This window comes from Vibrio sp. T11.5 (assembly GCF_027587155.1).
GTDB classification, from domain to species: Bacteria; Pseudomonadota; Gammaproteobacteria; order Enterobacterales; family Vibrionaceae; genus Vibrio; species Vibrio neptunius.
Map to the genome: position 1 here is coordinate 57,672 of NZ_JAPPTP010000011.1, position 57,671 is coordinate 115,342.

Genomic DNA, 57,671 nt, shown 5'->3' on the forward strand with positions numbered 1-57,671 from the left:
AGTACACAGTTAGATCGTGTAGTTAAAGAAGTCGATTCACAACAAAATCGTTTACAAGAAAGATCTGTACAACTTGATGTTGTATTTAACCAGAACATTCTTCAATATAAATCGTTATCTCAATCAATAGTATATGGTGAAGCTAGAGGATTATTGGTTAAAGATAAAATTGATGAACTGTCAGCTGATCCTGAAATGCACAGCTCTCCTCTTAAAGCTCAGATGGTGAGCGATTTAAAATCCAATTATGATCGTATTCAAAAGCGTACACATGATTTAAAGAGTTTGCAGCTATTAGCGTTGCAGACAGCGCCTATGATTCGAATGGTTCAAACTAATAATATTACTTTAATTGAAAAATTTAATAATATAAAAACACTAACCATTCCATCATGGAAAAAGCAATTTACGTTGGCTATTTCCATGCTCGAACAGAAAAAGTCACTGGAGCTTGCTTCAAAAATTGATGATGCCACCAATGACTTAATTCGCAAAAATGCAGATCTATTAAGACAAAATACTTTGCAAACAGCCCAAGCAAATCAGCGTTCAGCAATAGATATTGAAACGCTTGAGCATGTTCAACAAACACTTATCTCTACACTTGAAGATGTTGTCGCTATCGAACAAGAAGGTGCGCGTAACCGCAAGGTAGCTGATGAGAAAATGGTTAGCATGAGACAAGAGCTTTCAAACTTGATGACAAATAAAAAAGGAAATGAATAATGGCTATTAATTTGGAAAAAGGCAGCTCAATTAACCTTAATAAAGTGGAACCGGCACTAACTAAATTGAAGTTGGGGCTAGGTTGGGATCTATTGGCAAACGAGCCGCCACTGGATCTCGATTGCAGTATATTTATTTGCAGCAATGATGCCCAACAACAACCTAAGCTCATTTCCGACAGTCACTTTGTTTTCTATAACAACCTTAAGTGCCCTCAAAATGCGGTAGTTCATGAGGGTGACAATCGAACTGGTGAGGGTGATGGCGATGACGAAGTCATCCATATCGATCTTCCGAATGTTGATCCAAAAGCGACTGAGTTATCGATATTTGTGACTATTCATAATGACCAAGGCAGTTTTTCAAAGGTAAATACGAGTTACATTCGTCTCTACAACGAACTCAGCGGCAATTTAATCGCTGAATACCGCTTGGGCCAAGAGTTTGCCAATGAGTCTGCGGTTCAATTCGGTTCTTTGGTTAGAAACGGTAGTGAATGGTCGTTCCATGCTGTTGGAGCTGGCTATCAATTGGGGCTAGGTGACATTGTTGCTGGCTATCAATAAGGACGACCATAATGGCGATTAATTTATCAAAAAATTCTTCTATCTCTTTGACAAAAGAGGTTGAAAAACTCTCCAAAGTCACGGTTGGACTTGGATGGGATGTGGCAAAATCCAAAGGTTTCTTTTCGTCTCTGTTTACTCCTGCTTCGATTGACCTTGATGCGTCGTGTATTTTGTTTGACGAAGACCTAAAAGAAGTGGATACCGTTTGGTTTGGGCAACTTAAGTCAAATTGCGGTGCAATCAAGCATAAAGGCGATAATCGTACCGGTGATGGTGATGGCGACGACGAACAGATTAGTATTACGTTGCCGAAACTTCCAAAGTCGGTGAAGCACCTTGCAATTACAGTCAACAGCTTTACTGGTCAGTCTTTCCAGAAAGTAGATAATGCATTTTGTCGTGTAATGGATCGCTCTGCCAAGGAAATATGCCGTTTTACTCTGTCAGAACAAGGCCCGCATACAGGTGTGTTTATTGGTTTGCTTAGCCTTAAGCAGGGAGAATGGACATTCAGCTCTAAGGGTATCCCAATGTCTGGTCGAACAGTAGACGATGTGAAAACACAGGTTGCGGCCCACATCTAACTCAGACTGAACGATAAACCAGCGTTTCTTTCTCCAGAACGCTGGTTATCCTCCGCACACAACTTATTAGAACTCTAGTTCTTGCGGTTCATTCTCTATCTGCAGTTCAAGCAGATTGATAGCGATCGCGACAAAGTCACTGTCGGTGATAATTCCAACTAACTGGCCTTTTTCGACGACAGGTAGACAGCCTACTTTGTGTTTCTGCATATAGATGGCGCTTTCTTTTAATCCAGCCTGAGGAGAAACTGTCATGACACCTGTCTTCATGACTTCATATAATGGAGTATTCAAGGTGTAGGACTGATTTTCTGGAATTTGCTGTAAGCTTGATTCTTGTGCGGCCAGCACGTCACGTTGGGAAACCACGCCGAGTAGCTGCTTATTTGCATCAACGATTGGAACGTGGCGAATATCCAGTGCTTCCATGGTATGTTTTGCATCTGCAAGCAGGTGCGAACGCAGCAAGGTATGGGGGGTGCGCGTCATCATATCTTCGACTTTTATCATGGCTGCCTCCTGAGTGATAGAGTTATTGTTGTGGTCTCTTTTAATATAGTAATTTTTAACTCGCGAGTATGAGAGCTGGGTGGGTTTTCACCCCTATAGCCTTGGAAAAGGTGTGGCGAATTATGTACAAAGTATCCATTCAACTTTACAGCCTTCCTCATTGCCTTCCTCAATACCCTTGTTAATTCCACATTGATTACAATATTTCACACCTCAATCCTTGCTATTGCGTTTGTGCGGCATATACTAGTCGGCTGCGAAAAACTCGTCGTCTGTTTGTGACAGAATCAGTTCGACTTCCATCACGACGTAAGAATCCACGGCAAAAGATTAGTAACATGCAAGTATCAGATTTCCATTTTGATTTACCCGATGAGCTCATCGCTCGTTATCCTCAGCCAGAGCGTACCGCTAGCCGTTTACTTCAACTTGATGGTAACAGTGGTGAACTAAGCGATGGCACGTTCATTGATGTACTTGAGCAAGTGCAGCCGGGCGATCTCGTGGTTTTCAATAATACTCGTGTGATTCCTGCGCGTATGTTTGGCCGTAAAGAGTCAGGCGGTAAGTTGGAAGTGTTGGTTGAACGTGTGTTGGATGAAAAAAGCATTCTGGCTCATGTACGCTGCTCTAAATCGCCTAAACCAGGTTCAACTATCTTCATTGGTGAAAAGGACGAGTATTCTGCACAAATGGTTGCCCGCCATGACGCCTTGTTTGAATTGAAATTCAATGCTGAGAAGAACGTGTTGGCGGTTTTGGAAGAGATCGGCCACATGCCACTTCCACCTTATATTGATCGCCCAGATGAAGATTCAGACAAAGAGCGCTACCAAACGGTTTATAACGAAAAACCTGGCGCAGTAGCGGCGCCAACCGCTGGTCTGCATTTTGATGAAGCGCTGCTTGAGAAGATCAAAGCGAAAGGTGCTGAGTTCGCTTATGTGACGCTTCACGTAGGCGCTGGTACATTCCAACCAGTTAAGGTCGAGAATATCAACGACCATCACATGCACGCAGAGTATGTGGAAGTACCGCAAGACGTGGTGGCTGCGATTAACGCTGCCAAAGCGCGTCATGGTCGAATCATCGCAGTGGGTACAACTTCGGTACGCTCACTAGAAAGTGCAGCGCAGGATGCATTGAAGAAAGGCACAGCGCTTGCGCCATTCTTTGGTGATACTGAAATCTTTATCTATCCGGGTTACGAATATCAGTTAGTGGATTGTTTAATCACTAATTTCCACCTGCCAGAATCGACACTGATCATGTTGGTCAGTGCATTTGCAGGTTATGAAAATACGATGAACGCCTATAAACATGCTGTAGAGAATAACTACCGTTTCTTCTCGTATGGCGATTCAATGTTCATAAAAAAGAAAACGGTATAGATTACTTTGAGAGATTCCTGATATCTCGTGCCTCGATTCAGGAATGACGGTTTTGTCATTCCATAGAGTGAGGAACGAGCGAGTAGGGAATCTCTTATGTTCAGCATTGAACTGAACGCAAACAATTTACGAGTGCTAGCAGTAGGCTAGGAAGTAGAGTAATCGGATACTCTGCATCTCGCATGGAAGGCGACCGCTCCCTAATGGGGATAACCCCGAAAATATCGTCAGACTGTTTCTCTGACAATTGGAGGCTTCGTGAAGTTAAAATTTGATCTTAAGAAGAAAGATGGTGTTGCACGCCGTGGTCAACTGACCTTTGAGCGTGGTACGGTTCAGACACCTGCCTTTATGCCTGTTGGTACTTACGGTACTGTTAAAGGTATGACGCCTGAAGAAGTAAAAGGCACAGGCGCAGAGATTCTTCTTGGCAACACTTTCCACCTTTGGTTACGTCCAGGTCAGGAAATTATGAAAATGCATGGCGACTTGCACGATTTCATGAACTGGCACGGTCCTATCCTGACAGACTCAGGTGGTTTTCAGGTATTTAGTCTAGGTGACATCCGCAAAATCACTGAAGAGGGCGTACACTTCCGTAACCCTGTAAACGGTGACAAGATTTTCATGGATGCAGAGAAGTCGATGGAAATCCAAAAAGACCTTGGGTCTGACATTGTGATGATCTTTGACGAATGTACGCCATACCCAGCGACACACGCAGAAGCGAAAAAGTCGATGGAAATGTCGCTGCGTTGGGCACAGCGCTCACGTGATCATTTCGACAAGCTTGAAAACGAGAACAACCTATTTGGTATTGTTCAGGGTGGCGTTTACGAAGACCTACGTGATGTATCGGTTAAAGGCCTTACAGAAATTGGCTTCGATGGCTACGCAGTCGGTGGTTTGGCCGTTGGTGAACCAAAAGAAGACATGCACCGTATTCTTGAGCATACCTGCCCACAGCTTCCGGAAGACAAACCTCGTTACTTAATGGGTGTTGGCAAACCAGAAGATTTAGTAGAAGGTGTACGCCGCGGTATTGATATGTTTGACTGTGTAATGCCAACACGTAATGCTCGTAATGGTCACCTATTTGTGACTGGTGGTGTGATCAAGATCCGTAATGCGAAACATAAAACGGATACAACACCATTAGATCCTGAATGTGACTGTTACACTTGTCAAAATTACTCTAAGTCATACCTCCATCACTTAGATCGCTGTAATGAAATTTTAGGTGCTCGCCTGAATACCATTCACAACTTGCGCTACTACCAACGTGTGATGGAAAGTATCCGTAAGGCGATTGATGAAGATCGTTTTGATGAGTTCGTCAAAGAGTTCTATGAGCGTCGTGGCCGTGAAGTGCCGCCACTGGCGAAGGAACAGTAATTGACCAGATAAGAGAATTAAAGCCTTTGGCATTTTGCCAAAGGCTTTTGCTAATAAAGTAGGCAGACGCAATGAATTTTTGAGATAGTGATCGCTAATAGTCATTCTTTCTCTTGAAACTCAAAAGCGTAGGCCCAACTTGGAATATTAATAAAAAATAATAGAGGATTGTTTTAATGATTAATCAAGCTCACGCAGCAGCAGAAGGCGCACCAGCAGGCGGCGGTTTCGAAATGCTAATCATGCTTGGCATGTTCGCGGTCATTTTCTACTTTATGATTTACCGTCCACAAGCTAAGCGCGTGAAAGAACACAAGAGCCTAATGTCTTCTATGAGTAAAGGTGATGAAGTTCTAACTAGCGGTGGCCTAGTAGGTAAAATCACTAAGATTGCAGAAGACAACGACTACATCTCAATCGAGCTAAACACGAATAACGAAGTTGTTATCAAGAAAGATTTCGTTACTGCAGTGCTACCAAAGGGTACGCTGAAGTCTCTATAAAACAGCTAAAGGATCCTCGCTGTGCTTAACCGCTATCCGTTATGGAAGTATTTGATGGTGGTGTTTACCATCGCTATCGCAGCATTGTATGCACTTCCAAATATCTACGGTGAAGATCCGGCAATTCAAGTTACAGGGGCGCGTGGCGCCTCTGTAGATATGTCAACGCTGGATTCTGTCACCGAAGCTCTTGATGAAAAGGGCTTATCTCATAAATCCATTGCTCTCGAAAATGGATCCATTCTTGTACGCTTCAACGATACCGACACTCAGATAAGTGCTCGCGATGTGATCAATGAAGCACTAGGTAAAGACAAAATTGTTGCTCTTAATCTAGCCCCTGCAACACCTGACTGGTTAGAAGCGGTTGGCGCAGCGCCAATGAAGCTCGGCCTTGACCTTCGCGGTGGTGTTCACTTCCTGATGGAAGTGGATATGGACGCAGCGATGGAAAAGCTGGTCAGTCAGCAGGAAGAAGCGTTCCGTAGTGAACTGCGTGAAGAAAAGATTCGCTATCGTGCGATTCGTCCTTCAGGTCAAGAATCTGTTGAAGTCTTACTGCGTAATGAAGAGCAGCTTGCGGATGCCAAACGCTTACTGCAGCAAAACCATCCTGATATGACATTTGTCGATGCAGACACTGATGGTCGTTTTACTCTGACGGCTACTTTCACTGAGCAACGCCTGACTGAAATTCGCAACTACGCTGTGGAGCAGAACATTACCATTCTGCGCAACCGTGTAAACGAACTGGGTGTGGCTGAACCACTTGTACAGCGTCAGGGTGCAAGCCGAATTGTTGTTGAACTGCCAGGTGTTCAGGACACCGCTCGTGCGAAGGAAATCCTGGGTGCGACGGCAACGCTTGAATTCCGCGAAGTCGACGACAAAGCGGATCTCGCTGCAGCAGCTAGTGGTCGTGCGCCAGCGGGTAGTGAAATCAAGCAAGATAGAGATGGTCGTCCAGTTGTGCTTAAAAAGCGTGTAATCCTAGGCGGTTCGAGCATCACTGATGCGAGTTCAAGTGTGGATGAATATGGTCGCCCTCAAGTTAACATCTCACTAGATAGCGAAGGTGGTAACAAAATGTCAGCGTTCTCCAAAAAGAACATTGGCAAGCTGATGGCAACCGTGTTTGCTGAATATAAAGACAGCGGACGCAAGACGGCAGATGGTCGCGTTATCCTGACTAAGCATGAAGAAGTGATTAACCAAGCAACGATTCAATCAGCGCTTGGCCGTAACTTCCGCATCACAGGTATCGATTCAGCGGCTGAAGCGCACAACTTGGCACTATTGCTTCGCGCAGGTGCTCTGATTGCGCCGATTTCTATCGTTGAAGAACGTACAATTGGTCCATCTATGGGTCAACAGAACATCGACATGGGTATCATGGCGTGTATCTGGGGTATGGCGGCAGTTATGCTATTCACGCTGCTTTACTACCGTAAGTTTGGTCTGATTGCCAATACCGCGCTGATGGTAAACCTTGTACTGATTATTGGTGTGATGTCGATGATTCCGGGAGCAACAATGACGTTGCCTGGTATCGCCGGTATTGTTCTGACAGTCGGTATGGCGGTCGATGCTAACGTCTTGATTTTCGAACGGATACGTGAAGAGTTACGTGACGGGCGAAACCCTCAGCAGGCGATTCATCAAGGTTATGCGAACGCATTCAGCACCATTGCCGATGCCAACATCACCACCTTGATTACCGCAATTATCCTGTTTGCTGTAGGTACAGGCGCAATCAAAGGCTTCGCCGTTACGCTGTCTATCGGTATCTTAACGTCTATGTTTACTGCCATCATTGGTACACGTTGTATCGTGAACCTAATGTACGGTGGTAAGCGCATCAACAAACTGTCGATCTAAGGCTAGGAATTATTATGTTTCAGATTCTAAAAGCAGACAAATTGATCGACTTTATGCGTTGGTCGAAATTCGCCTTCGTGCTGTCGATCCTGATGATTGGTGCGTCGATTTTTACTCTTTCTACCAAGTGGTTGAACTGGGGCCTAGACTTCACTGGCGGTACGCTGATTGAAGTTGGCTTTGAGCAGCCAGCCGATTTGGAAGAGATTCGTACTGCGCTGGAAGCAAAAGGTTTTGGTGACGCAACGGTTCAAAACTTTGGTAGTGCTCGTGATGTGATGGTGCGTTTGCGCCCTCGTGATGGTGTTGCTGGTGAAGCGTTGGGCAACCAGATTCTTTCTGCTATCAAAGACGGCACAGGTGAAAGCGTTGAAATGCGCCGTATTGAGTTTGTCGGACCAAACGTAGGTGATGAGTTAACCGAAGCTGGTGGCCTGGCGATCATCGTTTCTCTTATCTGTATTCTGATTTACGTTTCGGTACGATTTGAATGGCGTTTAGCAGCTGGTGCGGTACTTGCTCTAGCACATGACGTTATCATTACGCTTGGCGTGTTCTCCTTGATGCAGATTGAGGTTGACCTGACGATTGTGGCAGCCTTGCTGACGGTAGTGGGGTACTCGCTCAACGATACCATTGTTGTATTTGACCGTATTCGTGAAAACTTCCGCAAGATGCGTAAAGGCGAACCGGCTGAAATCATGAACAGCTCAATCACACAAACATTGAGCCGTACCTTGATTACATCCGGTACTACATTGTTCGTAGTGATTGCTCTGTTTACGCAAGGTGGCGCTATGATTCATGGCTTCGCCACCGCACTTCTACTGGGTATCACTGTGGGTACATACTCTTCAATCTATGTGGCTTCGGCACTGGCATTAAAACTGGGTATTACTAAAGAACACCTGATGCCGCCTCAAGTTGAGAAAGAAGGCGCAGAGTTTGACGAAATGCCATAAGGCATAAAGTTTTGTATGAGCAAGGCCGCTGACAAGTCAGCGGCCTTTTTGTTTTTATCAGGGGTAATTAACCGCCTTAATCAATCGTATTTCATTAACAATGCTTGATTGACGCTAGGCAGAAGCATATTTTCTTTGGTGACAAAAATGGTCTCAGTAGCGATGTTTTTGGCGTATTCTTGGCCTAGGAAGGCTTGATACACGGTATAGACGCTTTTGTAGCCCATTTCAAAAGGTTGCTGGATGATCAGTCCATAAATAGAACCGTCTTCTAGTGCATTCACCAGAGAATCATTGGAGTCGAAGCCGATATGAACCAATTCTTGTGTCGATGGAGTAGTATCGAGTGCCATGAGAACAGCCAACGTTGTCGATTCATTCGGTGTAAATATGCCGTCTAGATTGTCTGTTTTCTGTGCAAGAATTTGCTCTGCGTTTTTGCGCGCTTCGCCAATTTTAGTACCTAGATAGTTATCGATAGTGATACTAAGTCCTGATGCGGTAGCGCCGTCGATAAAGCCCTTTTCACGAGCATCGGTGGATATCACGCCCTTTTTCATTCTAAGCAGTGCCACCTTACCTTTATTCCCTAACTTTTTGGCCATCTCCTGGCCAGCCATTACGCCTGCTTGGTAGTTATTGGTTGCAATAACACTCACCACATCAGGAGAGCCAGTATCGCGATCAAAGTAGACTGTGGGTACCCCCGCTTCTTTCAAACGGGCGACATCATAGGCCCTATCTTGGGTATTTGGCGCTAAGACCAAGCCAATACAGGCATTCTCCATGACTTGATCTATGATGAAGCGCTGAGCACTGACATCGGACTCATCGTGGGGGCCACGAAAGTAAATTTTAAGGCCTAACTCTTGGCCTGCTTTTTCACTTCCTGCTTTGACTGATTTCCAGAAGTCATGCACGGAGCCCGCTGGGACGACACCAATACAATCTTTGGCAAACGAAAAAGAGCTGAAAATCAGAGCAAGTAAGTAAATTATTCGTCGTGCCATATTGTCGATCCCTCCTCTTTCGTCTGGTATATAGGAGATCAGGCCAGTCGATTTAATCGCGTACATTATTAACCCTAGTTCACTTGAGTTAAGAGCATCAAGAAACCCAGTCATAAGACATAATGTTTTGCTTGATATGATGGAGGAACCAGCAATAAAGAGTGCTATCCATGCCACATTTATATTTTCGCGCATTAGAAACTCAAAGTTTTAAGCCTTATCGAAATCTTTGATTGATAAATTCCAGCTAACGATGAGTTGCCCGAATGCGGGTATGGTATTCGAGCATGTTTACACTGCGTTTTATCCTCAAGGTGAAGGAGGCAGGCGTATCGGTTTATTGAGGTGTTGTGAGTTTAGCCATGGGCAGCAAATGCAGGAGAGGGTGGCTCAATTATTATTCAACGGGTACCGAGTAAATAGGAGAAGGTATCGACGTAAGAGTGATTTATACAGCGATATAGGTGACCACGTTTTACGACAACGGTGAGCATTGTTGAGCTAAACTAGTGACAAGTGAAAATGATAAAGCGAAGTATGAACGGGTTAAAGCTTACTAGGTTAGTGCTGTTTGCCCTCATGGTACCTACTGTGTTGGCAAGCCCATGGGAGAAGATTAGATCGCCTTCGACACAGCCTCCTGAATCGATTGGTAGTTATGCTAATGGTTGCCTTTCAGGTGCTGTGGATCTGCCTCTTCAAGGGGAGGGATATCAAGTATTGCGCAGCCACAAACAACGCTATTATGCTCATCCACAAGCGGTTAGTTTTATTCAGCGCCTCGCCAATATGGTTTCACAACGATTAAACACTCGTATTCTGATTGGTGATATCTCATTACCTCAAGGGGGGCGTTTCTCCTCTGGGCATTCGAGCCATCAGACCGGCTTGGATATCGATATATGGCTAAAATTGGCTGATGGTGAACTTTCTTCGCAACAGCTTAGTGATCCTGAACCAATGAGTGTGGTTAACCTCGAACAGTATCAATTAGTTAAAAAAAACTGGGATGAACGCCATTTTGAGCTGATAAAAATGGCTGCGAGTGATGAAAAGGTAGCCCGCATTTTTGTTCACCCTGTAATCAAAGACAAACTGTGCACACAGGAAGTATCGTCTGAGCGGGGCTGGTTGAGAAAAGTGCGACCGTGGTGGGGGCATCATTATCATATGCACGTCAGACTCAAGTGCCCGGAGGATAACAGTCAGTGTCAATCACAGACCGCCCCCCCTAAAGGCGATGGATGTGGGGCTGAACTGTCTAGCTGGAAACCTCAGCCTAAACCCGCAGCAGCTAAGGCTGACAATACCCAGAAAAAAAGCAAAAAGCCGAAAATAATGCCAACTCAGTGTATCGATCTATTGGACAGGTCTGTGGCGAAGCGCACTAATTATCTGTAATTTTATTTCACGTATTTCGAATTTAAAATTCGAAAATTCCGAACTGTCATTTTTTTACTGCTCTAGATTACACTTTTTATCTTTTTGTTTAAATTGGCTACTTATTGTCGTTATTTGTGACAGTTTTTATTACTACTTTGGTGTTCTTAATTGATATAAATCATTCCGAGAGAAAATTTTCCCTTCATTTTTCTCTGATGTTTAATCCAAACGGTCGTCTTTTTCGTAACTAAATTACAGTTTAAGACATTTAAAGAATGACACGTTGTTTAGGAACCCAAATGTTAGATACCCTCATGCTGTCGCGGATCCAGTTCGCCGCCAATATCAGCTTTCATATTCTTTTCCCGACCATCACGATAGCGTTAGCTTGGATGCTGGTCTTTTTTAAATGGCGCTACAATCGCTCACAATCACCGGTCTGGTTGGATGTATACTATTTTTGGGTAAAAATTTTTGCGTTAACCTTTGCTCTCGGCGTGGTGTCAGGCATCACCATGAGTTTCCAATTTGGCACCAATTGGCCCGGTTTTATGGAACGAGTCGGAAATGTTGCTGGCCCCTTGCTCGGCTATGAAGTCATGACTGCTTTTTTCATGGAAGCGACATTTCTTGGCGTTATGCTATTTGGACGTGGACGAGTTGCGGAGTGGTTTCATACCTTAGCGACGGTACTGGTTGCTGTCGGTACCACGATGTCTGCATTTTGGATTTTAGTCCTCAACAGTTGGATGCATACCCCGAATGGCTATGAAGTGATTGACGGCATCGTTCACGTAACGAGCTGGAAAGAGGTTATTCTTAATCCTTCTCTACCATATCGTTTTAGTCATACTTTACTAGCCTCTGCTTTGACGGCGAGCTTTCTGATCGCGGGTATCTCGGCTTACCAAGTGCTGAAACAACCCGATCATCGCGCCGCGCAATTGGGTCTGAGAGTTTCACTGTTCGCGGCGGCAGGTTTTATTCCTCTACAGATATTCGTTGGCGATTTGCATGGTTTAAACACGTTGGAACATCAACCTGCAAAAATTGCGGCGATGGAAGGAGTATGGGAATCAGAAAAAGGTGCACCATTACTGCTCTTCGCCATACCAAATGAGGAACAGCGTAGCAATGACTTCGAGATAGGTATTCCCAAACTGGCAAGCTTGATATTGACTCACGACATTGATGGCGAAATAAAAGGCCTTAATGAGTTTACTCCCAATCACCCACCAGTAAAGCCGTTATTTTTTGGTTTTAGAATTATGGTCGGTGTTGGAGTGTTGATGCTGTTTGTCAGTTGGTATGGTGCAATGAAGCTTGCGCGCGGCTCTGGCCTACCCAAACCTTATTTGATGACCGTTTTAGCAATGACATTTTCCGGTTGGGTGGCAACTTTAGCTGGCTGGTACGTTACGGAAATTGGACGACAGCCTTGGTTGGTGAGTGGTGTGCTACGCACTTCTGAAGCAGTAACGTCAGTAGCTTCAAGTAGTGTGATGATTTCTCTAATGATGTATTTAGCTATCTACGCGTTGTTACTGGTGGCTTACATTCACACCCTGTTTTATTTGGCACGTAAAGATGTTACTGCCCATCAAGTACCACTGATCCAACAGGAGGCGCAATGATGCTCGACTATTTGCCGGAAATTTATCTGCTGCTGCTTGGTTTCTCAGTCTTTATGTACGCTGTGCTAGACGGTTATGATTTGGGTGTAGGTATGTTGCTACCGAGCGACAATGAACAGCAGCGTGATCGAATGATTGCTTCCATAGGGCCGTTTTGGGATGCGAATGAAACTTGGTTGGTGTTGGCGATCGGTATTTTACTGATTGCCTTTCCTACGGCACACAGTTTGATCCTGATTGAACTTTACTTACCGACAGCTATTATGTTGATAGCGCTTATTATGCGTGGTGTTGCATTTGACTTTCGAGCGAAGGCCAATGCAGACCATAAAACACATTGGGATTGGTGCTTCAGAGTCGGTTCATTGATCGCTGCGTTGACGCAAGGTTATATGGTCGGTCGTTACATTATGGGGTTTGAGCAAAGTAGTGAAGCTCTGGGTTTTGCTTGGTTGAGTGCTTTGTGTGTCGCTGCTGCTTATGTCTATATCGGTGGCGCTTGGTTGGTATTGAAAACCGCAGGCGATCTACAGATCCGTTCCGCACGATGGTCCCGAAGAGCGGGGTGGGTTGCCGCCACTGGCATCTTGGTTGTCAGCGTTGTGAATCCGATAGTCAATGAACAGGTTGCATTGCGCTGGTTTAGTTTCCCTGAAATGTTACTACTGGCCCCCGTGCCGATTATCGTGTTAATGACGATATTCCTTGTCGATCGCTATCTTCGTCAGGTTCCTATGGTCAATGACCTTGGTGCTCGCTGGCCGTTCTTTGGGGTTACGGTGATCTTTGCTTTGAGTTTCCTTGGACTTGCTTATAGCTTTTTTCCTGAGGTAGTGCCGGGAATGATGACAGCCAAGCAGGCGGCTTCTTCCCCTGCGACTTTGATGATTGTCGGTTATGGTGTGATGGTCGTAATGCCGATGATCTTACTTTATACCTTCGCGGTTTATCGAATCTTCAAAGGTAAGGCGACGGAGCTAAGCTACAAATAGCAAAAGACAGCAAACAATAACCAAAACGCCGCTCAGTTGAGCGGCGTTTTAATGATAGCTTCAGGGTTAAGCTAGTCCTTGAATGATGACGAATTTCTCTAGAAGCTGTTCTTCAGTTTCGACATGGTTTGGGTCAGTGATGATGCACTTGGTGATCGGGCACACAGACTGGCAGGTCGGTTGCTCATAATGGCCTTTACATTCGGTGCAAAGATCGGGGTCGATCTCAAAGATAGTGTCACCCATGGTGATCGCGCCATTTGGGCACTCTGGGTCACACATATCACAATTAATGCACTTATCCGTGATCAACAACGCCATGGTTATTTACCTGTTGGGTTACGGGTATCCTGACCATTGTTGAGATTGCGCATTAACAGGCCGTATTCTAGGTTCATGTCTTGTGGTACAGGAATGAAGACAAAGTGGCCATTTCCTTTTGCGTCATCAACGGGTTGTGATTTACGGTTTTCCATCGCTTCTAGGGTAAAGACAACGTTACCTTTCGGTGTCATCAGCTCAAGGCTGTCACCCACAATGAATTTATTCTTCACTTCCACTTCAGCAAGATCACCACGACGTTTCCCCGTGAACTCACCGACAAATTGCTGAGCATCAGAGACAGAATAACCGTAGTCGTAATTTTGGTAAGTATCGTGCGTATGACGACGCAGGAAGCCCTCTGTGTAGCCACGGTGAGCTAGGCTCTCAAGTGTTGTCATCAGACTTTCATCGAATGGCTTGCCTGCGACAGCATCGTCGATCGCTTTACGATAAACCTGTGCAGTACGTGCACAGTAGTAGAATGACTTAGTACGACCTTCAATCTTGAGTGAGTGGACACCCATTTTAGTTAGACGCTCAACGTGCTGAATGGCACGCAGGTCTTTTGAGTTCATGATGTAAGTGCCGTGCTCATCTTCGAACGCCGCCATCTTTTCTTCTGGGCGGTGGCTTTCAGAAAGCAGTACCACTTCGTCGGTTGGTTTACCTAGACCAAGTGTTGCCTCAGGGCGCTCATCTTGCACTTCAACCGCTTGTGCTTCATTGGGGTCGAAGGCTTCAACGATATCGCCAGAGTCGTTCTCTTTGCCTTTTTCGACGTTGTATTCCCAACGACATGCATTGGTGCATGTACCTTGGTTAGGGTCACGTTTGTTGATGTAACCGGATAGAAGACAACGACCCGAATAAGCCATACAAAGTGCACCATGAACGAAGACTTCAAGTTCAGTTTCAGGGCAGTGCTGACGAATTTCTTCGATCTCTTCCAGAGAAAGCTCGCGAGAAACAATCACGCGTTCAACGCCATTAGCTGCCCAGAATTTAACCGTTGCCCAGTTGACGGCGTTGGCTTGAACGGACAGGTGAATTGGCATTTCTGGGAATGCTTCACGAACCATCATAATCAGACCAGGATCTGACATGATGAGCGCATCAGGGCCCATTTCAACCACCGGCTTCAGGTCACGGATGAAGGTCTTTAGCTTGGAGTTGTGCGGCTGGATGTTACATACCACGTAAAGCTTTTTGCCTTGGGCGTGCGCTTCGTCGATACCAATTTTTAGGTTTTCGTGGTTGAACTCGTTGTTACGTACGCGAAGGCTGTAACGAGGCTGGCCTGCGTATACCGCGTCTGCACCATAGGCAAAGGCGTAACGCATATTTTTTAGGCTACCCGCTGGTGACAGTAGCTCTGGTACGAATGCTTTCTCAGTTGTCATTTCATAATTCTCTTAGTCTGATCTCAAGTCAGGTCCATTCCACCTTATGGAATTGGGGCGCAAATTTTACGCCAAAACGTGACCTGTGACTAGAAAAAAGTCCATAACTTAGGTAAGGAGATTATAGGTAGGCGCTCGAGCATGCCGAGCACCTAGAGAATGGACTAAGCGTTAGGGTGAGGTAAGCCGCCTAAACACTCATATAAGTTGGGCAGGAATGCGCTTAACTCACCGCACATGAGTGAGAAATCAGCGTCAAATCGTGCTGCTTGATCTTCACGAGGAATATCATCATTCTGATCTTTCAGATCATCAGAGAATTTAATACGCTTGATGCTGCCGTCTTCTGCCAGAATGAACTCAATACGCTCCTGCCACCAAAGAGCTAGTTTGGTCACGACTTTATCGGCATCAATGTGATTGCGAATTTCGTCGGCCGTTAGCTCTTGTTTCTTACAGCGGATCACGCCGCCTTCTTCGAGAACCGACTTCAGTTCAGCTTCGTCTAACATCTGCATCCCAACCGGAGTGTCGCCCGTTTTCACCCATTCAGTTAACGTGGTTTCAACGGCTTTTTCTGGAATGGCTGGCACAACAGGTAGGCTACCCATGGTCTTACGTAGAAGGGCGAGAACATCCTCTGCTTTCTTATAGCTGCTGGCATCGACCAGAATAAAGCCTTCTTTAGGCAGAATAAGAACAAAGGTATGGTTGCTGCGGCTAAATGCGCGCGGGAGCAAATCCATGACAATGTCATCTTTGAGGTTATCTTTCTCTTTTTTCTTCAGAGGTCGACCTTCTTGTGCTTCCATTGCCTCAACTTTTGCATTGAGTGATTCTTTGATGACAGACGCTGGTAGCATTTTCTCTTCTTTCTTCGCGCAGATCAGAATGCGGTTTTCAGACACGTGAGTCATCATGTCGCCATGTTTACCCATTGCAGTGACCCAGCCAAACTTTTGTTTGTCCTGACTACCACAAGGCGTAAAACGAAACTCTTCAAGCTGCTTTTCCAGCTCGTCTGCTTTGAATTCAATATCTCGGTTAAAACGGTAAACCAGACAGTTTTTAAACCACATACACTTTCTCTATACCTGAAGTTTGGCCGCTCATCATAAAGACTTTTGCTGTGCTTGTCCTAATGTAAGCGCGCAATAGTGGGATGAAAGTTATATGAAAATTTGTTTTCAAAGGTCACAAAAGTGTCATAATTGATGGTAATAATGCCTATCGTTGCAAAGGGTAAATGCCCGATTAAATTCAACTAACTCAAAGGTTACTCAATTATGTCTAGAAGGATTCTGGTTGTTGAAGACGAAGCACCAATTCGTGAAATGCTTTGCTTTGTTCTTGAGCAAAAAGGTTACCAAGCCGTCGAAGCTGAAGACTACGATAGTGCGGTGACTAAGCTAGCTGAACCCTTCCCAGATCTAGTGTTGTTAGACTGGATGCTACCTGGTGGCAGCGGCATCAACTTCATCAAACACATGAAACGTGAAGAGCTGACGCGCAATATTCCAGTTGTGATGTTAACAGCACGTGGTGAAGAAGAAGATAAAGTTCGTGGTCTGGAAGTCGGCGCAGATGACTACATCACTAAGCCATTCTCGCCAAAAGAGCTGGTGGCGCGTCTTAAAGCGGTGATTCGCCGTGTGACGCCAACGGCACTAGAAGATGTGATTGATGTGCAGGGCTTGAAACTGGATCCTGTCTCGCACCGTGTAACCGCGAACGACCAGCCACTGGATATGGGCCCAACTGAGTTCAAGATGCTGCACTTCTTTATGACGCACCAAGAGCGTGTTTACAGTCGAGAGCAACTGCTGAACAACGTATGGGGAACCAACGTGTATGTTGAAGACCGTACTGTTGATGTGCATATTCGTCGTCTGCGCAAGGCATTAGAAGCGGCTGGCCATGACAAGTTGATTCAGACGGTACGTGGTGCAGGCTACCGTTTCTCAACCAAGGCATAATTTAAATTTACCATCTGGAGAGGTAAGTGGTAGAGCGGTTAACTTGGAAAAAGCTAGCCTGGGAGCTGGCTTTTTTTTACACCCCTTGGGTGATTGTCGGATGGATTTTCGGTCATATGCCGTGGTTGCTTCTAGCGGCTACGGTTTTGCAGCTTGTATGGCATCTGCATAATCAGATGCGCCTGTCTGCGTGGTTGTGGGATGAAAAGCGCCTGACACCACCTTCGGGAAGCGGTAACTGGGAATCGTTGTTTAACGGTATCTACCGCTTGCAGCAGCGCCAGCGCAAAAAGCGCAAAGAGCTGACCAATCTTATTCGCCGATTCCGCAATGGTGCTGAATCCTTACCGGATGCGGTTGTAGTGTTTCGTAGTGAAGGCAACATTGTTTGGTGTAATAAGCTCGCTCAACACTTACTCGGTTTCCGTTGGCCGGACGATTCAGGTCAGCCGATTTCTAACCTTATCCGCACGCCAGATTTCATTAAGTATCTTAATAAACAAGACTTTTCTGAGCCTCTAGAGATGCGCTCGCCACTCAATGTTGAGCGCATGCTTGAGCTGCGTATTGTGCCGTACACTGAAGGTGAGCACCTGATGGTAGTGCGTGATGTGTCCCAGCTTAAACAGTTGGAAGGCATGCGTCGTAACTTCTTTGCCAATGTTTCTCACGAGCTACGCACGCCAATGACGGTATTGCAAGGCTATCTGGAAATGACCGAAGACCCAGATACGGTAGTTGGCCCAATGTGGACCAAAGCCCATGGTGTCATGACAGAGCAGCTCAATCGTATGAACAGTTTGGTTAATCAACTGCTCACACTATCTAAGATTGAAGCGGCGCCCATGCATGAACTGGAAGATGTAGTGAATGTCCCCGCAATGCTAGATGTGTTAGAGAAAGAAGCGGCGAGCCTGAGTGGTGATCAGCAACATAAGCTGAACTTTGATATTGATAACAGCCTACGCGTACTTGGAGATGAAGACCAACTACGTAGTGCCATTTCAAACTTGGTTTATAACGCAGTGAAATACACACCAGCAGGCGCGGATGTACGGGTTCGTTGGTATCAGACTGCGCAAGGTGCATGTTTAGAAGTGGAAGATGGTGGTGAAGGTATTGAGCCTCAACACCTACACCGACTCACTGAGCGTTTCTATCGAGTGGATAAAGCACGCTCTAGGGATACCGGAGGAAGCGGCCTTGGGCTGGCGATCGTGAAACATGCTCTGACGCATCACGACTCGCATTTAGAAATACAATCCGAAGTGGGGGCTGGCAGCAAATTCTCATTCGTGTTGCCACCGCGTTTGGTGGTGAGTTAATGAAGTTAGCGCTCACTACTCTTATTGTTTCTGCCAGCTTTTCCTTTGGTGTTCAAGCGGCTTTGGCGAACCTATCTGAATATCAAAAAGTCCCCGGTGTTACCGGGAGTTTAACCAGTGTTGGTTCTGACACATTAGCCGGCATGACAACCTTGTGGGTAGAAGAGTTTAAGCAACTTTACCCGAGCGTGAATGGTCAGGTACAAGCCTCTGGTTCTTCAACGGCTCCGCCAGCATTAACCGAAGGTACCGCTCAATTCGGCCCAATGAGCCGGCCGATGCGAAATCGGGAAATTGAAGCCTTTGAGCGTGAACACGGCTATAAGCCAACAGAACTCCGAATTGCCATTGATGCGATTGGAATTTTCGTTCACCGAGATAACCCGCTGAAAGGGCTAAACTTTACTCAGCTAGACAATATTTTTTCTGCAACACTGCGTTGTGGCGGGACTCAGTCTATCTCTACTTGGTCTGAACTAGGGCTCGATTATCATTGGGCTAAACGCACTATGCAGCTGTTTGGGCGTAACTCGGTCTCTGGTACCTACGGATACTTTAAGAATAATGCGCTGTGTGGTGGAGACTTCAAAAGTAATGTCAATGAGCAGCCAGGCTCGGCATCCGTTGTTCAGTCTGTTGCCTCTGCAATCAATACCATTGGTTACTCTGGGGTAGGTTACCAAGTCTCTGGAGTGAAACTGATACCCATTGCTAAGCAGGGTGAGGATTACATTGAGGCGAGTCAGGAAAATATTCTTAAAGGTAAGTACCCACTATCACGTTATCTCTATGTCTACGTAAACAAGAACCCGTTTAAACCCTTACCGCCGATTGAGCGAGAATTTATTCGCTTTATGTACTCACAGCAAGGGCAAAAACTGGTTGAAAAAGATGGTTATGTGCCGATATCCGCAGAGATTGCACGTAGTGAGTTGGCAAAAGTAGGCATTGTCGATTAACCGTCTGATCCTAAGTTCGTCATCGTGCGTGTATAAAACTCGCTCGAGGTGACCTGATAACACTACCAACATCTATCGAGCACCACAGGCTATACAACTAAAAATTCAGCGCCCAACCAGCGTTGTTCCAGTATTCTTGTTCCGTCATCAAATCAGCGTGCAGCAGTTTGTTGTGCTCTAGCCACTCGTTATCTTCTGAACTCAATATCCATCTATCGCCGTCTATGCTCAACATCAGTTTTGGCAAAGCGTCTTCGTTACGTTGGCCGTTGAGTAAGATAGCGAGGCGCAAGATACGAATTACACCAATGATGTGTTTTTTCTTAAAGAGCGTGAAGTCTTCCATTTCATGTAGTTTAAGTGCCTTACGCTGGAAGCGGACTAGCATGGCCAGCACCGTTTGTTGTTCGCGGTTAAACCCTGGCATGTAGGTGTGGCGAAGAATATAAGCAGAATGACGGTGGAAGGCTTGTAAACTGATGCTGAGACCGACCTCATGAAGCAGCGCGCTCCAGTCGAGCAAATCAAACAGCTCTGAGCTCTTTTTGATACCGAGATCCTGATGCACCTGTTGCAGGAAAGATTGCGCTTGATGTTTAATTTTTGCCGCATGGGCAAGATCAACTAAATGCTTGCTGGCTAGGTTTTCCGTGGTTCTCATCCGGATATCTGAGCGTTTAAAGCCATCTTCCATTTCGAACAGCAAGCCTTCACGTAACGCGCCTTCTGAAAAGTGCATTTCGTCAATTTTGAGGTCTTTAAAGATCGCGATAAGAATGGCCACGCCGGCGGCAAAAACAGGCTTTCTATCGGGGGTTAACCCACTGAGTTCAATATCCTCAATCGAGGGCCATTCGCATAGTTTTTCGACTAACTTATCGAGACGCTTAGCGTGAATAATGCCATCCTCAAAGCCCATACCAATTAAGACTTCTCGAATCGCTTTAATTGTACCTGACGAGCCAAACGCAATCTCCCAACCTTTCTTACAGTATCGATGAGCAATGGATTCTAATCTTTGTTCGGCTGCGAGTATTGCTTTAGCAAAATTCTTGCGCGAGAGCTTGCCGTTAGCGAAGTAAAGCTTGGTATAGCTGACGCAGCCCATTTGTTTACTGTTGATGAGCGCTGGGTCAAACCCCTTGCCAATGATCATCTCAGTACTGCCGCCACCAATATCAACCACAAGTTTTGAATCTGACTCTGGCTGTGTGTGTGCAACCCCAAGATAGATTAAACGTGCTTCTTCGACACCGGGGATGATTTCAATAGGAAATGGCAGTACTTCTCTCGCTCGTTGGAGGAAAATGTGGGCATTGTTTGCTTGGCGGAGAGTATGTGTAGCCGCAATACGTACATTGCATTCCTCAAAGCCTTGCAGGCGTTCCGCAAACATAGCAAGGCATTCAAGGCCTCGTTCAATCGAAGCATTATCTAGATTTTTTTGAGCATCTAATCCAGCAGCGAGACGGACTCGTTGCTTATGTCGGCTGACCAGTTGCAGATCTTGGTCTACGACACGAGCCACCACCATGTGGAAGCTGTTAGAACCAAGGTCAATCGCCGCAACATCACGAATTTCCAGAGATTGAGTCATCAGTAAGGGAGTGTTGTTTACGTTTCTTTGTTTGTTTTTCTACATTTTTAAGATAGTCGTAAATGGCAATCTGCGAGCGAACTTTCTTACGGTTACCTCTTGGAACATAGGTATTGCTCATTTCTTTGTCTATCCAGCGGGCCTTTACTGTATCCGTAAAGTGGATGTTAATGATATCAATAATTCGCTGTTTAAGACGTTGGTCACGTACTGGAGCAGCAACTTCGATGCGGTAGTCGATATTGCGCGTCATCCAGTCAGCAGAGGAAATGTAAACTTGTGGATCGCCGTCATTGTGGGTGATGATGACCCGCGGGTGCTCAAGAAAACGATCAACGATGCTGATGATCTTGATATTTTCACTCACTCCTTCGACTCCAGGGACCAATGAACACATCCCGCGGATGATCATCTTGATATCTACTCCAGAAGCGCTGGCACCGTAGAGCTTATTAATTAGCCCTTTGTCGACTATGTTATTCACTTTCAGGGTAATGGCGGCCTTTCTACCAGCTTTGGCATTGGCGATTTCACTGTCGATCAAACGATACAGTTGTTGGCGTGAGTTACGTGGTGAAACAATCAGGTGTTCAAACTTCACTGGGCGGTATGGGTTTTCGATATATCCGAAGACATTACGTACTTCATTGGTGATTTCCGGATCTGCAGTGAGTAGAGAAAAATCGGTATAAATGCGGGCCGTTTTTTCATGAAAGTTACCAGTTCCGATATGGGCGTAGCGTACGATCTCATCGTTTTCTCGACGGCTAATGAGTAGCAGCTTAGCATGGATTTTCAGACCCGGTGCGCCAAAAATGACTTGCACGCCTGCTTCGGTCAGGACCTTTGACCATTCGATATTGGTTTCTTCGTCGAATCGAGCTTGCAGTTCTACAACAACCGTGACCTGCTTGCCATTGTGTACTGCATCGATCAATGAGTTCATTAAACGAGAGTCTTTGGCAACTCGGTAAATATTGATCTTAACGCTGAGCACCCTAGGGTCGAACGAAGCTTGACGGACTAACTCAGAAATATGCTCAAAGCTGTGGTACGGGTAGTAAAGTAGAATGTCCTGATTCTTGATCGCATCAAATTTGTTGGCATAGCCGTCGAAATCTGCACATTTCATCGGTGGCAATGGCTTGTTTTCTAAATACTCGCGTCCGACATTGGGAAAGCCGATGAAGTCTTTGAAATTGTGGTAACGCCCACCGGGGATCAAACTGTCGTAGTTGGATATTTGCAGTTTATGGCACAGAAACTCCAACATTTCTTCCGGCATATCACGTTCATAAACGAAGCGGACTGGCATTGCCGTCAGACGCTGACTTACCCCTTCTGACATTTGTTCGAGCAGACTATGTTCCACCTCATGGCTAAGATCATATTCTGCGTCGCGAGTCATTTTCATTGCGTAACCGTTCAGCTCTTCATAATCAAAAAAGCCGCTAAACAGCTCATCAAGGCAATAACGAATTATGTTGTCGAGCAAGATAATGGTTTTGCGTCGTTTGCCTTTCTGCTCGGGTACCATCACAAAGCGGGGCAGGTGATCAGTTGGGATCTCGATCAACGCATACTGATTTTGTTCTTCTTTACGTAGTTCAACCGCGATGTAAGCGTACTCATCTTTAAGAAACTGCAGGACATCAATATCGTCTCGCATTAGAAGAGGGGTGATATGCGGGAGTACCTGATTACGGAAGTATTTTTTGATCCACTTTTCTTGCGACTCGTTGAGTTGAGTTTCATTGACTAGGAAGATGCGTCGGCGTGCCATGTCGCGGATTAGCTCAGCGTACAACTCATCGAAGCGTTCGTTGAGTTTGAGAGCCTTAGTCTGCATTTTAGTCAGCAAGTGTTTGGAGTTGTCGTTACCACCACGCTCCTGATTGATTAGGATTCGCCGTTTGACATCAGCAAATCGGACTTTATAAAACTCATCTAAATTATTGGAAAATATACCTAAAAATCGAATTCTTTCGATGAGTGGCACCGTTTTATCTGCGGCTTCTTGGAGCACTCGTTCATTGAAAGACAACCAACTCAATTCTTTTTCAATGTAAAGCTTTTCTGCACTCATAACCTGACCTTTACTGACGAGTCTAACCAAATTTAGGTGGTAAAAATAAAACTGGATTAGAAATTAAGGGGTTTATATGACACTTTTATTGCACGATCTTATTGCATTATTTTCAGTTGTTTATTGCGATCTGTAATATAATTGTCACCTAATCGAAATATTATACCCGTGGGCAAATGCAGGTAAGTGAGAGAAATGGCCAAAGCCGAATTTTCATTGCGAGAACGTGATCGAAAGCGACTAATCAAAGATCGTTTAGTTCGGCTAGCGGTATCGACAGGCGGTGTCGGTGTTTTGGCTGCGCTGGTTTTGATCTTCGTTTATCTGGCAATGATGGTCCTGCCTCTTTTTTCTGACGCAAAATTCACTCCAAATGTTGCTACCCAATCGATTACCACTAAAGCGCCAGTGGCAGCTGGAATTGATGATTATGGCCAGCATGCCTATGTGGTATCTAAGGCCGGCTATGTTGACTTTTGGTCGTTGACGACCTTGTCACAGCAGCCTAGTTTATCGGTTGAACTAGGTACCGAGTACTCACTGTACAGCTCGGCTAACCCTGCTCAGGGCTGGTTAGGTGCGGCAGCGGCTAACGGGCAAGTGTTGTTATATCGGCCTGAGATGACCAGTCTTCTGCAAGGCGAGCAGCGTATATTTTCTCCCGAAGTGGATAGTTTTTCTCTCGATTTTGATTTGCAGACAGAGTCAGGCTCGGCGCTAAAGTCGTTTGCTTTTGCTGTGGATAGCAACGTCACCTTAGCCGGTTATTACCAAGATAACCGCGTTCGAATTCGTTGGCGTGATGCTAATCAACACATTCAGAACTTCGAGTTTCCTAAGCCATTTGTCGATCTCGACCAGTTGCTTCTCACGCCTGATGGCAACACGCTTTATCTAAGAACCGGTTCTGAAGTTGTGATTGCCAAAAAAGGTATTGAAAGCTTTGTAGTACGTGAAGTGGTTGATTTGAGTCAGGGCGAGAACAAACACGCGGTGACGGATATTAAACTGCTGTCTGGCGCATATTCTTTGTTGGTCAGTCATCAGGATGGACTCGTCTCTCAATGGTTTGATGTGTTGAGTGATGGGCAAAGACACCTCACTCAAATTCGCGATTTTAAACTGGCGTCGCAGCTGCAATTCTTGCTGCCTGATACGTATCGCAAGGGTTTTTACAGCTTTTACATCAATGGTACGGTCCAAAGCCATTACACCACCAGCGAAAAACTGGTGATCTTTAAACGAGCTTACGATAAAGCGCCGCAACTGGCGGCAATGTCTAACAATGAAAAGCACCTGCTAACCCTATCCGACTCGCAGCTCAATGTGGCTTACGTTGATAATCCATTCCCTGAAATCTCATTATCTTCACTATGGCAGAAAGTCTGGTATGAAAGTTATCCAGAGCCGGAATTTGTTTGGCAAACTACATCGGCTAACGATGAGTTTGAAGCCAAATTCAGCCTTGTACCCATCGCATTTGGTACGTTAAAAGCAGCGGCATTTGCCATGATGTTTGCTGTGCCGATTGCCGTATTAGGCGCCATCTACACGGCCTACTTTATGACGCCATCTATGCGCCGCGTGGTAAAACCTTCGATTGAACTGATGGAAGCGCTGCCAACCGTGATCATTGGTTTTTTAGCCGGGCTATGGTTTGCGCCGATTGTAGAGAGCCACCTGGCGGCTGTGGTGTCGTTGATGTTGTTCTTACCCATTTCAACCGTTGCCATCGGGGCGATTTGGCACAAACTACCACGTACATGGAGCAGTCGATTCCCCAATGGTTTGCATGCGTTGATTCTTATGCCGGCGATGGTGTTGTTTACTGTCGTGATTTTGGGCCAGAGCACCAATATCGAACAGTGGTTATTTAATGGCGATATCCGTGCGTATCTTGCCGAGCAGGGAATTGGTTTTGACCAACGTAACGCACTGGTGGTCGGTTTTGCGATGGGCTTTGCCGTGATCCCCACAATTTTTACCATTGCAGAAGATGCGATTTTCTCGGTGCCAAAACATCTATCAGATGGTTCTCTGGCGTTAGGTGCTACGCCGTGGCAAACCCTGGTTCATGTTGTGTTACTCACCGCAAGCCCAGGCATCTTTTCTGCCATCATGATGGGGCTAGGGCGTGCCGTCGGCGAGACCATGATTGTACTAATGGCTACAGGTAATACGCCAATCATGGATTGGAATATTTTAGAAGGTATGCGCACCCTGTCTGCCACGATTGCCGTTGAAATGCCTGAGTCTGAAGTGGGCAGCTCTCATTATCGTATTCTGTTTTTGGCGGCGCTGATTTTGCTGGTGTTTACTTTCGCGGTTAACTCGCTCGCGGAATGGGTTCGTCAAAGGTTAAGGGATAAATATCGTGCGCTGTAATCGAAGTTATCCGAGGGGCATTGTTCGTGTTTAAGTGGCTAAAGTCCGGTTCACCGTGGGTCTGGCTAACAGGCGGAGCAGTCAGCATTAGTTTGCTGTCAGTGCTTGGTTTGCTGCTGCTTATCGGTTGGAAAGGTTTGTCCTATTTCTGGCCTGCTCCCCTTTATCAGTGGAAAACTGAACAGGGTGACGTCTTGATTGGTCAGCTTTATGCCGAAGAATATGTGCCGATCAGCCACTTACGCGAAATGGACATTGCGCTCACTCCCGAAGTCGAGGAGAAAGGCTTAGTTCAAAGACTGAGTATTAAGATTGCCAATCGGGATATTTACCCTGCTGATTTTGTTTCTATTCTGGAAGTCGATTTACTTGAACGTTCAAAGCCTGAAGGTTGGGCGGTGATTGAACGGACTCGAGGTGGGGACTTTTACGGTCAACCGAAAGGATATTTTACTGCTGATGGCAAGGTAAGCGAGCGGGCTAAAACCGATGTTGAAAGCGCGCTGGCATTTGCCGATAAGCAACGTACTAAAATTGACCGTTTGGTAGAGAAGCAGATCAAAGTGATCAGCGCTCAGGCTGACAGGTTGCGTTTAGAGAAGAAAAGACGTGAGCTGAATGGTCGCTTAGATGCCGAATTCATCAAACGTTACGACGCTCAATCGAGCATGCTTAGCCAGCAGCTCGCGGAAATGGAATCTCAGTTGGATGCTCTGAGATTAGCATTGGCTCAGCAAGGCCTGATTGTCGAAGATATGAAGGGCAATCAGTACCGAATCCCACTTAGTCGGATCTTGGATGTCTGGTATCCGAATCAAATGACGGTAGCTGAAAAAGTGGTTCAGTGGGCACATCAGGCATGGAAATTCTTATCCGATGATCCTAGAGAGTCGAACTCTGAAGGTGGCGTTTTTCCTGCCATGTTCGGTACGGTTCTGCTGGTGCTGATCATGTCGATTATCGTTATGCCACTGGGTGTGATTGCTGCGATTTATCTCCACGAATACGCCCAAAATAATGCTTTTACTCGTTTGATTCGTGTCGCGGTTATAAACCTCGCCGGTGTCCCCTCAATTGTTTATGGTGTGTTTGGACTTGGTTTTTTTGTTTATACATTAGGCGGTTCAATCGATTCTCTGTTTTATGCTGAGAAGTTACCAACGCCGACATTTGGTACGCCGGGCCTGCTTTGGTCAGCGCTGACACTGGCGGTACTGACACTTCCTGTTGTGATTGTGGCTACCGAAGAAGGTTTGACCCGCATCCCGAGTTCCGTCCGTCATGGTTCTTTGGCGCTCGGAGCCACTCAGTTTGAGACGATGTGGCGAATTGTATTACCAATGGCAAGCCCCGCGATCATTACTGGACTAGTTCTAGCAGTTGCCCGTGCAGCTGGCGAGGTAGCGCCTTTGATGCTGGTGGGGGCGGTAAAACTGGCGTCTAGCTTGCCGGTTGATAGCCAATTCCCATTTTTGCATCTGGATAGAAAATTCATGCATTTAGGTTTCCACATCTATGATGTTGGTTTCCAAACCACTAATATTGAAAGTGCAAGGCCGTTGGTTTATGCGACGTCGTTCTTGCTGGTGAGTGTCATCGTCGGGCTGAACCTGACGGCGATCAGTATTCGCAATAACCTACGCGAGAAATATCGAACTCTGGGGCAAGATTAAGAGATGTTTTCAGTTAATCAGACATTGGGCTATCAAGCGCCATTAGACGTCAACAACCTGAGTGAAGAACAGACTGCGATTGCAATCGAAGATCTGAACCTGTTTTACCAGAATACCCAGGCATTGAGCGATATTTCTATGCGCATTCCTAAAGGACAAGTGACCGCATTTATAGGTCCTTCGGGTTGTGGCAAGTCGACACTTTTACGTTGTATCAACCGAATGAACGATCTGGTTGAAGGGTGCCGCGTGGAAGGGAAAGTGAAACTGCATAGCAAAAACATTTACCACCCGCAGGTTGATGTGGCGACACTACGCCGCCGTGTTGGGATGGTGTTTCAACGCCCGAATCCATTTCCAAAATCGATATATGAAAATGTGGTTTATGGCTTACGTTTGCAGGGTATTCGCAACAGTCGAGTTCTCGATGATGCTGTTGAGCGCTCTCTGCGTGCTGCGGCGCTATGGGAAGAGGTGAAAGACAGGCTACATGAGAATGCGTTTGGTTTATCTGGTGGTCAGCAGCAGCGTTTGGTGATTGCTCGTGCCATTGCGATTGAACCTGAAGTATTACTTCTTGACGAGCCTACCTCGGCACTAGACCCAATTTCCACTTTGACCATTGAAGAACTGATCAATGATCTTAAAACCAAATATACTGTAGTTATTGTCACTCATAACATGCAACAAGCAGCGCGTGTTAGCGATCATACGGCGTTTATTCATATGGGTAAGTTGATCGAGTATTCAGATACCGACTCAATTTTCACTTCACCATTGAAAAAACAAACGGAAGATTACATCACAGGTAGATACGGATAATAAGGGAGATACCGATATTTCATGAACTTTGGACGTCACATATCAGGACAGTTTAATGTCGAATTAGAATCCATCCGAACCCACGTACTGACGATGGGAGGGCTGGTTGAGCAGCAGTTATCTTTTGCTATGCAGGCACTGCACAAAGAGGATATTGAGCTAGCGCGTAAAGTCGTACGTGACGATCATAAAGTAAATGCGATGGAAGTCTCTATCGATGAAGCTTGCACGCGAATCATCGCCAAACGTCAGCCAACGGCTAAAGACTTACGCTTGATCATGGCGATCATCAAGACCATCACCGATCTTGAGCGAATTGGGGACGTGGCAACCAAAATGGCTTATGTGGCGATTGAAAGTCCGTCATCAAAAGAGCAGATGTTCCAGGTTTCCCTTGAACCACTCTGTCGTCAAGCAATAGGTATGTTGCATCAGGTTTTGGATGCGTTTGCGCGAATGGATGTCGATTCAGCTGCAGAAGTGTACAAGCTGGATGATAAAATTGATGCGGAGTATGAAGCCGTTATCCGTCAATTGATGACTTATATGATGGAAGATCCGAAGAATATTCCTCATATTCTCCAAGTTATGTGGTCTGCACGCGCAATTGAGCGAGTAGGGGATCGCTGCCAAAACATCTGCGAATACATCATCTATTTTGTTAAAGGCAAAGATGTGCGCCATCTGGGTGAACAAAGTATTGATGATGCGTTGCGCTAAACACGCAGCGACATACTGTTTCTTCTAGTCGCTTGACGAGCTTCAGTATTTTTCGGGAACAAAAGTTTGCTCTTCAATGGGAGCTCGAATATAACCTTCTTTGTTGAGCTCTGGTAGCTCGATCTCTGGGTAGGTAATATCCTGATACTCAATTTGTTCAAGTAGATGGCTAATACAGTTTAACCGAGCGCGCTTTTTGTCATCAGAGGGTACGACCCACCATGGACACTGCTTGGTATCGGTGTAAGCAAACATTTTGTCTTTGGCTGCAGAATATTCTGCCCAGCGATTGCGAGATTCTAAGTCCATTGGGCTGAACTTCCAGCGCTTCACCGGTGTGTTAATCCGTTCAAGGAAGCGCTTCTCCTGCTCTTCATCTGAAACTGAAAACCAATATTTGAGTAAGATAATCCCAGAACGCTGCAACATACGTTCAAATTCGGGGCATGATCGCAGAAATTCGTCATACTGTTCTTGAGTACAGAAGTTCATGACTTTTTCGACGCCTGCACGGTTGTACCAGCTACGGTCAAATAAAACCATTTCACCAGCCGCGGGAAGATGCGCTACGTAGCGCTGGAAATACCATTGGGTCTTTTCTTTTTCGGTTGGGGTCGGTAGGGCTGCAATGCGACAGATACGAGGGTTGAGCTTCTCAGTGATACGTTTGATGACTCCGCCTTTACCCGCTGCATCCCGCCCTTCAAAGAGCACAACGACTTTGAGGCCCTTTTGCTTGACCCATTCTTGCAGCTTAACCAATTCAACTTGAAGTCGAGCCAGTTCCTTTTCGTAAAACTTTTTATCCAGTTTGCTTTTACTCATAAGACTCTCCTTTTGCTATCAAAAGGTTAGCATTTCAAACTCAGACGGGAGAGAATAATCACGAAGAAGTGAGAGCTTTTACTACCTTTTCAATCGCTTGTGGATCAGTAACCGGAACAACAAAATCATCAATATTCTGATTACCCATTTTGGCTTGCTCCGCGATGAGCTTCATTTTGCTTAGCCGTGTGGATTTACCCGATAAATGCACTTCCTGAACCGCAGATTCAGAAACGATTTTGTAGACATTTTCCGCGTTTAGGCCAGCACCTGCCATAATTGAGAAGCGATCGTCAGCAAGCTCCACCATGTGTCGAAGAACATCAAGGCCTTGATCGACATTAGTAGCAAGCCCCGATGTAAGAACACGTTCGCAGCCAAGTTCCGCAATATCTTCAATAGATCTCTGATAATCGGCGCATTGGTCAATCGCGCGATGGAAAGTGACGCCTAGTTTGAGGGATTTGGCTTGATTGACCAGACGTTGAGCGGCGTTCATATCAATATGACCATCCTCATTCAAGGTCCCAAGAACTACACCTTGTAAACCAGCATCGGCAGCCGCTTCGATATCAATCAGCATGCTTTCAATCTCTTGCTCGGTGTAGAGAAAGTCGCCCTGACGAGGACGAATCATGGCATACACAGGCACAGATGAGAGTTTGCCTGCTTGTTTCATCAAACCAAAGCTTGGTGTGAGACCACCTAGTGCCAGTGATGAACAAAGTTCAATCCGGCCTGCACCACCTTCAATAGCAAGGTGAAGGGATTCAATGTTATCGATACATACTTCGACAATATAACTCATCTAAATTTTCTCATGAAAGCTAGATAATAGAAATAGTAACTCAGAGAGGAGCAAGGAATTAGGGTAAACGTGAGGTGATTTGTTTCCCCTAAAACAAAAAACCTCAGCCATTGCTGAGGTTTTATACATCTGTTGAGCGTGTTGTTACGCTGCGTCTTCTTGAGCTGAATCTTCTTCAGCGTCTTCAACCGCCTCAATGGTCTTTTTCTTTGGCGCAGGTTTGCGTTTAGCACCAAGAGCAAAAAGTACTTCTTCTTTGTTTTGCGCCAGAAACATAGCCAAGTCTTCTTGCTTGCCTTCATCTTCCAGCAACTCACTTTTACCTAGTAGCTCAAAAAGCTCATCAGCCATATCAAGCATTTTGTCATAGGCGTCAGCTTCCGCTTTAGAGGTAAAAGTCATTTTCTCTTCTCCGTTGCGTTCTACCACGTACTTGACGATTACAGCCATGGTTGGTCCTCTAATTCAAAATTAATGGAATTCATTACTGTCTGTTTATACAGTTTTTCACCAATTAAGTCCAGATAGCTAGCTTAACTCTGAGAGCTGGGCAATGCGTTTGCTGATAGTATGAGCAATTGGTTGATTATCTAAACAAGTGAGGGGCAGAAGAGGCGTAATCTCCTCTGCGATGAGGAGAGTGATCAGTCTGGCTGAATGCAGCATGAAAGCAAATTGTTCATCGCCATGTTCGCAACGGCATGGATCATTTCTTCTGAAATATCATCCATCGAGTGAACAGATAAGCCATTCAGCACAGTCGCGAGGTAGTGGCTCATTACTCTTGGGTTAGCATCCTGGAGTAACTGACCCTCTTGTTGGGCTTTTTCAAACCTTTGGTGGAGAGTTTCTCCCATCTCATTGCGACGAGCCATTAGGGTTTGCTTGATGGAGCTGGCTTCTGAGCTACAAGCCAGTGCGCCTTGTATCATCAGGCAGCCTTTGGGTTTTTCATTGCAGCAGTGAGCTTGAGCTGAGCCAGACAGAATTCCAGTGATGACGTCGCGGATGTTTTGCTGTTCAAGCGCCTGATAGAAGAACTCACTTTCGCGTCGCTTATACATATCAACGGCCTGCAGGAAGAGCTGTTCTTTGTTGCCGAAAGTCGCATACATGCTGGGTTTATTAATCCCCATAGCCTTCGTTAGGTCTGTGAGTGAAGCCCCCTCATACCCTTGATTCCAAAAAACTTTTAATGCCTCTTCCAACGCTGTTTCTTGGTCAAAACAGCGTGGTCGGCCAGAAGTTCCGCCTGTCATAAATCTATCTGTCACTTATTCCTGAATTCCTTTAAATGGTAATGCGGCTGTCATACGTTGTCTATATGCCGTAATCATTCATTTTATAAATTTATCTTGATCTAACTCAAATTCTGAGATTATTATACCGATCGGTACAAAAACAATGGTAAGGATAGCGAGATGGTAGGTAAACACCTTAGAAATCCTCTTCTACTAATCTCAATTGCAGCACCTTTGGTGCTGTCGGGATGTCAGGATTCGCACGCAGAATCAGCGGCGACAAGGCCACCACCTGGGGTTGAAGTGGCTCAAGTATTAATTGAAAAAGTCACCGAGTTAGATGAATACTCAGGTCGTCTGGAGTCACCTCAGACAGTTACTGTGATGCCTCGCGTTTCTGGTTATGTCGATAAAGTTCACTTCCAAGAAGGCAGTGTGGTTGAAGCGGGTGATGTACTGTTTTCTATTGACAATCGTTTGTTCGCGGCTGAAGTGACACGCCTTAAAGCGGAGCTCAGCAGTGCTCAAACTAGCCTTAATCAGGCGATTAAAGATTACGAGCGTGCTCAACGCCTTAGCAAAACCAAAGCAATTTCTCAGGAAACTGTGGATGCCCGATTTGCAGATAAACAGCGCAGTATTGCCAGTGTTTCCGCATTAAAAGCCGCGTTAGCTCAAGCCGAGTTGGACCTGGAGTTCACTCTGGTTCGCGCACCTATCGACGGTAAAGTTTCTAATGCTGAAATCACCAAAGGAAACTATGTGACAACCGGTCAAACTGTGCTGACCTCTTTAGTTTCGACTTCTCATATGTACGCCTATTTTGATGTTGATGAACGTAGATACCTGAAATATCAACAGCTTAATAATCTTCTACCTGCAAACGGCGAAGCGGAAAATGTGGTGCAGATGGCGCTAGCGAATGACAGCGGTTATCCGCACCTTGGTTATATCGACTTTGTTGATAACGCGATTGACGAAACTACGGGTACGATTCGAGTACGCGCCGTGTTTGATAACGAAAAGCAAAACTTACTTCCGGGTATGTTTGCCAAGTTACGTATTGCTGGCTCAGCGAGCTATCAGGGCGTTCTGATCGATAACAAAGCGATTGGTACTGATCTGAATAACAAGTATGTATTGGTGCTTGGCGATGACAACGTAGTTCAGTATCGCGCTATCTCACTAGGTGAAGGTGTAAACGGCTTGCGTATTATCGCTTCTGGTTTGAACGCGGGCGATAAGGTTGTCGTCAATGGCCTACAGCGTGTACGTGCCAATATGCCAGTGACGCCGAATGAAGTCTCTATGGCGGATGAAAATACTCTCGCGAGCATTCGCCAGCAACAGGCGCTACTTGATCAGCAGCGCAATGAGCTTCTGACTTTGCAAGTGAACTAAGAAGGAATCATTGCAATGTTTTCTCAGTTTTTCATACGTCGGCCGATCTTCGCTTCTGTATTGTCGATACTGATTTTTATCGGCGGTGCGATCTCAGTGTGGCAGTTGCCTATCACGGAGTATCCGGAAGTGGTGCCGCCGACCGTTGTCGTTACTGCGACCTACCCGGGAGCAAACCCTAAAGTTATTGCCGATACCGTTGCCTCACCACTCGAAGAAGAGATTAATGGTGTGGAAGACATGCTGTATATGTCTTCGCAGGCGACATCAGATGGTGTAATGACTTTAACTGTGACCTTTGCCATCGGTACCGATGTAGATAAGGCACAAACACTGGTTCAAAGCCGAGTAGATCGCGCTTTACCTCGCTTGCCTGAAACTGTGCAGCGCTTAGGTGTGGTGACAGAAAAATCATCACCGGATCTGACGATGGTGGTTCACCTAATTTCACCTGATGAGCGTTATGACCTGCTATACCTAGCGAACTATGCAGCACTTAATGTCAAAGATGAGTTGGCTCGTATTGAAGGTGTCGGTGCGGTTCGACTGTTTGGTGGCGGTGAATACAGCATGCGTATCTGGCTGGATCCAAACAAAGTTGCTGCTCTGGACATGAATCCAAGCGAAGTGATTGCCGCGATTCAGGAGCAAAACCAACAAGCTGCAGCGGGTAGTTTAGGCGCACAACCAAGTGGTGATTCTGATTTCCAGCTATTGATCAATGTGAAAGGTCGTCTAAGCGAAGTTGAAGAGTTTGAAAACATCATCATCAAAGTGGGTGAAGATGGTCAGGTTAACCGACTCCGAGACGTAGCACGTATTGAGTTAGGCGCAGAGACATACTCTCTTCGCTCAATGCTGGATAATCAGGATGCGGTCGCTATCCCTATTTTTCAAGCTTCTGGTTCTAACGCGATTCAGATTTCTGATGATGTTCGAGCGAAGATGGAGGAGTTGTCGCAAACCTTCCCACAAGGTGTGAGCTACGAGATCGTTTATGACCCAACAGTGTTCGTGCGTGGCTCAATTGAAGCAGTCGTTCAGACATTGCTTGAAGCTGTCTTGTTGGTGGTACTGGTTGTTGTTCTATTCTTGCAGACTTGGCGCGCCTCTATCATCCCATTGGTAGCAGTGCCTGTATCACTGGTTGGTACGTTTGCCTTTATGTATCTGATGGGGTTCTCGCTCAATGCTTTGTCCCTGTTTGGTCTGGTATTAGCGATTGGTATTGTCGTCGATGACGCCATTGTTGTCGTCGAAAACGTTGAGCGGAACATTGAAGAAGGTTTAGCACCGATTGCCGCAACTGAAAAAGCGATGCGAGAAGTAACAGGGCCAATCGTTGCAACGACTTTAGTCTTGGCGGCGGTATTTATCCCGACGGCGTTTATGTCTGGCCTAACCGGGCAATTCTATAAACAGTTCGCGTTGACGATTACTATCTCAACCTTTATTTCAGCGATTAACTCGCTGACCTTAAGCCCTGCCTTATCAGCGCTATTGCTACGTGGTCACGATCAGCCGAAAGACTGGTTAACCCGCGCTATGGATAGATTGTTTGGCCGCTTTATCTTTGCGCCGTTCAATAAGCTATTTAATCGTGGTGCTATGGTATACGGCTACGCGGTGACCAAGACCATCCGCTTGGGTGCCTTGATTGGTTTGATGTATGTTGGCTTGCTGGGCTTGACAGCTTATCAGTTTGATCAGACTCCTACGGGCTACGTACCGGGGCAGGATAAGCAATATCTGGTGGCGTTTGCACAATTACCAGATGCAGCATCACTGGATCGAACTGAAGCTGTGATTCGAGAAATGTCGGAAATTGCACTGGTGCAACCGGGTGTTGAACATTCTGTGGCTTTCCCTGGGCTGAGCATCAATGGTTTCACCAATAGCCCGAATAGCGGCATTGTGTTTACACCATTGGCCGACTTCGATGAACGCCAAGACCCAAGCCTAAGTGCTAACGCGATTGCGATGCAGTTGAACCAGAAGTTCGCTTCGATTCCAGATGCCTTTATCGCTATTTTCCCACCGCCGCCTGTACAGGGGCTGGGAACCATTGGTGGCTTCCGTCTCCAAATTCAAGACAGAGCAAACCATGGCTATGAAGCCTTGTATGGTGTTACTCAACAAGTGATCATGAAAGCTTGGGCGCATCCAGCATTGACGGGCGTATTCTCAAGCTATCAAGTCAATGTGCCTCAGCTTGATCTGGATGTCGATCGTACTAAGGCGTTGAAGCAGGATCTGTCTCTAAACGATGTGTTCTCAACACTTCAATCCTACATGGGTAGTACCTATGTGAATGACATCAACCGTTTTGGCAGAACTTATCAGGTCAATGTTCAAGCTGATGAAGAGTTCCGTCAGACACCAGAGCAAATCCGTCAGCTTAAGGTTCGCAATGCCGATGGCGATATGATTCCTTTGGGGGCTTTTGTTAATGTTAACTACAGCGCAGGTCCAGATCGTGTGATGCATTACAACGCGTATACGACCGCGGAAGTCAACGGCAGCCCAATGCCTGGCTTTAGCTCAGGTGAAGCACAAGCTGCGATTGAGCAGATCCTTGCTGAGACTTTACCTATCGGCATGACGTATGAGTGGACAGAGCTAACCTACCAGCAGAAGTTAGCTGGTGATACAGCCACGCTGATTTATCCTCTGGTGATCTTGTTGGTGTTCTTGGTGTTGGCGGCTCAATATGAAAGTGTTCGTTTACCGATGGCGATTATTTTGATTATCCCGATGACGCTATTGTCGGCGATCAGTGGTGTAATCATGTGGGGCAGCGATAACAACATCTTTACCCAGATTGGTCTGATTGTATTGGTTGGTCTGGCAACCAAGAACGCTATCCTGATCGTTGAGTTTGCCAAGGAACTGCAGGACAAAGGTCTCACTGTCATGGAGGCGGTTCTAGAGGCATCGCGTCTGCGTTTACGTCCGATTCTGATGACATCGATCGCCTTTATTATGGGGGTTGTGCCTATGGTGTTCTCTACCGGTGCGGGTGCTGAAATGCGACAAGCCATGGGGATCGCAGTGTTCTCTGGCATGATTGGTGTCACGGTATTTGGCCTGTTACTCACACCACTGTTCTATTACGTACTGGCAAAACGTAGCCCAGCGAAGCAGAACCAAGAGGAACAAAAACTGGTGCTCGAACCAGCAAGTGAATCCACTGTCTGATCTCTCTAGTTTGAGTGATTAGAAGGGCAGCCCTAGTGATTGGGGCTGCCCTTTTTTTTATTGCCAGTTGTGACAGAAATCGATGAAGGATTTGAGTAGCGGGCTTTGATACTTTTCTTTGTGCACCAGTAACCAGAAGCGCCTTTTCATATCCAGCGGTAACGTCAGTTCGACCACTCGACCACTACGAATCGCGGGTTCCGCCGACAAGCGCGACAAACAGCCAAGACCGAGGCCAGCAGAAACGCTATTAATCAGTGCTTCAGTGGTGTTGAGCTGAAACGCTTCTTGCCAGTGTTCAAGGCGTGGTGCAATCACACGTAAGAAGAATTCCCGTGAACCAGAACCGGGCTCACGCAGAATCCATTCGCTGTTTTCTAGCTCACCGATTGGAAGTTGAGGAGATTTAGCAAAGGGAGAATCTGGCGCGCAAATGACACACATTTCATCTTGACCAAACTGAGTGGAAATCAGTTGAGGATGTAAGGTTTTGCCTTCAATTAATGCCAGATCCAGCTCATAGTCGACCAGTTTCTCGCAGATCAAAGCTGAATTTGAAATAAATAAGCTCTGCGATTTGTGGCCTGTCTGTTGGCGAAATTGGCTGAGCATATAAGGGGCGACTTGATTACCTATCGTATCACTGGCGCCAATTCTGAGCAGCCCGCTTAGGGTTTGGTCACCGTCAAACAGCTGGTCGATATCCTGAGCGCGATGCAATAATTCATCTGCCAGTGGCAGCAGCTTTTGTCCCTCCTGATTGAGAACAAGGCGATTATTGACCCGATCAAACAATGAATGACCGAGCTGTTTCTCAAGTTCTGATAACGCCATACTGACGGCAGCTTTGGATAAAAACAGTGCTTCCGAGGCGGCAGTCAATGTGTCGTGCTGAGTAATGGCAATGAACACTTTCAACTGTTTAAGGGAGATATTGGCAGCCATAATAATAACGTTAAACTATTCTGAACGAGTGTTTTAAATAATTAGATATATCCGAACGTTTAGCAAGCGTAATATTGTCTCCGTAGAAGAAAGAATGTGAGGCAATGATGATTCAAGCGACAAAAGCAAAAGTGATGGGTGCACCGACACCTATGGCAGGATTAGCGCTAGGGATTGCCAGTTTAGGTTGGTGCTGGGAGAACTTTGCACCTTTGAATGGTTATGGTCAGTTAGTGGGAGCTGCGATAGCTAGTGTGTTACTCGTGGTTCTGGCGGTCAAATTTCTGTTTCATAGACATCTGCTGAATCAGGACTTGGCGCACCCTGTTGTTGGTAGTGTCGTCCCTACATTCGCTATGGGCACTATGGTGGTGTCTAATTCACTCGGCCATTTTTCCGCAGTAATGGGTGATGTGCTTTGGTTGGGTGCTGTCGGCCTGCATATTGTCTTCCTCGTCAGCTTTATCTACCACCGAGTTCAGGAGTTTGAACTACATCACATGGTACCAAGCTGGTTTGTACCTCCTGTGGGCATCATTGTTGCGGACGTTTCATTTTCGGGAAATCCAGACCTGGCCTTGATTGCCAATGGTGCATTGATTTTCGGCATGTTGGCGTATGCTGTGATGCTACCAATGATGATTTATCGCTTTATGTTTACCCATCAGGTACCTGATGCAGCCAAGCCAACCTTAGCCATTATGGCTGCACCCGCGAGCTTATCGCTGGCAGGATATCTGACAGTGTCAGCGCAGCCATCGCCTGTGATTGTTGGTTTGTTGTTTGGCATTGGTGTATTGATGACAGCGATTATCTACCTCGCGTTTTTCAGATTGCTGAGGTTACCATTTAGCCCTGGTTATGCCGCGTTTACTTTCCCAATGGTTATAGGCTCAACTGCGTTATTTAAGCTAGCAGGGTGGATGCAGCAGGCAGGCATTGATGCCCATTATGTTGAGCAGGTGCACACGCTAGCGGGTCTTGAGCTAACAGTGGCGACTGGTGTTGTAGGTTACGTAGCATGGCGTTACTTCAGCTACTATCAACCTCATAAAGTGATTGTGCGTAATGCGTAGCCTTTTGACGCACTGACAAGCGTATAATTCTCAAGAAAGCTATGCACTTATGCTAATCTCAATCCAATTGCGGCAAGAATAGTGTGAGTGCATTTTGTTTACTGTCTACCATTCCAACCAAGTTGACGTGTTAAAATCTTTACTCGTCGAGTTGGTACGGCTCAACCCATTAGAAAACCCATTCGAACAAGAGCAAATTCTGGTTCAGAGCCCGGGTATGTCGCAATGGTTGAAAATGGAGTTAGCTAAAGAGTTTGGTGTTGCCGCAAACATTGAATTCCCGCTCCCTGCCACTTTCATCTGGAATATGTTCACTCAGGTGCTGCCCGATGTGCCGCAGCGAAGCGCTTTCAACAAAGAAGCCATGACCTGGAAGTTAATGTTTATTCTGCCCAGTCTTCTTGAGCGAGTAGAGTTTGAGGCACTTGAGCGCTACCTAGTCGATGACGAGGATCAGAGTAAGCTCTATCAGCTTGCCGAAAAAATTGCTGATATTTTCGATGGTTATCTGGTTTATCGACCCGAATGGATCGCCGCTTGGGAAGCGGGCCAAGTTGTGGCAGAGCTTGGTGAGGAGCATAGTTGGCAGCCTATTTTGTGGCAGGCACTATACGATCACACTATTGAACTAGGGCAGTCGCCCTATCATCGCGCCAACCTATACGAACACTTCATCGATACGCTGGAAAACTACAGTGGTAATTTTGAACATTTGCCGAAACGACTGTTTGTGTTTGGCATCACTTCACTACCGCCTCGCTACATGGATGCGCTTAAAGCCATCGGTGAGCATATAGATGTCCATCTGATGTTTACTAACCCCTGTCGCTATTACTGGGGAGAGGTTCGCGATCGTAAATACCTCGCGCGCTTGGCTGCTCGGCATCGACAACATCTGGTATGGAAACAAGACCATTCTGAGTTAGATGGTGAAACACAGCAGCTCAAAGGTGATGTTGAACAAAACCTCGATGATGAACTGCACACCAATGTTGTGGGTAACAGCTTACTCGCTTCAATGGGCAAGTTAGGTAGAGACAACATGTATTTACTGTCTCAACTGGAATCTCATGAAATTGAAGCTTTCGTCGATATTGACCGTGACTCTTTGCTGCACCATTTGCAGGCTGATATCCTCAATCTTGAAGAGCATCAGGATGATAATACCCTCGAAGATAGTTATCACAAGCAAGTGGTTGATGAGCGGGATCGCTCGGTCACTTTACATGCTTGCCACAGCCCAATGCGCGAAGTGGAAGTGCTGCATGATCAACTACTGACGATGTTTGATTCTGACCCAAGTCTAAAACCACGCGATATCATTGTTATGGTGGCGGATATTAATGCCTACAGTCCGGCCATTCAGGCGGTGTTTGGTAATGCGCCAGGGGAGCGATTTATTCCTTATTCTATCTCTGACCGTACGGCTGATCAGGAAAGCCCTATCTTGCATGCGTTTATGCAGGTGGTGAACTTACCGAATACTCGTTGTCTTGCTTCTGAATTACTTGAGTTGCTAGAAACACCCGCTATTCTGACTCGATTTGGTTTGAATGAAGATGAATTCATTCAAGCGAAGCAATGGGTCGAAGAGTCGGGCATTCGCTGGGGACTTAATCAACACACTGGCGAAGAGTTTGATTTGCCTGAAACGTCGCAAAATACTTGGCAATTTGGCATTCAGAGAATGTTGCTGGGTTACGCTATGCCAGAATCAGCAGGGTTACTCGAAACCGAAGATGGTCTGTTGTCACCTTACAATCAGGTTCAAGGTATCGGCGCTGAATTGGCGGGTAAATTGTCTCACTTTATCGAAACTGTCAGCGATTACCGCGTTCAATTGGCCAAGACTCAGTCCATTGAATACTGGCGTGAAACCTTGACGTTTGCCTTGGATGATTTTTTTAGCGTTGATCTAGAAGGTGAAGTGGCGCTCAAATCGATTCGGGACACGCTGACATCTTTAAAAGATCAACTTCAAGAAGCGTCTTATGAGCAGGATCTGACACCAGATATTGTCTCTCAATATTTGCACAACAAACTCTCCGGGACCCGAGTCAGTCAGCGTTTCTTAGCAGGCCAAGTGAACTTCTGTACCTTGATGCCAATGCGATCGATTCCATTTCGTACCGTCTGTCTGCTTGGAATGAACGACGGGATTTATCCGCGAACCGTGCCGCCAGAAGGGTTTGATTTGATGAATGGGCGTGCGAAACCCGGTGATCGCTCTCGTCGGGATGATGATCGATATCTATTTTTGGAAGCCTTGTTGTCAGCGCAGCATACGCTCTATATCAGCTACGTGGGTCGCTCGATTCAGGACAATACTGAGCGCGTACCGTCAGTATTGGTGTCCGAGTTGATGGAATATTGCCAACAAAACTATTGTCTGGCAGGAGACGAAGCGTTAGCGGTGGATGAATCCGGTCAACGTCTGCTCAATAGTATTAGTGCCATTCACTCTATGGTGCCGTTTAGCCCGAGTGCTTTTGTTGAACATAATGCCAGTTACGCCAAAGAGTGGTTGCCTGCGGCGAATCGACAAGGACAAGTCGGTGGCCAATTCAATCGTCAGTTAAGTGATTACCTGTTAGATGCAGTCTATCCGCTTGAACTGGATTTGGTGGAGTTACAACGCTTCTGGCGTTTGCCTGTGCAGTATTTTTTTAATCGCCGTCTTAAGGTTGTGTTTGAGCCCCCGTTACCTGTAATGGAAGATGATGAGCCATTCGTTCTCAATGGCTTAGAAAGCTACCAAATGCGCGATAGCCTGTTGGAATTATTGCTTGAACACCAGCTCAGTGGAGCAGGGGATCAGCAAGTCATTATTGACGACTTCATCGCCCATCAACGTGCTCAAGGTAAACTACCAGTAGGCGCATTTGGTGATATAGAATTTGAAACCAATCGAGTGCAGGCTGAAGAGCTGGTAGAAAAGCTCACTTGGTTATGTGTCTCACCGAGCGACGATGTTGAAGTGAAACTGACCTTTGATGTGCTGGGAGAAGGAAAACCTGTTCAGCTGACAGGTTGGTTAACTCAAAGTTATCAATCGGGCTTAGTTCGTTTCCGCAGTGGGCGAATTCGTGCTCAGGATTACCTTGCTGTCTGGATCGATCATTTGGCTCTGAATGCGATGGGACATCAGCACTGCTCGCATATGGTCGGTTATGACCGCAAAGAAGGAGCTGTGCACCTAACGTTTTCGCCACTTGAGAATGCAGCTGTTGCTCACTCGACGCTGGGAGAGTTGGTTCGTTTGTTCTATCAGGGAATGACAACGCCTTTAACGTACTTCCCGAATACCGCTTTAGCTTGTGTAGAAGCGGGTTTTAGCCGTGGTAATTGGGTTGATGATGAAGAAAAGTCACTCAAGAAAATGGCAGACACATTTAACGATGGTTATCTTAGCCACGGAGAAGGTGCGAACGCTTACATTGCTCGAATCTGGCCTGAATGGAACGATGAGTTGGCGATGCAAGTCAGGACGTTGACGGCATTAGTGTTACAAGCGCCGAGATTGGCAGTGAAAGATAATCAAGACATAGAGAAGTAGGTGGCCGCCAGGAAATCATTATTGGTGTAGGGCGTTTTCTGTACGGCCACAGGTCAGAGGGACCATGATTCGGTTGCTTAGCATCAGGTACTGCCTGCGCAAGTCGTGCTGCGAATACTATCGGTAAGACTCGTCGCTTGCCGTGAGAGAGGTCTCATAAAATCCTATCTTGAATGGGATTTTTATTGATAAATATCGTTTTAAAGTCTGGATCACATTTGAATCTGGAATAAATGCATCAAGGGCACGAATTTTATGACATCCACGTCAATGGTAACGTCACTGGATACCATGACTTTTCCGCTTCATGGCGCGCGTTTAATAGAGGCGTCAGCCGGAACCGGAAAAACCTTCACTATTGCTGGTCTGTACCTCAGGTTGCTGCTTGGTCATGGCTGTGCGGAGAGCAAACACCAGCAGCCGCTAACGGTAGACCAAATTCTGGTGGTGACCTTTACCGAGGCCGCGACCGCTGAATTGAGAGACCGGATTCGAGCCCGAATTCATGATGCGCGGCTGGCCTTTTCTCGTGGTCAAAGCGGTGATCCCGTCATTCAACCTTTGCTTGAAGTCATTGACGATCATTCTCAAGCGGCTGAAATTCTCCTTCAAGCGGAAAGGCAGATGGACGAAGCGGCAGTCTATACGATTCACGGCTTTTGTCAGCGCATGTTAACTCAAAATGCGTTTGAGTCTGGTAGTCGATTTAACAACGAATTCATCACTGATGAAAGTCACCTTAAAGCTCAGGTTGTGGCGGATTACTGGCGACGTAATTTCTACCCACTACCACTTAATCTTGCCGGTGAAGTACGCCGAATTTGGGGAGCGCCTGCCGAACTGCTGAAACAGATCAGCCCTTATTTAACTGGGGCACCTTTGCAGCTCTCAGTGCCAGCTATGCAAGGCAGTATGGCTGACCTGCATAGCCAGAACCTCAAACAGATTGATGAACTCAAAGCAATTTGGCGTGAAGGACAACAAGACTACCTTGCTCTTATCAGCGACTCGGATGTCAACAAGCGTAGCTACACCAAGAAATCATTGCCTGCTTGGCTTGAAACGGTGGACATGTGGGCTGCGAGTGAAACCACGGGCTATGAGTACCCGGATAAACTAGAAAAGTTTGCACAGAATATCCTGCAAGATAAGACCCCTAACGGGCAGGCGCCAAGCCATCCTGCTTTTGTTGCTATCGAGCAGTTTCTCGCCAAACCTATTAGTCTTGAAGCACCACTGCTGGCACACGCCATTGAACAGTGCCGCGAGATGTTGGCGAAGGCTAAGCAGCAGAAACAGTGGCTGTCGTTTGATGATCTGCTGACTCAGTTGTCCGCAGCGATTGATGAAGATGATAGTGAGCTACTTACGCAGCGAATCCGGTCTCTCTATCCGGTCGCCATGATCGATGAATTTCAGGATACCGACCCGCTTCAATACAGCATATTCAGCCGTATCTATCTTGAGCACCCTCAGTGTGGTTTGTTCATGATTGGTGATCCCAAACAGGCGATTTACGGTTTTCGTGGTGCGGATATATTTACCTACATCAAGGCACGTAATCAGGTCTCCTCTCACTTCACTCTTGGTACCAACTGGCGGTCGAGCTCAGACATGGTCGCGGCGGTGAACCAGGTGTTCGAAACGCCGAGCAGCCCGTTTGTGTATGACGATGACATTCCGTTTCTTCCGGTTAAATCGAGTCCGAATGCAGACAAACGCCAGTGGATGATAGATGGGCAGCGTCAACCGGCAATGACTTACTGGTTACAAGAAGCTGAAGAGAAGCCGTTGGCGAAAGGTGAATATCATCAAGCCATGGCGCAGGCCTGTGCCGATGAAATCCATCATATTTTGTCGGCGGCTCAGAGTGAGCGTGCATTTTTTGATGATGGAAAGTCTCAACACGCGATTCAGGCCGGAGACATTGCTGTATTGGTTCGAACCGGCAGTGAAGGTCGAATGATCAAACAGGCCTTGGCAGAGCAGGGGATTGCCAGCGTGTATCTGTCCAACCGAGATAGCGTATTTGTCTCACAGGTGGCAGAAGACCTACAGCGATTACTCCAAGCCGTGCTTACACCGGAAAATGACCGGGCTTTAAGAGCCAGCCTTGCATCAGAGCTGTTTGCTCTTGATGCCGGAACTCTCGACAAACTCAATAACGATGAAAATGAGTGGGAAAATGCCATCAATGAGTTTAAAGAGTATCGCCGCTTATGGAGTCAACGTGGCGTATTGCCGATGCTGCGTAGTGTGATGAGTAAAAGGCACATCGCAGAACGATTGCTTGAAGAAGATAATGGCGAGCGATCTCTGACGGATTTTATGCACATAGGAGAGCTGCTTCAACAAGCCAGCCAAGAGCTCGACAGTGACCACGGTTTGCTGCGCTGGTTGGCTCAGGCTATTAGTGATGCCCGCAATGGTCTCGGGGGAAGTGAGGAGCAGATCCAGCGTTTGGAATCGGAGCGCAATTTGGTGCAGATTGTCACCATCCACAAATCAAAAGGGTTGGAATACGATCTGGTGTTTTTGCCGTTTGTATTCAGCTATCGAGAGGCGAGTGAAGCTAAGTATTACGATAGTGCTTCAGACAAAACCATTCTGGATATCACCAAACAGGACGCCTCATTACAGCAAGCTGACAAGGAGCGGCTGGCGGAAGATCTGCGCTTGATCTACGTGGCGCTCACCCGCGCGGTTTATGGCTGCTTTGTCGGTGCGGCGCCGCTACGTAATGGTCGCTCGACGAAAGAGCCGACTGGCGTGCACCACAGTGCGATGGGGTATTTATTACAAAATGGCCAGCCAGGCGGCATCGCCGATTTAACCGCTGCGTTGCAACAGCACGCTCAGCAGCTGAGTTGTGTCCGGTTGGCGGACTTGCCTGAGAGTGTGAATGAAAAGCTGGTTGTTAGAGAAGCGGAGAAGCAAGCCCTGCGCGCCAATGAATTGCAAAATGAAATTGACCGTAATTGGCGGATCACCAGTTATTCCGGTTTGGTTAAGCAGGGAGCTAGCCACCATTTTGACGATGCTGTGACGGATATTTTGTTATTGGATGTCGACTCTTCTGATGAGAAGCAGGAGGAAGAGCAGCTAGAGCCTGAGAAAAGTATTTTTACTTTCCCTAAAGGCGCTAGACCAGGTACCTTCCTTCACACCTTATTTGAAGAGGTTGAGTTTACCGAATCTGCAATCTCAGACAGTAATAGCGACATCATGGTTAATTTGATGGAAAGTGAGCAGCTTGACCTAGCTTGGTTGCCGATACTGCAACAACTCGTCGATACTGTATTGGCAACGCCGTTAGATGGTAAGCAACTGAAACTCAACCAAAAGCAGCCTGCCCAACGTTTAGTTGAAATGGAGTTCTTGTTGCCGATTGAAATACTGACTGCGCCTGCATTGAATCGCGTCATTCAGCGTCATGACCCTCTGTCTGCCAAAGCTGGCGATCTGGGCTTTCATTCCACACAGGGTATGCTGAAAGGTTTTATTGACTTGGTGTTTGAACATCAGGGCAAGTATTACGTACTTGACTGGAAATCCAATTACCTTGGAGACAATGTCGCTGACTATCATGGCGAGGCTCTGAAAGCGGCCATGGCGGATCACCGCTATGATCTCCAATATCAAATCTATGCGTTGGCCTTACACCGATTCCTGCGCTCGCGTGTACCAAATTATGATTACCAGGCTCACTTTGGCGGAGTCTATTACCTGTTTTTACGCGGTATGGATGGAGCAAGTGACCACGGCATTTTCTCTGCACGGCCGACACTTGAGTTTCTCGAAGATTTGGACAGCCTGATTGATGGGCGTCCTATCGAACCGAAACAGTCCAGCTCTGGTCAGATGGAGTTACTCTAATCATGCAAGATCTCTTTTCGCGTCTTCAGCCTCTGGCGAGCAAAGGTTCAATCCGACAGATTGATTATCAGTTTGCTCGTTTTATTCTTGCTCAAAGTAAAGATGAATACGTTGCTTTTATTGCCGCAATACTCAGCTGCGAGTTAGGTAAGGGGCATATTTGCTTGCCACTGTTTGACAGTTACGGACAGCCTGTGGATTTGGCAGCCAAATTGGGACTGTTTGGTGATGTGGCTATCGAGCTTAATCAAATGCTACAAAACGCAGATTGGCCATCACTACTTCAGGCTTCATCTTTGGTTGGGGAACAAGGGCAGACATCGCCAATGATTTTTGACGGTGAACGACTTTACCTGCATCGTTATTGGCATTACGAAGTGGTGCTGGCAAATCGCTTGAACAGCTTTGGGTCACCCATGATCCTAAAGCCTACTGATGCTCAAAAACTGGCAGAATTGTTGGATCACCTGTTTGCCAGAAACTATCGTTACCTCTTTAGTGCTCTGGCCTCCGCGCAATCTGATGGGAGTTCTACACAGGTACTCAGACAGCAGTTAGTCTGCGATCATCTTGATGTAGTGAGCAGCGAACAGCTCGATTGGCCTACCATAGACCAAAAGCTCCTTAATGCGACCAAAATAGAGAATTTGAACGTACTGGATCAGCTGGTACCTGTGTCGGTTTGTGTAAACTGGCAAAAGGTAGCGGCAGCTGTGGCATTGACACGACGCTTTGCGGTGATTTCTGGTGGTCCGGGCACCGGAAAAACCACCACAGTGACGAAATTGCTTGCCGCCCTGATCACTCAGGCTCAGCAAGCTGGCGATGCTCCGGCGATTAAGCTCGTCGCTCCGACAGGTAAAGCGGCTGCGCGCCTGACGGAATCTATCGGTAAGGCGGTAGCAGAATTGCCTGTTGAACCCGCGCTTAAAGAACAAATCCCAACCGACGCGAGTACTTTACATCGCTTGCTAGGTGCTGTTCCAAACAGCGTTGAATTTCGTCACAACCAGCACAATCCACTGCACCTCGATATTTTAGTGGTGGATGAAGCCTCTATGGTGGATCTGCCTATGATGTACAAACTGGTCGATGCACTGCCTAAACATGCCCGTTTGATATTGCTCGGTGATAAAGATCAACTCGCGTCGGTGGAAGCTGGGGCAGTGCTGGGGGACATTTGTTCCTTTTACCAACAAGGCTACAGTGCGACTCATGCTGGTGTAATTGCTCAGCTTACTGGCTACCAGACGCTGGCCCACTCCTCCAATACCACCGCGACTATTGCTGACAGCCTGTGCATGTTGCAAAAGAGCTATCGATTTGATGCTCGCTCAGGTATTGGACAATTAGCGAAAGCGATCAATGCTGGCTCAATGCAAAAGGTTGATTGGGTCTGGCAGCGAGGTTTCGAAGACATAGCGAGATTTCCTATTGATGGTCAACACTACAGTCAGATGATTCAAACATTAGCACAGGAATACAGTCATTATTTAAAGCGAATCGGCCAAGTGGTTGTGGATCCCGACACCGAACAGTCAGAGACCAGTCATCAGCGTGCAAAAGATGCGCTGCGGCTGTTCGCAAAATGCCGTTTACTGTGTGCCGTTAGAGAAGGGGACTTTGGTATCTCTGGGCTTAATCAACGCATAGAACGAGCTTTGAACGCACGTAAAATGATTCAGGTTCAGGACGAGATTTGGTACCACGGAAGGCCCGTTATGGTAGTACGTAACGATCACGCATTGGGTTTGTACAATGGTGATATTGGTCTTTGCTTACGTGATAACTCGGAGGGAGTTGAGCGACTGAAGGTGTTTTTCGAACTTCCCGATGGCTCAGTCAAAGCCGTGCTTCCCAGCCGAGTACCAGAGCATGAAACTGCTTACGCGATGACGATTCATAAATCACAAGGTAGTGAATTTGAGCATACCTTGATGATATTGCCACCAGAGTTTACGCCAATTCTAACTCGCGAGCTTATCTATACGGGCATTACGCGTGCAAAACAAAAATTGAGTTTATATGTGGATGAAAGAGTGATGGCGCGAGGGGTAAAGATCAGAACCGAGAGAGCGAGTGGCTTAGTAAACCGTTTATAACAATGACCGTCCATGGCTATTGAGAAAAGTTATTGAATTGCCTTGCTAAAAGAGATACTGCGGATGCCGTACTTCTGCTGGTAGTTCAATATAAATGCTTTTAACCCCTTACTGACTGGGAAGACGCAATGGACGTCTAGCCCTTCCAGAAGTTCGTTATCAGCCATATCCCAGAAACTCTGGATCGAGTTACAGATGATGGTTTTCATCGGTCATTTGCTCTTAGTGACGTTGTTATCTACCTCAAGCAATCCGTGCGACTTATCAGGCTCAGGCGCCTGTAAGTTGAAGACGAGTCCAATCGGGCTCCCCTTTTTCCGTAGCGGGTTATTGGGGAGCTCGAATTTTAACCAGTTAATGCAACAAAATAAAGCGAAAAAATGGGCCTCAATCGATACAGCAGGGTTTCGGTAGTTATGTCGGATAAAGACATTATCTAACTCATTGTCTCGACAATATGCATTACAGTTCAATAGCTAAAATTTTTGACCTTCTCTGATAGTTGTAAAGGTTCTGCTTTTGCGAAGGGAGAAAATCAACCGACATTTCATGAAAACCTTGTTCGCGGAACCAATGCAGGCTGCGAGTCGTCAGGATGAAAATATGCTTAATCCCTTGAGCCTTCGACTGTAATTTGATGTGGTTGAGCAGCAAAACGCCACGGTTGCCATCACGATACTCTGGATGAATGGCGACACACGCCATTTCTGCCATTCTTTCCTGAGTGTATGGGTAAAGCGCTGCGCAGCCGATGATCAGGCCATCTTTTTCGATGATGGTGAACTGATGAATCTCTTGTTCAAGCTGCTCGCGAGAGCGCCTTACCAGCACACGTTGTTCTTCTAGAGGACGAATTAAATCTAGTATTCCGCCAATATCGTCAATGTTAGCCTGACGAACTTGCTCAGCACTCGCTCTTACGATTTGAGTACCAATGCCATCTAAGGAGAACAGTTCTTGAATCAAGGCACCATCGACTTTATAACTCACCAAATGACTGCGTGGGACGCCTGCTCGACAGGCTGTGGTGGCTGCACGAAGGAAGCGAACAGTGCCAGAGCCACTGTCTTCGCTATGGTCGCTGTCTTGTTCAAGCTTCTCGAGAAACAGCTCTGCTTCTCGCGGGAAAAGCTCAGCGACAGCATTGCCATTTTCATCAATGACCCCTTGCTCCGAACAGAAACCAATTAATTTATCGGCATGCAATTTGAGGGCAACTTGTGTTGCGACTTCTTCGGATAAAAGGTTGAAGGATTCACCGGTTACTGAGCTGGCAATAGGTCCAAGTAAAACAATGGAACCTTGGTCGAGTGTACGGTTTATTCCTTCGACATCTATTCGACGAATTCGACCACTGTGGCAGTAATCCACTCCGTCATCGATGCCAAGTGGCTGCGCGATGACAAAGTTACCACTGACGACATTAAGCTGAGTACCAGCCATAGGTGTATTTCCTAGGCTCATCGATAGCTGTGCAGTGATGGACAACTGAAGTTGCCCAGCGGCTTGCATGACGATATCTAGACTAGTTTCATCGGTAATACGAATGCCTTTGTGATAAGGCGTTTCATGTTGACATCGATCCAAAATTCGATTGATTTGCGGACGAGCACCATGAACGAGAACCACCTTGACTCCCAAGCTGTGAAGTAGCGCTAAATCACTGATGATATTTGCAAAATTATTATCAGCAACCGCTTCACCACCCAGCATGATGACCATGGTTTTGCCACGGTGGGCGTTAACGTATGGGGCGGATTGACGAAAGCCTTTGACTAAAGCGGTATTACGGATCTTCACTATTTATCCAATATTAATGAATTTATATGTGATTATATTGCAATTTTATTCTTCTGGCGGCAAGGGGTTTTTGAGGTAGATAGCTAAAAAACGTATCAACTCAATAGCTGGAGATATTTTCAAGTGCTATGAGTGGGGGAGGTTGATTTTTATTTCAAGTAAAGTTAAGTAATTAGGTTAACACTTGACATAATAGTTAAACTTGTCATTAGATGGTAAGTGAAGTTCATAGTGGGCGTTGAATTTGAAAAAGAAAAAATCGTTGGAGAGAGGATTGTTGGCAGTCGCTATTGTAGTGTCTATCGCTTTCATCTTTGTATCCAAAGCGCTTTACGATCGATATCAAATCATCAAGCACCCTAACTCTATGGTCTATGGCACATGGATTGAACAGGGCGTCGCACCTTACTCCGCAGATAGTTTTGTACTGAATGAAACTGGAGTAGTGATTGATGGTGGTGTGGTCAACACCCGATACCGCTTCAATGGAAGTTATGTGGAGTTTCAGGTAGGAGAGAAAAAGCGTCGTTACCAAATGCTTGATACGAGTTTCAGTCAGATGAGATTGATTTCTGAACCGCATTATCAGCCCGTTTATCAATTGTCAGAAAAGTCCAAAAATAACCTTCGTTAACATCTATCTGATTGCGCTAACCGTTTGAGTTTGTCATCCTTCATAGCAGGCTTGTAAGGAATAAACCTGTGTTCAAAAAATATCTTCCAATTGTGGCAGCCAGTGTTCTGTTTGGCTGTGCACAACCGCACGATCGTGCTCAACAATATCTTGATGGTGAATTTAATTCGATTCTGAATAAAACCGCAGTTGTAGAATCGGACAAACCACGGGATTTCACTGAATTTACCAAACAATCTCAACAAGTCGTTGAAAACTCACCTTCCATGGCTCGGGTTTATCAGCCTTTGTATGAAAAGCTCAATGAATGGGTATTACAGAGTGGTGATCCTGCGCAGTTAGCTGACTATGGCATTCAAACTGCCCAGCTAGGCGGCGGTGATAAGCAAGGTAACGTCTTGTTTACCGGCTATTTCTCACCGGTGATGGAATTGCGCCACGAACCGAATGAAACCTACAAATACCCTGTCTATGGCAAACCAGAATGTGACGCTGACTGCCCGACGCGCGCTCAAATTTATGATGGCGCATTAGAAGGGCAAGGGCTGGAATTGGGTTATGCGGCGAATATGATCGACCCATTTTTGATGGAAGTGCAGGGCAGTGGTTTTGTTCATTTTGAAGATGACGATACGCTGGAGTATTTTGCCTACGGTGGGAAAAACAACAAAGCTTACGTCAGTATTGGTAAGGTGTTGATTGAGCGAGACCAAGTCCCGCGCGAAAAAATGTCGCTTAAAGCGATTAAAGAGTGGGTATTGGCAAATGATGAAGCGACCGTTCGTGAGTTACTTGAACAGAATCCATCTTATGTGTTCTTTGAGCCCCGAGCGGACGCTCCAGTGACAGGTACTGCTGGGATCCCATTGCTGCCAATGGCATCCGTGGCGGGTGACCGTTCAATTTTCCCTATGGGAACGCCTATTCTTGCTGAAGTGCCATTGCTCAATGCCGATGGCACTTGGAGTGGTGCGCATCAGTTACGTCTACTGATTGTGCTTGATACTGGAGGGGCGGTGAAGCAGAATCACCTCGATCTATACCATGGTATGGGGCCGAGAGCAGGCACTGAGGCGGGTCACTATAAGCACTTTGGCCGAGTCTGGAAGCTGGGGCTGGAAAACTCGTCAACTCAGGCTCCTTGGGCATTGCCTCCCGAGAAGTTACAATAGCCTTTTCTCATCTAGACTTTTTAATAAAGAGTGCGTATAAATCGCACTCTTTATTTTTGTACCATCACTTGGCGGAAGAACAGCACCATGCGCGAACTTGATACTCCTGCTTCAGACAACTACAACCAACGCTTCGGCGGTACTCGTCGTCTTTATGGCAATAGCGAAGTGGATATCCTTCGTGCCGCGCACGTTTGTGTGATCGGTATTGGTGGAGTAGGCTCTTGGGCGGTAGAAGCATTGGCCCGTACAGGTGTCGGTGAGTTGACCTTGATTGATATGGATGATGTCTGTGTTACCAACATCAACCGTCAGATCCATGCCATGAGCGGTACGGTGGGACAGAGTAAGATTGAAGTGATGGCCGAACGCGTCAAGCTTATCAATCCGGAGTGTAAAGTAAACCTGATTGATGACTTTATTACGCCAGATAACCAGCAAGAATATCTGTCAAAAGAGTTTGATTACGTGCTTGATGCGATCGACAGCGTGAAAGCGAAAGCTTCATTGCTGGCGTATTGTCGTAGCAATAAGATTAAAGTGATCACTACTGGCGGTGCGGGTGGGCAAGTCGACCCAACCCAGATCCAAGTTGCGGACCTGACGAAAACCATTCAAGACCCATTGGCGAAAAAAATCAAAGATACTTTGCGTCGTCACCACAATTTCCCCAAGAATCCGCAGCGTAAATTTGGTATTGAGTGTGTATTTTCAACTGAACAACTAAAGTACCCTCAGCCAGACGGCAGTGTGTGCGGTGTTAAATCTACAGCGGAAGGGCCAAAACGTATGGACTGTGCCAGTGGATTTGGAGCTGCGACGGTTGTCACCGCAACGTTCGGCTTTGTGGCAGTTTCGCGAATTGTCGAGAAGCTGATTCAGAAATACCGTAAATAGTTCGTTTGGAGATTATTATGCCCTCATTCCCACAGTCACCTTTTGGCACTGATATTCAATCAGAAGACATCGTTACGACTATGCAAGGCTTTAAAGGCTGGGAAGATCGTTATCGTCAGGTCATTCAGTGGGGAAAGAAACTTCCTGTGATGCCCGATGAGCTGAAGTCTGAGCAAGTCACGGTTTCAGGCTGTGAAAGCCAGGTTTGGCTAGTGAGTGAAAATCTTGATGGTGTGTGGCATTTTTGCGCAGACTCCGACGCACGTATTGTGCGAGGCCTTATTGCGCTCGTTATGGCGGCTTATGATGGCAAAACCAGCGAAGAAATTCAGGCATTCAATATTGATGAGTACTTTGAAAAATTGGGTCTCATTGCTCATCTCAGTCCATCGCGAGGTAATGGTTTAAAAGCGATTGTTGAGCAGATAAAACAAGTCTCCCGTTAACCGCAACCCGCCGATTTGGCGGGTTGATTGTTTCTGTATAAAATTTAATCGCTGAGATATTAATGCCTTAAAAAATACAGGGTGTTAGAACTCTTGTTGTCGCTGAATAAAGGCTGTACAATTCGCGCCCTTAATTAATGTTACGTCGTTTCGTGAGGCCACATGACCACTGAAAAAATCAATCTACTCGACTTTGATCGCCAAGGAATGCGCAAGTTTTTTGCTGAAGAGCTTGGTGAGAAAGCATTTCGTGCCGAGCAGGTGATGAAGTGGATCTACCATTTTGGTGTCGATGACTTCGAGAAAATGACTAACATTAACAAGAAGCTGCGTGAGAAGCTGATCCATCGCTGTGAGATTAAAGCCCCTGTGGTGGCGGAAGCTCAACACTCTTCAGACGGCACAATTAAGTGGGCGATGAAGGTTGGCGACCAGGACGTAGAAACGGTTTATATTCCTGAAGATGATCGTGCGACTTTGTGTGTGTCGTCTCAGGTAGGTTGTGCATTGGAATGTAAGTTCTGTTCCACCGCTCAGCAAGGCTTTAACCGTAACCTGAAAGTCTCTGAGATTATTGGTCAGGTGTGGCGTGCAGCACGTGAAATCGGTTTGGAAAAAGAGACTGGCCGTCGCCCTATCACTAACGTTGTGATGATGGGTATGGGTGAGCCACTGCTAAACATGAAAAACCTGATCCCAGCACTGGAGTTGATGTTGGATGATCTAGGTTTTGGTCTATCGAAACGTCGCGTCACGGTATCGACTTCTGGTGTGGTATCGGGTCTAGATCAAATGACAGGTCAAATTGATGTCGCGTTGGCAATCTCTCTTCACGCACCAAACGATAAGCTGCGCAGTGAAATCATGCCCATCAACGACCGTTGGGATATTCAAGATTTCTTAGCATCGGTACGTCGTTACATTGCTTCTTCCAATGCGAACCGCGGTAAAGTGACCGTGGAATACGTGCTACTGGACCATGTGAACGATGATATGGACCATGCACGTGAATTGGCGGAGCTGATGAAAGATACACCATGTAAGATCAACCTGATCCCGTTTAACCCTTACCCAGGGTCCCCTTACAAAAAGCCAAGTAACTCACGCATTGACCGTTTCCAGAAAACGTTGATGCAGTACGACCATACTGTCACTGTGCGCAAGACGCGAGGTGACGATATTGATGCAGCTTGTGGCCAGTTGGTTGGGGATGTTATCGATCGTACTAAACGGACTGCAATGCTTCGAGCGGCAAAAGGTGAAACCATTGACGTTAAAGCAGTCTAATCGAGTGTTTTGACAAAAAAAGCCAGAGCTCTGCTCTGGCTTTTTTGTAAATTGGTATTGCTAAATAATGTCAAAATCAGGAAAAACCTTGAGCTGCTTGTAATTTATGCGCCTTTTCTATGTTGTTTCATCTCTGATATCTATTAGAATTAAACTTTAGTGCTTTAGGGTTAATGCCTCTTAGATTTGAGCGAAGCACTTTTGCATAATATGGTGAGGAATCATCCTCAAGGATTTTGGATTCTGAACAAAACCAGCACCACTAACGAAAAACAACAAATGTGCGATTGGTTTGGTATCCCTTTAAAAGAGACAGTATAAAAATGAGTGCTGAACAGCAAACAAAGACACCGGTTGAAGAAGATAACAATATCGAAAGAATCGAAGCGGGTACGCTTTTAAAACAAAAACGAGAAGAACTTGGGCTTACACAGCAGCAAGTGGCTGATCGATTACGTCTTCGTCGCTCTATTATCGAAAACATCGAATCCAATCAGTTTGAGAGTGAACAGGTGGCGACCTTCACTCGTGGTTATCTGCGTTCTTATGCTCGCGTTGTCGGTATCAAAGAATCTGTGGTGCTATGCGCGCTAGACGATTGCGGTGAGGCACAGTATGAAGAACACGAGATGCAAAGCTTTTCTCAAAAGACCAACAAAGAAAAGCATGATAGCCGCATTATGACCCTCACATGGGGTATTTTTGCCATTATCGTAGGTATCTCTTCTGTTTGGTGGTGGCAAAATCAAGAGAACAGTGTTGTTGAACTGACCGCTGTGACTGAACAAGAAAAGAAGATAGAGCAAGAACTGGCAGAAAATAGTGAGTTGGATTTTACAGCGGTTGAGCCAAGCCTAATTAATGATTCGGTAGAGACAAAGCCAGTTGTTGAACAACCGCTTGAAGAGGTAACAACTCCAGTACAAGTCGGGGTGTCAGAGCCTGACTCAGAAGTTGTTGAACCGTCAATTGAAACAGTGCAGCAGGTGAATGAGCCAGTGAAAGCCGAAACAGTGAGCAGAGAAGCTGCTGACCCGGTTGCCGCTGTGGAAGCGAATCAACAAGAGAATAACGTTGTTGGGACTTCTCCACCTGTCATCGTGGCTAATTTGCTTGAAATGTCATTCATTGATGATTGCTGGATTCAGGTAAAAGATGCAACAGGTAAAACGCTAGCGACAGGTATTAAGAAAGCCGGTCAAGATTTACAAGTGAGCGGTGAAAGGCCTTATAAAGTGATTTTGGGTGCTCCTGAAAACGTTTCAATGACATTAGCGAGTGAACCTGTCGACCTTTCTGGGTATACTTCAGGCAAAGTAGCAAGATTCAACTTACCTTAAAAAATTACTATGCAATACGAATCTCCTATCAAACGTCGCCCATCGACTCGTATCTATGTGGGCGACGTACCTATTGGTGACGGTGCACCGATTGCTGTGCAGTCGATGACTAACACTAGAACAACAGACGTTGAAGCGACTGTTGCTCAAATTAAATCACTGGAAAATGTCGGTGCTGATATCGTTCGCGTATCTGTGCCAACGATGGATGCTGCGGAAGCGTTCAAGCAAATTAAACAGCAAGTGAATATCCCACTCGTAGCGGATATTCATTTTGACTACCGTATCGCGCTAAAAGTAGCGGAGTACGGCGTAGACTGTTTACGTATCAACCCGGGCAATATCGGTAACGAAGACCGTATCCGCTCAGTAGTTGACTGCGCGCGCGACAAAAACATTCCGATTCGTATCGGTGTGAATGGTGGCTCGCTAGAAAAAGACATTCAGATGAAGTACGGCGAACCAACTCCAGAGGCGTTGGTAGAGTCTGCGATGCGTCATGTAGATATTCTTGATCGTCTTAACTTCGACCAGTTTAAAGTCAGTGTGAAAGCTTCAGATGTTTTCCTTGCTGTCGATTCCTATCGTTTACTAGCGAAGAAGATCGATCAGCCGCTTCACTTAGGTATTACTGAAGCAGGCGGCGCACGAGCTGGCGCGGTGAAATCTTCAGTTGGTCTCGGGATGCTGTTGGCAGAAGGAATTGGCGACACGCTGCGTATTTCTCTTGCGGCGGATCCTGTTGAAGAGATCAAAGTCGGTTTTGATATCCTAAAGTCGCTACGTATTCGCTCTCGCGGTATTAACTTTATTGCTTGCCCAAGCTGTTCGCGCCAAGAATTTGATGTGATTGGTACAGTGAATGCACTGGAGCAGCGTTTAGAAGACGTGATTACGCCGATGGATGTGTCGATTATCGGCTGTGTGGTCAATGGTCCGGGTGAAGCAGAAGTGTCTCATTTAGGCTTAGCAGGAAGTAACAAGAAGAGCGCATTCTACGAAGACGGTAAACGTCAGAAAGAGCGTTTTGACAATAACGACCTTGTTGACCAGCTAGAAGCGAAAATTCGCGCAAAAGCTTCAACATTAGACGAAGCAAACCGCATCGACGTTAAAGTACAAGATTAATCTCAACGTAACCCAAATTACGGTAACTATTTTTTACGGTAGATAACTGTGGCAAAGAAAATCCAAGCAATTCGAGGCATGAACGACTGCCTTCCAACTCAATCACCACTGTGGCAGAAACTTGAGAACACAGTGAAGAACGTAATCAGCGCCTACGGTTACAACGAAGTGCGCATGCCAATCGTTGAGATGACTCATCTATTCAGTCGCGCTATCGGTGAAGTGACCGATGTGGTTGAAAAAGAGATGTACACATTTGAAGACCGTAACGGCGACAGCTTAACCCTTCGCCCAGAAGGCACGGCTGGCTGTGTACGTTCTTGTATTGAAAACAGCCTGATCAACCGTGATGAGCAGCGCCTATGGTACATGGGGCCAATGTTTCGTCACGAGCGTCCACAGAAAGGCCGCTATCGTCAATTCCACCAATGTGGTGTGGAGGTATTTGGTCTAGACGGCCCAGATGTTGATGCAGAGCTTATCATGATGACGGCTCGTCTATGGCGTGAGCTTGGTATTGATAAGCACGTTCGTCTAGAGCTGAACTCAATTGGTTCACTAGAAGATCGCGCGAACTACCGCACTGCACTGATTGCCTTCCTAGAGCAGCACATTGATATTCTGGATGACGATTGTAAACGTCGTATGCACACTAACCCGCTGCGTGTACTGGATACTAAGAACCCAGATGTACAAGCGATTCTAGGTGATGCACCACGTTTATCTGATTACCTTGGCGAAGAGTCAAAACAACATTTTGCAGGTCTTTGTGAACTTCTTGACGCGGCAGGTATCGAATACACAGTTAACGAGCGTTTAGTTCGGGGTCTGGATTACTACAACCGTACGGTGTTTGAGTGGATTACTGAAAGCTTGGGTGCGCAGGGCACCGTATGTGGTGGTGGTCGTTACGATGGTCTAGTCGAACAGTTAGGCGGTAAAGCAACCCCTGCAGTTGGCTTTGCAATGGGCCTGGAGCGTTTGGTTCTCATGTTAGAAACGTTAGAGCTCACAGAAGTTCGTCGTAGCGTTGATGTTTATGTGGTAACGGCAGGCGAAGGTACAATGCTCGCGGGTATGAAGCTAGCCGAATCACTACGTGAACAAGTCACTGGATTACGTGTTATGAGCCACT

At 46.3% G+C, this 57,671-nt stretch carries 46 protein-coding genes (2 of these 46 cut by a window edge); 32 read left to right on the top strand and 14 right to left on the bottom strand.

Annotation, left to right across the window (positions count from 1 at the left end; translation table 11 throughout):
* The 3 genes in view from OH455_RS12905 to OH455_RS12915 are tightly spaced (at most 11 nt apart) and all read left to right on the top strand, a layout consistent with a single transcriptional unit that may run on beyond the window.
* Positions 1-726, top strand: partial view of a toxic anion resistance protein gene (locus OH455_RS12905; protein WP_269981686.1) — the 3' portion only. It extends 474 nt beyond the left edge of the window; the window shows 726 of its 1,200 coding nt (coding positions 475-1,200); its start codon lies off the left edge, out of view; the stop codon is at positions 724-726.
* Positions 726-1,292: a TerD family protein gene (locus OH455_RS12910; RefSeq protein ID WP_045976585.1), complete on the top strand. Its 567-nt coding sequence runs from the start codon at positions 726-728 to the stop codon at positions 1,290-1,292. The genes OH455_RS12905 and OH455_RS12910 overlap by 1 nt, the downstream gene beginning before the upstream one ends.
* 11 nt (positions 1,293-1,303) lie before the next feature.
* A complete protein-coding gene (locus OH455_RS12915; protein ID WP_045976584.1) occupies positions 1,304-1,879 on the top strand; it encodes a TerD family protein in 576 nt (191 codons plus the stop codon).
* 66 nt (positions 1,880-1,945) lie between these two features.
* On the opposite strand, the gene OH455_RS12920 is transcribed toward OH455_RS12915, so the two are convergent.
* The gene (locus OH455_RS12920; protein ID WP_045976583.1) at positions 1,946-2,389 is read right to left on the bottom strand and encodes a CBS domain-containing protein; all 444 of its coding nucleotides are present in this window, start codon (positions 2,387-2,389) and stop codon (positions 1,946-1,948) included.
* A gap of 338 nt (positions 2,390-2,727) precedes the next feature.
* Between OH455_RS12920 and queA the strand changes: the two genes are divergently transcribed.
* From queA to secF, 5 genes are all read left to right on the top strand, one after another.
* Positions 2,728-3,780, top strand: coding sequence for a tRNA preQ1(34) S-adenosylmethionine ribosyltransferase-isomerase QueA (gene queA / locus OH455_RS12925; RefSeq protein ID WP_269981687.1), 1,053 nt, complete (start codon positions 2,728-2,730; stop codon positions 3,778-3,780).
* A 258-nt stretch (positions 3,781-4,038) separates the two neighbouring features.
* The gene (gene tgt, locus OH455_RS12930) at positions 4,039-5,175 is read left to right on the top strand and encodes a tRNA guanosine(34) transglycosylase Tgt (RefSeq protein ID WP_045976581.1); all 1,137 of its coding nucleotides are present in this window, start codon (positions 4,039-4,041) and stop codon (positions 5,173-5,175) included.
* Positions 5,176-5,351: 176 nt separating this feature from the next.
* On the top strand, positions 5,352-5,678 hold the full coding sequence (gene yajC / locus OH455_RS12935; RefSeq protein ID WP_045976580.1) for a preprotein translocase subunit YajC: 327 nt from the start codon (positions 5,352-5,354) through the stop codon (positions 5,676-5,678).
* Between the two features lie 21 nt (positions 5,679-5,699).
* Entirely contained in the window at positions 5,700-7,556 is a 1,857-nt protein-coding gene (gene secD, locus OH455_RS12940; RefSeq protein WP_206370653.1) for a protein translocase subunit SecD, read from the top strand.
* A 14-nt stretch (positions 7,557-7,570) separates the two neighbouring features.
* On the top strand, positions 7,571-8,518 hold the full coding sequence (gene secF, locus OH455_RS12945) for a protein translocase subunit SecF (protein ID WP_206370652.1): 948 nt from the start codon (positions 7,571-7,573) through the stop codon (positions 8,516-8,518).
* An 80-nt stretch (positions 8,519-8,598) separates the two neighbouring features.
* On the opposite strand, the gene OH455_RS12950 is transcribed toward secF, so the two are convergent.
* Positions 8,599-9,528, bottom strand: coding sequence for an ABC transporter substrate-binding protein (locus OH455_RS12950; RefSeq protein ID WP_045976623.1), 930 nt, complete (start codon positions 9,526-9,528; stop codon positions 8,599-8,601).
* Between the two features lie 537 nt (positions 9,529-10,065).
* Here OH455_RS12950 and mepA point away from each other — a divergent pair.
* The 3 genes from mepA to OH455_RS12965 all read left to right on the top strand — a co-directional run bounded on the left by mepA (position 10,066) and on the right by OH455_RS12965 (position 13,537).
* A complete protein-coding gene (gene mepA / locus OH455_RS12955) occupies positions 10,066-10,929 on the top strand; it encodes a penicillin-insensitive murein endopeptidase (RefSeq protein WP_269981688.1) in 864 nt (287 codons plus the stop codon).
* Positions 10,930-11,210: 281 nt separating this feature from the next.
* Positions 11,211-12,545 (top strand): cytochrome ubiquinol oxidase subunit I, encoded by a 1,335-nt coding sequence (locus OH455_RS12960; protein ID WP_269981689.1) that lies wholly within the window; start codon positions 11,211-11,213, stop codon positions 12,543-12,545.
* Positions 12,545-13,537, top strand: a complete 993-nt coding sequence (locus OH455_RS12965; RefSeq protein ID WP_269981735.1) for a cytochrome d ubiquinol oxidase subunit II — start codon at positions 12,545-12,547, stop codon at positions 13,535-13,537. The genes OH455_RS12960 and OH455_RS12965 overlap by 1 nt, the downstream gene beginning before the upstream one ends.
* A 66-nt stretch (positions 13,538-13,603) precedes the next feature.
* Here OH455_RS12965 and OH455_RS12970 read toward each other — a convergent pair whose 3' ends face one another.
* From OH455_RS12970 to rdgC, 3 genes are all read right to left on the bottom strand, one after another.
* Entirely contained in the window at positions 13,604-13,858 is a 255-nt protein-coding gene (locus OH455_RS12970) for a YfhL family 4Fe-4S dicluster ferredoxin (RefSeq protein ID WP_045976575.1), read from the bottom strand.
* 2 nt (positions 13,859-13,860) lie between these two features.
* Positions 13,861-15,261, bottom strand: coding sequence for a prephenate-dependent tRNA uridine(34) hydroxylase TrhP (gene trhP / locus OH455_RS12975; RefSeq protein WP_269981690.1), 1,401 nt, complete (start codon positions 15,259-15,261; stop codon positions 13,861-13,863).
* Positions 15,262-15,425: 164 nt separating this feature from the next.
* Complete coding sequence (gene rdgC, locus OH455_RS12980; RefSeq protein WP_269981691.1) at positions 15,426-16,340, bottom strand: recombination-associated protein RdgC; 915 nt, start codon at positions 16,338-16,340, stop codon at positions 15,426-15,428.
* 207 nt (positions 16,341-16,547) lie between these two features.
* Here rdgC and phoB point away from each other — a divergent pair, with 207 nt between their 5' ends.
* From phoB to OH455_RS12995, 3 genes are read left to right on the top strand one after another with little or no spacing between them, the layout of a single operon-like run.
* Positions 16,548-17,237, top strand: coding sequence for a phosphate regulon transcriptional regulator PhoB (phoB, locus tag OH455_RS12985; RefSeq protein WP_006959748.1), 690 nt, complete (start codon positions 16,548-16,550; stop codon positions 17,235-17,237).
* 26 nt (positions 17,238-17,263) lie between these two features.
* On the top strand, positions 17,264-18,562 hold the full coding sequence (gene phoR, locus OH455_RS12990; RefSeq protein ID WP_269981692.1) for a phosphate regulon sensor histidine kinase PhoR: 1,299 nt from the start codon (positions 17,264-17,266) through the stop codon (positions 18,560-18,562).
* On the top strand, positions 18,562-19,521 hold the full coding sequence (locus OH455_RS12995; RefSeq protein WP_269981693.1) for a PstS family phosphate ABC transporter substrate-binding protein: 960 nt from the start codon (positions 18,562-18,564) through the stop codon (positions 19,519-19,521). The genes phoR and OH455_RS12995 overlap by 1 nt, the downstream gene beginning before the upstream one ends.
* A 97-nt stretch (positions 19,522-19,618) precedes the next feature.
* On the opposite strand, the gene ppx is transcribed toward OH455_RS12995, so the two are convergent.
* Together ppx and ppk1 are read right to left on the bottom strand one after the other, a co-directional pair.
* Positions 19,619-21,118 (bottom strand): exopolyphosphatase, encoded by a 1,500-nt coding sequence (gene ppx / locus OH455_RS13000; RefSeq protein ID WP_269981694.1) that lies wholly within the window; start codon positions 21,116-21,118, stop codon positions 19,619-19,621.
* Entirely contained in the window at positions 21,093-23,204 is a 2,112-nt protein-coding gene (gene ppk1 / locus OH455_RS13005; protein WP_269981695.1) for a polyphosphate kinase 1, read from the bottom strand. Before ppk1 ends, ppx begins: the two co-directional genes overlap by 26 nt.
* A 195-nt stretch (positions 23,205-23,399) precedes the next feature.
* On the opposite strand from ppk1, the gene OH455_RS13010 reads away from it, so the two are divergent.
* The 4 genes from OH455_RS13010 to phoU are packed head-to-tail and all read left to right on the top strand — an operon-like array spanning position 23,400 to position 28,804.
* Positions 23,400-25,589 (top strand): ABC transporter permease subunit, encoded by a 2,190-nt coding sequence (locus tag OH455_RS13010; protein WP_269981696.1) that lies wholly within the window; start codon positions 23,400-23,402, stop codon positions 25,587-25,589.
* 26 nt (positions 25,590-25,615) lie between these two features.
* Positions 25,616-27,262, top strand: a complete 1,647-nt coding sequence (gene pstA, locus OH455_RS13015) for a phosphate ABC transporter permease PstA (RefSeq protein WP_269981697.1) — start codon at positions 25,616-25,618, stop codon at positions 27,260-27,262.
* A 3-nt stretch (positions 27,263-27,265) separates the two neighbouring features.
* Positions 27,266-28,084, top strand: a complete 819-nt coding sequence (pstB, locus tag OH455_RS13020; RefSeq protein WP_019274140.1) for a phosphate ABC transporter ATP-binding protein PstB — start codon at positions 27,266-27,268, stop codon at positions 28,082-28,084.
* Between the two features lie 21 nt (positions 28,085-28,105).
* A complete protein-coding gene (gene phoU, locus OH455_RS13025) occupies positions 28,106-28,804 on the top strand; it encodes a phosphate signaling complex protein PhoU (RefSeq protein ID WP_045976565.1) in 699 nt (232 codons plus the stop codon).
* Between the two features lie 42 nt (positions 28,805-28,846).
* Here the strand turns inward: phoU and ppk2 are convergent, their stop codons facing one another.
* From ppk2 to OH455_RS13045, 4 genes are all read right to left on the bottom strand, one after another.
* Positions 28,847-29,629, bottom strand: coding sequence for a polyphosphate kinase 2 (gene ppk2 / locus OH455_RS13030; protein ID WP_269981698.1), 783 nt, complete (start codon positions 29,627-29,629; stop codon positions 28,847-28,849).
* A 58-nt stretch (positions 29,630-29,687) separates the two neighbouring features.
* Positions 29,688-30,437: a copper homeostasis protein CutC gene (locus OH455_RS13035; RefSeq protein WP_269981699.1), complete on the bottom strand. Its 750-nt coding sequence runs from the start codon at positions 30,435-30,437 to the stop codon at positions 29,688-29,690.
* Positions 30,438-30,581: 144 nt separating this feature from the next.
* Positions 30,582-30,887, bottom strand: coding sequence for a YebG family protein (locus OH455_RS13040; RefSeq protein ID WP_045976562.1), 306 nt, complete (start codon positions 30,885-30,887; stop codon positions 30,582-30,584).
* 194 nt (positions 30,888-31,081) lie between these two features.
* Complete coding sequence (locus OH455_RS13045; RefSeq protein WP_269981700.1) at positions 31,082-31,711, bottom strand: TetR/AcrR family transcriptional regulator; 630 nt, start codon at positions 31,709-31,711, stop codon at positions 31,082-31,084.
* A 147-nt stretch (positions 31,712-31,858) separates the two neighbouring features.
* Here OH455_RS13045 and OH455_RS13050 point away from each other — a divergent pair, with 147 nt between their 5' ends.
* Together OH455_RS13050 and OH455_RS13055 are read left to right on the top strand one after the other, a co-directional pair.
* On the top strand, positions 31,859-33,079 hold the full coding sequence (locus OH455_RS13050) for an efflux RND transporter periplasmic adaptor subunit (RefSeq protein WP_269981701.1): 1,221 nt from the start codon (positions 31,859-31,861) through the stop codon (positions 33,077-33,079).
* A gap of 15 nt (positions 33,080-33,094) precedes the next feature.
* Positions 33,095-36,277: an efflux RND transporter permease subunit gene (locus OH455_RS13055; RefSeq protein WP_269981702.1), complete on the top strand. Its 3,183-nt coding sequence runs from the start codon at positions 33,095-33,097 to the stop codon at positions 36,275-36,277.
* A gap of 57 nt (positions 36,278-36,334) precedes the next feature.
* On the opposite strand, the gene OH455_RS13060 is transcribed toward OH455_RS13055, so the two are convergent.
* Positions 36,335-37,222: a LysR substrate-binding domain-containing protein gene (locus OH455_RS13060; protein WP_269981703.1), complete on the bottom strand. Its 888-nt coding sequence runs from the start codon at positions 37,220-37,222 to the stop codon at positions 36,335-36,337.
* A gap of 107 nt (positions 37,223-37,329) precedes the next feature.
* On the opposite strand from OH455_RS13060, the gene OH455_RS13065 reads away from it, so the two are divergent.
* From OH455_RS13065 to recD, 4 genes are all read left to right on the top strand, one after another.
* Entirely contained in the window at positions 37,330-38,298 is a 969-nt protein-coding gene (locus OH455_RS13065; RefSeq protein ID WP_269981736.1) for a TDT family transporter, read from the top strand.
* Between the two features lie 94 nt (positions 38,299-38,392).
* Positions 38,393-41,854: an exodeoxyribonuclease V subunit gamma gene (recC, locus tag OH455_RS13070; RefSeq protein ID WP_269981704.1), complete on the top strand. Its 3,462-nt coding sequence runs from the start codon at positions 38,393-38,395 to the stop codon at positions 41,852-41,854.
* A gap of 255 nt (positions 41,855-42,109) precedes the next feature.
* Complete coding sequence (gene recB, locus OH455_RS13075) at positions 42,110-45,730, top strand: exodeoxyribonuclease V subunit beta (protein WP_269981705.1); 3,621 nt, start codon at positions 42,110-42,112, stop codon at positions 45,728-45,730.
* A 2-nt stretch (positions 45,731-45,732) separates the two neighbouring features.
* A complete protein-coding gene (recD, locus tag OH455_RS13080; RefSeq protein WP_269981706.1) occupies positions 45,733-47,832 on the top strand; it encodes an exodeoxyribonuclease V subunit alpha in 2,100 nt (699 codons plus the stop codon).
* 29 nt (positions 47,833-47,861) lie between these two features.
* Here recD and OH455_RS13085 read toward each other — a convergent pair whose 3' ends face one another.
* Together OH455_RS13085 and argA are read right to left on the bottom strand one after the other, a co-directional pair.
* Complete coding sequence (locus tag OH455_RS13085) at positions 47,862-48,041, bottom strand: hypothetical protein (protein WP_045976554.1); 180 nt, start codon at positions 48,039-48,041, stop codon at positions 47,862-47,864.
* A gap of 253 nt (positions 48,042-48,294) precedes the next feature.
* On the bottom strand, positions 48,295-49,632 hold the full coding sequence (gene argA / locus OH455_RS13090; protein ID WP_045976553.1) for an amino-acid N-acetyltransferase: 1,338 nt from the start codon (positions 49,630-49,632) through the stop codon (positions 48,295-48,297).
* A 244-nt stretch (positions 49,633-49,876) separates the two neighbouring features.
* On the opposite strand from argA, the gene OH455_RS13095 reads away from it, so the two are divergent.
* From OH455_RS13095 to hisS, 8 genes are all read left to right on the top strand, one after another.
* Positions 49,877-50,266 carry a DUF2850 domain-containing protein gene (locus OH455_RS13095; protein WP_206370608.1) on the top strand — a complete coding sequence of 130 codons (390 nt, stop codon included), beginning with the start codon at positions 49,877-49,879 and terminating at the stop codon, positions 50,264-50,266.
* A 68-nt stretch (positions 50,267-50,334) separates the two neighbouring features.
* Complete coding sequence (mltA, locus tag OH455_RS13100; protein ID WP_269981707.1) at positions 50,335-51,438, top strand: murein transglycosylase A; 1,104 nt, start codon at positions 50,335-50,337, stop codon at positions 51,436-51,438.
* 87 nt (positions 51,439-51,525) lie between these two features.
* A complete protein-coding gene (gene tcdA / locus OH455_RS13105) occupies positions 51,526-52,335 on the top strand; it encodes a tRNA cyclic N6-threonylcarbamoyladenosine(37) synthase TcdA (RefSeq protein ID WP_269981708.1) in 810 nt (269 codons plus the stop codon).
* A 17-nt stretch (positions 52,336-52,352) separates the two neighbouring features.
* Positions 52,353-52,781, top strand: a complete 429-nt coding sequence (csdE, locus tag OH455_RS13110) for a cysteine desulfurase sulfur acceptor subunit CsdE (RefSeq protein WP_269981709.1) — start codon at positions 52,353-52,355, stop codon at positions 52,779-52,781.
* A 162-nt stretch (positions 52,782-52,943) separates the two neighbouring features.
* Positions 52,944-54,068 (top strand): bifunctional tRNA (adenosine(37)-C2)-methyltransferase TrmG/ribosomal RNA large subunit methyltransferase RlmN, encoded by a 1,125-nt coding sequence (locus OH455_RS13115; protein ID WP_045976548.1) that lies wholly within the window; start codon positions 52,944-52,946, stop codon positions 54,066-54,068.
* 323 nt (positions 54,069-54,391) lie between these two features.
* A complete protein-coding gene (gene rodZ, locus OH455_RS13120; RefSeq protein WP_269981710.1) occupies positions 54,392-55,408 on the top strand; it encodes a cytoskeleton protein RodZ in 1,017 nt (338 codons plus the stop codon).
* 9 nt (positions 55,409-55,417) lie between these two features.
* Entirely contained in the window at positions 55,418-56,536 is a 1,119-nt protein-coding gene (gene ispG / locus OH455_RS13125; protein ID WP_004746274.1) for a flavodoxin-dependent (E)-4-hydroxy-3-methylbut-2-enyl-diphosphate synthase, read from the top strand.
* Positions 56,537-56,584: 48 nt separating this feature from the next.
* Positions 56,585-57,671 carry the 5' portion of a histidine--tRNA ligase gene (gene hisS / locus OH455_RS13130; RefSeq protein ID WP_269981711.1) on the top strand. It continues 182 nt past the right edge of the window, so 1,087 of the gene's 1,269 nt are visible here — the first part of the coding sequence; the start codon lies at positions 56,585-56,587; the stop codon falls past the right edge of the window.

Excerpts from the sequence above, each read along its gene's own strand:
- OH455_RS12910 (WP_045976585.1), top strand. The coding sequence starts at position 726 with ATGGCTATTAATTTGGAAAAAGGCAGCTCAATTAACCTTAATAAAGTG.
- OH455_RS12915 (WP_045976584.1), top strand. The coding sequence starts at position 1,304 with ATGGCGATTAATTTATCAAAAAATTCTTCTATCTCTTTGACAAAAGAG.
- OH455_RS12920 (WP_045976583.1), bottom strand. The coding sequence starts at position 2,389 with ATGATAAAAGTCGAAGATATGATGACGCGCACCCCCCATACCTTGCTG.
- queA (WP_269981687.1), top strand. The coding sequence starts at position 2,728 with ATGCAAGTATCAGATTTCCATTTTGATTTACCCGATGAGCTCATCGCT.
- yajC (WP_045976580.1), top strand. The coding sequence starts at position 5,352 with ATGATTAATCAAGCTCACGCAGCAGCAGAAGGCGCACCAGCAGGCGGC.
- secF (WP_206370652.1), top strand. The coding sequence starts at position 7,571 with ATGTTTCAGATTCTAAAAGCAGACAAATTGATCGACTTTATGCGTTGG.
- OH455_RS12950 (WP_045976623.1), bottom strand. The coding sequence starts at position 9,528 with ATGGCACGACGAATAATTTACTTACTTGCTCTGATTTTCAGCTCTTTT.
- mepA (WP_269981688.1), top strand. The coding sequence starts at position 10,066 with ATGAACGGGTTAAAGCTTACTAGGTTAGTGCTGTTTGCCCTCATGGTA.
- OH455_RS12960 (WP_269981689.1), top strand. The coding sequence starts at position 11,211 with ATGTTAGATACCCTCATGCTGTCGCGGATCCAGTTCGCCGCCAATATC.
- OH455_RS12965 (WP_269981735.1), top strand. The coding sequence starts at position 12,545 with ATGCTCGACTATTTGCCGGAAATTTATCTGCTGCTGCTTGGTTTCTCA.
- OH455_RS12970 (WP_045976575.1), bottom strand. The coding sequence starts at position 13,858 with ATGGCGTTGTTGATCACGGATAAGTGCATTAATTGTGATATGTGTGAC.
- trhP (WP_269981690.1), bottom strand. The coding sequence starts at position 15,261 with ATGACAACTGAGAAAGCATTCGTACCAGAGCTACTGTCACCAGCGGGT.
- rdgC (WP_269981691.1), bottom strand. The coding sequence starts at position 16,340 with ATGTGGTTTAAAAACTGTCTGGTTTACCGTTTTAACCGAGATATTGAA.
- phoB (WP_006959748.1), top strand. The coding sequence starts at position 16,548 with ATGTCTAGAAGGATTCTGGTTGTTGAAGACGAAGCACCAATTCGTGAA.
- OH455_RS12995 (WP_269981693.1), top strand. The coding sequence starts at position 18,562 with ATGAAGTTAGCGCTCACTACTCTTATTGTTTCTGCCAGCTTTTCCTTT.
- ppx (WP_269981694.1), bottom strand. The coding sequence starts at position 21,118 with ATGACTCAATCTCTGGAAATTCGTGATGTTGCGGCGATTGACCTTGGT.
- ppk1 (WP_269981695.1), bottom strand. The coding sequence starts at position 23,204 with ATGAGTGCAGAAAAGCTTTACATTGAAAAAGAATTGAGTTGGTTGTCT.
- OH455_RS13010 (WP_269981696.1), top strand. The coding sequence starts at position 23,400 with ATGGCCAAAGCCGAATTTTCATTGCGAGAACGTGATCGAAAGCGACTA.
- pstB (WP_019274140.1), top strand. The coding sequence starts at position 27,266 with ATGTTTTCAGTTAATCAGACATTGGGCTATCAAGCGCCATTAGACGTC.
- phoU (WP_045976565.1), top strand. The coding sequence starts at position 28,106 with ATGAACTTTGGACGTCACATATCAGGACAGTTTAATGTCGAATTAGAA.
- ppk2 (WP_269981698.1), bottom strand. The coding sequence starts at position 29,629 with ATGAGTAAAAGCAAACTGGATAAAAAGTTTTACGAAAAGGAACTGGCT.
- OH455_RS13035 (WP_269981699.1), bottom strand. The coding sequence starts at position 30,437 with ATGAGTTATATTGTCGAAGTATGTATCGATAACATTGAATCCCTTCAC.
- OH455_RS13040 (WP_045976562.1), bottom strand. The coding sequence starts at position 30,887 with ATGGCTGTAATCGTCAAGTACGTGGTAGAACGCAACGGAGAAGAGAAA.
- OH455_RS13050 (WP_269981701.1), top strand. The coding sequence starts at position 31,859 with ATGGTAGGTAAACACCTTAGAAATCCTCTTCTACTAATCTCAATTGCA.
- OH455_RS13055 (WP_269981702.1), top strand. The coding sequence starts at position 33,095 with ATGTTTTCTCAGTTTTTCATACGTCGGCCGATCTTCGCTTCTGTATTG.
- OH455_RS13060 (WP_269981703.1), bottom strand. The coding sequence starts at position 37,222 with ATGGCTGCCAATATCTCCCTTAAACAGTTGAAAGTGTTCATTGCCATT.
- OH455_RS13065 (WP_269981736.1), top strand. The coding sequence starts at position 37,330 with ATGATTCAAGCGACAAAAGCAAAAGTGATGGGTGCACCGACACCTATG.
- recB (WP_269981705.1), top strand. The coding sequence starts at position 42,110 with ATGACATCCACGTCAATGGTAACGTCACTGGATACCATGACTTTTCCG.
- recD (WP_269981706.1), top strand. The coding sequence starts at position 45,733 with ATGCAAGATCTCTTTTCGCGTCTTCAGCCTCTGGCGAGCAAAGGTTCA.
- OH455_RS13085 (WP_045976554.1), bottom strand. The coding sequence starts at position 48,041 with ATGAAAACCATCATCTGTAACTCGATCCAGAGTTTCTGGGATATGGCT.
- tcdA (WP_269981708.1), top strand. The coding sequence starts at position 51,526 with ATGCGCGAACTTGATACTCCTGCTTCAGACAACTACAACCAACGCTTC.
- csdE (WP_269981709.1), top strand. The coding sequence starts at position 52,353 with ATGCCCTCATTCCCACAGTCACCTTTTGGCACTGATATTCAATCAGAA.
- OH455_RS13115 (WP_045976548.1), top strand. The coding sequence starts at position 52,944 with ATGACCACTGAAAAAATCAATCTACTCGACTTTGATCGCCAAGGAATG.
- rodZ (WP_269981710.1), top strand. The coding sequence starts at position 54,392 with ATGAGTGCTGAACAGCAAACAAAGACACCGGTTGAAGAAGATAACAAT.
- ispG (WP_004746274.1), top strand. The coding sequence starts at position 55,418 with ATGCAATACGAATCTCCTATCAAACGTCGCCCATCGACTCGTATCTAT.